Annotated in this window: 50 protein-coding genes and 2 tRNA genes (1 of these 52 running past the window's edge); 39 read left to right on the plus strand and 13 right to left on the minus strand. The window is 64.6% G+C overall.

Features of this window, described 5'->3' with window-relative positions:
- Positions 1-282: transposase (locus tag ACFOJE_RS14865; protein ID WP_377815231.1), on the plus strand; the 282-nt coding region annotated here is incomplete at its 5' end.
- On the opposite strand, the gene ACFOJE_RS14870 is transcribed toward ACFOJE_RS14865, so the two are convergent.
- Positions 279-716, minus strand: coding sequence for a YqaA family protein (locus ACFOJE_RS14870; RefSeq protein WP_377815232.1), 438 nt, complete (start codon positions 714-716; stop codon positions 279-281). The two genes, ACFOJE_RS14865 and ACFOJE_RS14870, sit on opposite strands and share 4 nt — an antisense overlap.
- Before the next feature lie 165 nt (positions 717-881).
- Between ACFOJE_RS14870 and ACFOJE_RS14875 the strand changes: the two genes are divergently transcribed.
- The 11 genes from ACFOJE_RS14875 to ACFOJE_RS14925 all read left to right on the plus strand — a co-directional run bounded on the left by ACFOJE_RS14875 (position 882) and on the right by ACFOJE_RS14925 (position 11,417).
- On the plus strand, positions 882-2,225 hold the full coding sequence (locus ACFOJE_RS14875; protein WP_377815233.1) for a glutamine synthetase family protein: 1,344 nt from the start codon (positions 882-884) through the stop codon (positions 2,223-2,225).
- 59 nt (positions 2,226-2,284) lie between these two features.
- Positions 2,285-3,571 carry an MFS transporter gene (locus tag ACFOJE_RS14880; RefSeq protein WP_377815234.1) on the plus strand — a complete coding sequence of 429 codons (1,287 nt, stop codon included), beginning with the start codon at positions 2,285-2,287 and terminating at the stop codon, positions 3,569-3,571.
- Positions 3,572-3,736: 165 nt separating this feature from the next.
- A complete protein-coding gene (locus ACFOJE_RS14885; RefSeq protein ID WP_377815235.1) occupies positions 3,737-4,378 on the plus strand; it encodes a TIGR04282 family arsenosugar biosynthesis glycosyltransferase in 642 nt (213 codons plus the stop codon).
- Positions 4,379-4,627: 249 nt separating this feature from the next.
- Positions 4,628-6,103 carry a sigma-54 dependent transcriptional regulator gene (locus ACFOJE_RS14890; RefSeq protein ID WP_377815236.1) on the plus strand — a complete coding sequence of 492 codons (1,476 nt, stop codon included), beginning with the start codon at positions 4,628-4,630 and terminating at the stop codon, positions 6,101-6,103.
- A gap of 105 nt (positions 6,104-6,208) precedes the next feature.
- The gene (locus ACFOJE_RS14895) at positions 6,209-6,514 is read left to right on the plus strand and encodes an STAS domain-containing protein (RefSeq protein WP_377815237.1); all 306 of its coding nucleotides are present in this window, start codon (positions 6,209-6,211) and stop codon (positions 6,512-6,514) included.
- Positions 6,515-6,576: 62 nt separating this feature from the next.
- Complete coding sequence (locus ACFOJE_RS14900) at positions 6,577-8,277, plus strand: SpoIIE family protein phosphatase (RefSeq protein WP_377815239.1); 1,701 nt, start codon at positions 6,577-6,579, stop codon at positions 8,275-8,277.
- Between the two features lie 40 nt (positions 8,278-8,317).
- Positions 8,318-8,665, plus strand: coding sequence for an Hpt domain-containing protein (locus tag ACFOJE_RS14905; RefSeq protein ID WP_377815241.1), 348 nt, complete (start codon positions 8,318-8,320; stop codon positions 8,663-8,665).
- Between the two features lie 37 nt (positions 8,666-8,702).
- Complete coding sequence (locus ACFOJE_RS14910; RefSeq protein WP_377815242.1) at positions 8,703-9,353, plus strand: bifunctional 4-hydroxy-2-oxoglutarate aldolase/2-dehydro-3-deoxy-phosphogluconate aldolase; 651 nt, start codon at positions 8,703-8,705, stop codon at positions 9,351-9,353.
- The gene (locus ACFOJE_RS14915; protein ID WP_377815243.1) at positions 9,350-9,793 is read left to right on the plus strand and encodes an acyl-CoA thioesterase; all 444 of its coding nucleotides are present in this window, start codon (positions 9,350-9,352) and stop codon (positions 9,791-9,793) included. Before ACFOJE_RS14910 ends, ACFOJE_RS14915 begins: the two co-directional genes overlap by 4 nt.
- Before the next feature lie 78 nt (positions 9,794-9,871).
- Positions 9,872-10,879 carry a tRNA dihydrouridine synthase gene (locus ACFOJE_RS14920; protein ID WP_377815245.1) on the plus strand — a complete coding sequence of 336 codons (1,008 nt, stop codon included), beginning with the start codon at positions 9,872-9,874 and terminating at the stop codon, positions 10,877-10,879.
- A gap of 91 nt (positions 10,880-10,970) precedes the next feature.
- Positions 10,971-11,417 (plus strand): Hsp20 family protein, encoded by a 447-nt coding sequence (locus ACFOJE_RS14925; protein WP_377815246.1) that lies wholly within the window; start codon positions 10,971-10,973, stop codon positions 11,415-11,417.
- A gap of 57 nt (positions 11,418-11,474) precedes the next feature.
- On the opposite strand, the gene ACFOJE_RS14930 is transcribed toward ACFOJE_RS14925, so the two are convergent.
- The gene (locus ACFOJE_RS14930; protein ID WP_377815247.1) at positions 11,475-12,359 is read right to left on the minus strand and encodes a LysR family transcriptional regulator; all 885 of its coding nucleotides are present in this window, start codon (positions 12,357-12,359) and stop codon (positions 11,475-11,477) included.
- A 166-nt stretch (positions 12,360-12,525) separates the two neighbouring features.
- Between ACFOJE_RS14930 and leuC the strand changes: the two genes are divergently transcribed.
- The 15 genes from leuC to ACFOJE_RS15005 all read left to right on the plus strand — a co-directional run bounded on the left by leuC (position 12,526) and on the right by ACFOJE_RS15005 (position 30,051).
- Complete coding sequence (gene leuC, locus ACFOJE_RS14935) at positions 12,526-13,950, plus strand: 3-isopropylmalate dehydratase large subunit (RefSeq protein WP_377815248.1); 1,425 nt, start codon at positions 12,526-12,528, stop codon at positions 13,948-13,950.
- An 11-nt stretch (positions 13,951-13,961) separates the two neighbouring features.
- Positions 13,962-14,609, plus strand: coding sequence for a 3-isopropylmalate dehydratase small subunit (leuD, locus tag ACFOJE_RS14940; RefSeq protein ID WP_377815249.1), 648 nt, complete (start codon positions 13,962-13,964; stop codon positions 14,607-14,609).
- 61 nt (positions 14,610-14,670) lie between these two features.
- Positions 14,671-15,753: a 3-isopropylmalate dehydrogenase gene (gene leuB, locus ACFOJE_RS14945; protein ID WP_377815251.1), complete on the plus strand. Its 1,083-nt coding sequence runs from the start codon at positions 14,671-14,673 to the stop codon at positions 15,751-15,753.
- 57 nt (positions 15,754-15,810) lie between these two features.
- The gene (gene asd, locus ACFOJE_RS14950; protein WP_377815252.1) at positions 15,811-16,923 is read left to right on the plus strand and encodes an aspartate-semialdehyde dehydrogenase; all 1,113 of its coding nucleotides are present in this window, start codon (positions 15,811-15,813) and stop codon (positions 16,921-16,923) included.
- 155 nt (positions 16,924-17,078) lie between these two features.
- Complete coding sequence (locus ACFOJE_RS14955) at positions 17,079-18,089, plus strand: aspartate-semialdehyde dehydrogenase (protein ID WP_377815253.1); 1,011 nt, start codon at positions 17,079-17,081, stop codon at positions 18,087-18,089.
- A 144-nt stretch (positions 18,090-18,233) separates the two neighbouring features.
- A complete protein-coding gene (locus ACFOJE_RS14960) occupies positions 18,234-20,996 on the plus strand; it encodes a FimV/HubP family polar landmark protein (protein WP_377815254.1) in 2,763 nt (920 codons plus the stop codon).
- A 3-nt stretch (positions 20,997-20,999) separates the two neighbouring features.
- Positions 21,000-21,869, plus strand: coding sequence for a tRNA pseudouridine(38-40) synthase TruA (gene truA, locus ACFOJE_RS14965; RefSeq protein WP_377815255.1), 870 nt, complete (start codon positions 21,000-21,002; stop codon positions 21,867-21,869).
- Positions 21,870-21,963: 94 nt separating this feature from the next.
- Positions 21,964-22,587, plus strand: coding sequence for a phosphoribosylanthranilate isomerase (locus ACFOJE_RS14970; protein ID WP_377815256.1), 624 nt, complete (start codon positions 21,964-21,966; stop codon positions 22,585-22,587).
- Between the two features lie 370 nt (positions 22,588-22,957).
- A complete protein-coding gene (gene accD, locus ACFOJE_RS14975) occupies positions 22,958-23,845 on the plus strand; it encodes an acetyl-CoA carboxylase, carboxyltransferase subunit beta (RefSeq protein WP_377815257.1) in 888 nt (295 codons plus the stop codon).
- Positions 23,842-25,143 carry a bifunctional tetrahydrofolate synthase/dihydrofolate synthase gene (gene folC / locus ACFOJE_RS14980; RefSeq protein ID WP_377815258.1) on the plus strand — a complete coding sequence of 434 codons (1,302 nt, stop codon included), beginning with the start codon at positions 23,842-23,844 and terminating at the stop codon, positions 25,141-25,143. The genes accD and folC overlap by 4 nt, the downstream gene beginning before the upstream one ends.
- Positions 25,127-25,744 (plus strand): SPOR domain-containing protein, encoded by a 618-nt coding sequence (locus ACFOJE_RS14985; RefSeq protein WP_377815259.1) that lies wholly within the window; start codon positions 25,127-25,129, stop codon positions 25,742-25,744. The genes folC and ACFOJE_RS14985 overlap by 17 nt, the downstream gene beginning before the upstream one ends.
- 166 nt (positions 25,745-25,910) lie before the next feature.
- The gene (locus ACFOJE_RS14990) at positions 25,911-26,423 is read left to right on the plus strand and encodes a CvpA family protein (protein ID WP_377815260.1); all 513 of its coding nucleotides are present in this window, start codon (positions 25,911-25,913) and stop codon (positions 26,421-26,423) included.
- A 78-nt stretch (positions 26,424-26,501) separates the two neighbouring features.
- Positions 26,502-28,007, plus strand: coding sequence for an amidophosphoribosyltransferase (gene purF, locus ACFOJE_RS14995; protein ID WP_377815261.1), 1,506 nt, complete (start codon positions 26,502-26,504; stop codon positions 28,005-28,007).
- Positions 28,008-28,060: 53 nt separating this feature from the next.
- Positions 28,061-29,272, plus strand: coding sequence for an O-succinylhomoserine sulfhydrylase (locus ACFOJE_RS15000; protein ID WP_377815263.1), 1,212 nt, complete (start codon positions 28,061-28,063; stop codon positions 29,270-29,272).
- Between the two features lie 17 nt (positions 29,273-29,289).
- Entirely contained in the window at positions 29,290-30,051 is a 762-nt protein-coding gene (locus tag ACFOJE_RS15005) for an SDR family oxidoreductase (RefSeq protein ID WP_377815264.1), read from the plus strand.
- A 75-nt stretch (positions 30,052-30,126) separates the two neighbouring features.
- On the opposite strand, the gene gspD is transcribed toward ACFOJE_RS15005, so the two are convergent.
- Both gspD and ACFOJE_RS15015 read right to left on the minus strand, forming a co-directional pair.
- Entirely contained in the window at positions 30,127-32,091 is a 1,965-nt protein-coding gene (gspD, locus tag ACFOJE_RS15010) for a type II secretion system secretin GspD (protein ID WP_377815497.1), read from the minus strand.
- Positions 32,092-32,189: 98 nt separating this feature from the next.
- Positions 32,190-32,738, minus strand: a complete 549-nt coding sequence (locus ACFOJE_RS15015) for a type II secretion system protein N (protein ID WP_377815265.1) — start codon at positions 32,736-32,738, stop codon at positions 32,190-32,192.
- Between the two features lie 338 nt (positions 32,739-33,076).
- Here ACFOJE_RS15015 and ACFOJE_RS15020 point away from each other — a divergent pair.
- Positions 33,077-33,152: transfer RNA gene (locus tag ACFOJE_RS15020), tRNA-Val, on the plus strand.
- A gap of 36 nt (positions 33,153-33,188) precedes the next feature.
- A tRNA-Asp gene (locus ACFOJE_RS15025) sits at positions 33,189-33,265 on the plus strand.
- Between the two features lie 657 nt (positions 33,266-33,922).
- Here ACFOJE_RS15025 and ACFOJE_RS15030 read toward each other — a convergent pair.
- Entirely contained in the window at positions 33,923-34,045 is a 123-nt protein-coding gene (locus ACFOJE_RS15030; protein WP_377815266.1) for a hypothetical protein, read from the minus strand.
- Between the two features lie 60 nt (positions 34,046-34,105).
- Positions 34,106-34,519, minus strand: coding sequence for a hypothetical protein (locus ACFOJE_RS15035; RefSeq protein ID WP_377815269.1), 414 nt, complete (start codon positions 34,517-34,519; stop codon positions 34,106-34,108).
- Between the two features lie 265 nt (positions 34,520-34,784).
- On the opposite strand from ACFOJE_RS15035, the gene ACFOJE_RS15040 reads away from it, so the two are divergent.
- Positions 34,785-36,074: a chromosome partitioning protein ParA gene (locus ACFOJE_RS15040; RefSeq protein WP_377815270.1), complete on the plus strand. Its 1,290-nt coding sequence runs from the start codon at positions 34,785-34,787 to the stop codon at positions 36,072-36,074.
- Positions 36,064-37,026 carry a 1-aminocyclopropane-1-carboxylate deaminase/D-cysteine desulfhydrase gene (locus tag ACFOJE_RS15045; RefSeq protein ID WP_377815272.1) on the plus strand — a complete coding sequence of 321 codons (963 nt, stop codon included), beginning with the start codon at positions 36,064-36,066 and terminating at the stop codon, positions 37,024-37,026. Before ACFOJE_RS15040 ends, ACFOJE_RS15045 begins: the two co-directional genes overlap by 11 nt.
- Here the strand turns inward: ACFOJE_RS15045 and ACFOJE_RS15050 are convergent.
- On the minus strand, positions 37,019-38,026 hold the full coding sequence (locus tag ACFOJE_RS15050) for a DUF1853 family protein (RefSeq protein WP_377815273.1): 1,008 nt from the start codon (positions 38,024-38,026) through the stop codon (positions 37,019-37,021). The two genes, ACFOJE_RS15045 and ACFOJE_RS15050, sit on opposite strands and share 8 nt — an antisense overlap.
- Positions 38,027-38,114: 88 nt before the next feature.
- Between ACFOJE_RS15050 and ACFOJE_RS15055 the strand changes: the two genes are divergently transcribed.
- The 7 genes from ACFOJE_RS15055 (at position 38,115) to ACFOJE_RS15085 (ending at position 46,473) form a co-directional block, all read left to right on the plus strand.
- The gene (locus ACFOJE_RS15055; protein WP_377815274.1) at positions 38,115-39,002 is read left to right on the plus strand and encodes an NAD(+) kinase; all 888 of its coding nucleotides are present in this window, start codon (positions 38,115-38,117) and stop codon (positions 39,000-39,002) included.
- Positions 39,003-39,007: 5 nt separating this feature from the next.
- On the plus strand, positions 39,008-39,991 hold the full coding sequence (locus ACFOJE_RS15060; RefSeq protein WP_377815499.1) for a metallophosphoesterase: 984 nt from the start codon (positions 39,008-39,010) through the stop codon (positions 39,989-39,991).
- Entirely contained in the window at positions 39,975-40,835 is an 861-nt protein-coding gene (locus ACFOJE_RS15065) for a rhomboid family intramembrane serine protease (protein WP_377815275.1), read from the plus strand. The genes ACFOJE_RS15060 and ACFOJE_RS15065 overlap by 17 nt, the downstream gene beginning before the upstream one ends.
- A 63-nt stretch (positions 40,836-40,898) precedes the next feature.
- The gene (locus ACFOJE_RS15070) at positions 40,899-41,162 is read left to right on the plus strand and encodes a YeaC family protein (protein WP_377815276.1); all 264 of its coding nucleotides are present in this window, start codon (positions 40,899-40,901) and stop codon (positions 41,160-41,162) included.
- The gene (locus ACFOJE_RS15075; RefSeq protein ID WP_377815277.1) at positions 41,162-41,989 is read left to right on the plus strand and encodes a DUF2797 domain-containing protein; all 828 of its coding nucleotides are present in this window, start codon (positions 41,162-41,164) and stop codon (positions 41,987-41,989) included. The genes ACFOJE_RS15070 and ACFOJE_RS15075 overlap by 1 nt, the downstream gene beginning before the upstream one ends.
- A 123-nt stretch (positions 41,990-42,112) precedes the next feature.
- Complete coding sequence (pepN, locus tag ACFOJE_RS15080; protein ID WP_377815278.1) at positions 42,113-44,770, plus strand: aminopeptidase N; 2,658 nt, start codon at positions 42,113-42,115, stop codon at positions 44,768-44,770.
- Between the two features lie 209 nt (positions 44,771-44,979).
- On the plus strand, positions 44,980-46,473 hold the full coding sequence (locus tag ACFOJE_RS15085) for an acetyl-CoA hydrolase/transferase family protein (protein ID WP_377815279.1): 1,494 nt from the start codon (positions 44,980-44,982) through the stop codon (positions 46,471-46,473).
- 146 nt (positions 46,474-46,619) lie between these two features.
- On the opposite strand, the gene ACFOJE_RS15090 is transcribed toward ACFOJE_RS15085, so the two are convergent.
- The 6 genes from ACFOJE_RS15090 to ACFOJE_RS15115 are packed head-to-tail and all read right to left on the minus strand — an operon-like array spanning position 46,620 to position 53,370.
- Positions 46,620-48,257 carry a BatD family protein gene (locus ACFOJE_RS15090; RefSeq protein WP_377815280.1) on the minus strand — a complete coding sequence of 546 codons (1,638 nt, stop codon included), beginning with the start codon at positions 48,255-48,257 and terminating at the stop codon, positions 46,620-46,622.
- Complete coding sequence (locus ACFOJE_RS15095; RefSeq protein WP_377815282.1) at positions 48,254-49,987, minus strand: VWA domain-containing protein; 1,734 nt, start codon at positions 49,985-49,987, stop codon at positions 48,254-48,256. Before ACFOJE_RS15095 ends, ACFOJE_RS15090 begins: the two co-directional genes overlap by 4 nt.
- Positions 49,984-50,991: a VWA domain-containing protein gene (locus tag ACFOJE_RS15100; protein WP_377815284.1), complete on the minus strand. Its 1,008-nt coding sequence runs from the start codon at positions 50,989-50,991 to the stop codon at positions 49,984-49,986. Before ACFOJE_RS15100 ends, ACFOJE_RS15095 begins: the two co-directional genes overlap by 4 nt.
- Positions 50,984-51,484, minus strand: coding sequence for a DUF4381 domain-containing protein (locus tag ACFOJE_RS15105; RefSeq protein WP_377815285.1), 501 nt, complete (start codon positions 51,482-51,484; stop codon positions 50,984-50,986). The genes ACFOJE_RS15100 and ACFOJE_RS15105 overlap by 8 nt, the downstream gene beginning before the upstream one ends.
- Complete coding sequence (locus ACFOJE_RS15110; protein WP_377815286.1) at positions 51,481-52,410, minus strand: DUF58 domain-containing protein; 930 nt, start codon at positions 52,408-52,410, stop codon at positions 51,481-51,483. The genes ACFOJE_RS15105 and ACFOJE_RS15110 overlap by 4 nt, the downstream gene beginning before the upstream one ends.
- Complete coding sequence (locus ACFOJE_RS15115) at positions 52,411-53,370, minus strand: AAA family ATPase (RefSeq protein WP_377815287.1); 960 nt, start codon at positions 53,368-53,370, stop codon at positions 52,411-52,413.
- Between the two features lie 188 nt (positions 53,371-53,558).
- On the opposite strand from ACFOJE_RS15115, the gene ACFOJE_RS15120 reads away from it, so the two are divergent.
- Positions 53,559-56,741, plus strand: the 5' portion of a protein-coding gene (locus tag ACFOJE_RS15120; RefSeq protein WP_377815288.1) for an NAD-glutamate dehydrogenase. The gene runs 1,725 nt beyond the window's last position; 3,183 of the gene's 4,908 nt are visible here — the first part of the coding sequence; its start codon is at positions 53,559-53,561; its stop codon lies off the right edge, out of view.

The following is a 56,741-nucleotide window of genomic DNA, read 5'->3' on the forward strand; positions in this document are numbered from 1 at the left end:
GGCTACGATGCTGAGCATCTGCGCCAGTACTGCGACCGCTACCGGATGCAGCCGGTAATTCCGCTGCGAACCATGAAGCGCAAGCCTAAACCGGGGCCTCCTCGGCTATTCGACCGTCCTAAATACCGGCAACGGAACATCATCGAGCGGATGTTCGGCTGGTTGAAGGAGAGCCGTAGGATTGGCACCCGTTACGATAAGCTAGCAAGAAGTTTTGCCGCCATGGTCACGCTGGCTTGTACGCTGCGGTGCCTACGGCAGTACTTTTCGTACAGAGCCTAGTTCCAACCGAGCGTGAGCGCCGTGAGGACCAGATAGCGTCCGGCCTTGGCCAGGGTGACGATCAGCAGAAAGCTCGGAAGCGGCTCGCGCATCACCCCTGCGATCAGGGTCAGGGGATCGCCGACCAGCGGCAGCCAGCTGAGTAGCAACGACCAGCGTCCGTAGCGGTGGTACCAGCTTTGTGCCCGCTCCAGCTGCTTCGCGCTCGCCGGAAACCAGCGGCGTTCCCGGTAACGCTCGATGGAGCGACCGAGCAGCCAGTTCACCAGCGAGCCGAGAGTATTGCCGAGCGTGGCGGCCAGCACGAGGCCATCCGTCGAATAAGCGCCGCTCAGGAGCATGCCGACCAATGCGGCTTCGGACTGCGCCGGCAGCAGGGTGGCGGCGACCAGTGCCAGCATGAACAAGCCGCCGTAGGCCATCGGATCGGACATCGCATTCGCTACCAACAGGTTGAGAACGCCCTGGCGGCACGGGGCGGCAGGGATAGGCATTGTCCGGATGTCCGCCTGGCATAGATCGGCATCCGAACGGCTTGAATTTTCGCATGACGGCTGCGTACCTTGTGCTGGCGGCAGTTTGAAGGGACGGTATCTGTCATGACCAGCAAGTACCCACTGGCTCTCGTCGAACGGCTGGCTGGAGTGGAGGAGGTCGAGTGCGTCACCCCGGACCTCAATGGCGTGCCGCGGGGCAAGGTGATGACCGCCGCGGGCTTTCTCGAGGGGCGCCGGCTGCAGCTGGCCCGGGGGGTGTTGCTGCAGTGCATCATGGGAGGCTACCCGCCTACGCGCTTCTATGGCGGGGATGATGGCGATCTGGTTTTGAGTGCCGATCCGCAGCAGATCCACGTCCTGCCCTGGAGCGAGCGGCCGCGGGCACTGGCGATCTGCGATGCCGATGAGCTGACGGGAGGGGGCTCGGTGCTGTCCACCCGGGCGCAGCTCAAGCGGGTCCTGGCCGCCTATGCGCGTCACGGCTGGCGGCCGGTGGTGGCCACGGAGCTGGAGTTCTTCGTCTTCGCGCCCCATGCCGATCCCCTGCAGCCGTTTCAGCCCCCGCACGGCTTGGATGGACGACGCGAAGCCGGTTTCTCCGCCTTCAGCATTTCCTCCAGTAACGGTCTGCGCCCCTTCTTCGACGAGGTCTACCGCTGCATGGCGGCGCTGGGGCTGCCGCGCGATACTTTCATGCACGAGATGGGCGTCAGTCAGTTCGAGATCAACCTGCTGCATGGCGATCCCTTGCAGTTGGCCGATCAGACCTTCCTGTTCAAGCACCTGCTCAAGGAGGTGGCGCTCAAGCACGGGTTGATGGCGGTCTGCATGGCCAAACCGCTAGGCAATGTGCCGGGTAGCTCCATGCATATCCATCAGAGCCTGGTGGAGGAGGGCAGCGGTCGCAATCTGTTCAGCGACCAGCAGGGCCAGTCGACCCCGGCATTCCGCCATTTCATCGGCGGGCTGCAGGCGACGCTGGCGGACCTCACCCTGCTGTTCGCGCCCCATGTGAATTCCTACCAGCGACTCTGCAATCCCTACGCTTCGCCCAACAATGCCTGCTGGTCGCACGACAACCGCACCGCGGGCCTGCGCATTCCGGCCAGCGAGCCGGCGGCGCGGCGGGTGGAGAATCGCCTGCCGGGCGCCGATGCCAACCCTTACCTGGCGATTGCCGCCAGTCTGGCCGCGGGGTTGCATGGCCTGCTGCGACAAATCGAGCCGAGCGAGCCGCTGCAGGGCGAATTCCGGGTGCCGGACGATCTGCTCCTGCCCGGCAGCATGCAGGAAGCGCTGGTTCGTCTGGCACGCAGCGAGTTGGCCCGGCAGCTGTTCGGCAACGAGTTCATCGAGGGGTACCTCGCCAGCAAGACCCTGGAACTGGCGAGCTTTCTCGACGAGATCAGTCCCTGGGAGCGGCGCGTGCTGGCTACCCAGGCCTGATCGTCGTCTTCGGCCGTGATCGCGGCCGCCCGCCCATATCCATCGAGGTTGCCATCGCGATGCCCCTGATCCTGAAATCCTTCCGTGGCCTGTATTTCGCCACGCTGATGATGCTGCTGGGCTCCGGCCTGCTGAGTACCTATCTGGCCCTGCGCCTGTCGACCGAGGTGGATGGCATCTGGGTCGGTGGGTTGATGGCGGCCTACTACTGTGGCCTGGTCCTGGGCGGCAAGACCGGTCACCGGCTGATCGCCCGGGTCGGGCACATCCGCGCCTATGTCGCCTGCGCCGGGATGGTCATGGCGGCAGTACTGCTCCACGGTCTCATCGATTGGCTGCCGGCCTGGTTGCTGCTGCGCTTCGCGGTCGGTATCGGCATGATGTGCCAGTACATGGTGCTGGAGAGCTGGCTCAACGAGCAGGCCGGAGCCGACCAGCGCGGGACGGTGTTCGGCGCCTACATGGCCGTTTCCTATCTGGGACTGGTGCTCGGGCAGCTGGTATTGGTCGTCTACCCGGCCCTCGGGCTCGAGCTGCTGATGCTGGTGGCCCTGTGCTTCGCCCTCTGCCTGGTTCCGGTGGCATTGACCCACAAGCTCCATCCGGCGCCCCTGCGTCCGGCTCCACTGGAGCCGCGCTTCTTCTTCCGGCGGGTGCCGCAGTCGCTGACCACCATCGCCGTTTCCGGTCTTGTCATCGGCGCCTTTTATGGCCTGGCTCCGCTGTATGCGAAGCGCCAAGGGCTGACCACCGATGAGATCGGCCTGTTCATGGGGAGCTGCGTTCTGGCCGGCCTGCTGGTGCAGTGGCCGCTCGGCTGGTTGTCCGACCGTCATGACCGGGCCTGGCTGATCCGTCTCTGCGCCATGCTGCTGGCCCTGTTCGCCCTGCCGCTGGCGCTCATGCCGACGGTACCCTTGCCGGTGCTGCTGCCGCTCGGCTTTCTGCTCTGCCTGCTGCAGTTCAGCCTGTATCCCTTGGCGGTCGCCTTCGCCAACGATCACGTCGAGCCCGAGCGGCGGGTGTCGTTGACGGCCATGCTGCTGGCCACCTTCGGGGTGGGCGCCTGCATCGGGCCGTTGCTCGCCGGTGTGCTGATGAAATATCTGGGCGGCAACATGCTCTACGCCTTCGACATCGCCTGCGCGCTGATCCTGGTCTGGCGCATCCAGCCGAAGGCCGTGACCCGTCTTTATCAGGTCGAGAACGCACCGCTGCACCACATCCCGAGCGCGGATAACATGACCAGTTCTCCGCTGCTGGCGGCTCTCGACCCGCGGGTCGACGAGGCGCTGGTCCACGAGCAGATGCAGCAGAAGCCGGAGACCCTGGCCGAGACGATCTGAGTGCGAAAGCCGCAGGGGGCGACCGCGGCGATGGGGTCTCCGGCCGGTGCTGGGAAGCTCGCGGAATCTGGCGTAGTGTATGGTCGATGGCGTTATGCGCTTGGCCGACGATTGCGGTGCCAGTTCCGGAAATGCTGACCCGCAGGCATCTTGGAGGACCCTAGCATGAGCCTGTCCGTTTCCCTGCACATGCTGGCGCGCGCACCGGAGCCCGGCCTGGTGAAATTCCGCCTGATTCCCACGTTGGGCGAGGACGGCGCGTGCGATCTGCAGCGGCTGCTGCTCGAGCACGCGTTGATCACGCTTCCTCCGGACGATTTCGATCCCCGCATCCTCTGGCTCGATGGCGACCCGGACGAGTCCCTGGAGAGACTGGCGGCAGAGCACGGGTGGACGCTCATCGAGCAGCCGCCGGGCGATCTCGGCGAGCGCATGCGGCGCATCGTCACGCTGGGGCTGTCGAGCAACGACGCGGTGATCCTGGTCTGCAACGACTGCCCCGTGCTCGATGGCGATTACCTGGCTGCGGCCCGCGAGGCCCTGCAGGAGCGTGATGTCGTGGTCGGCCCGGCCGAGGATGGCGGCTTCGTGCTGCTCGGCCTGCGCCGGGTCGATCCGCTGCTCTTCGCGGAGATTCCCTGGGGCTGCGAGGAGGTGCTGGCGCAGACCTGCGAGCGCCTGCGGCAGCTGGGCTGGGAACATCTGCTACTGCCCGAGCTCTGGGACGTGGACCGCCCCGAAGACCTGCAGCGCCTGGCCGAGCTGGGCATCCACCTGGCCGCCTATGCGGCCGTCCTGCCGCGTTGAGACAGCGGCCCGACAGGGGGCGGGAATCTTTCCCGCCCCCTGTCCTCCCATGTCCTAGACTCCAGCCTAGAGGCCGCTCGGACTGCCCAGGATCATGCGCCTTCTTCGTCCGCCGAGCGGATGAGATCCTGGAGCGTGACGGTGCACCGATAGGCCTGCGACTGCTTTGCCGGTATTGCGTTGTCGGGAGGGCATGGAACATCGCGCCATCCAGCGATGGCGTTTCTTCCTCTCAATCCAGTACCCGGTATGTGGCGAAACACGCGACTCCTGTTGATCGACGACGCCCCGGAGCGGCGTCGAGACATGGGGCTCATCCTCGATTTCATCGATGAGCCGCATCTGCTCTGCGGCAGTGCCGACTGGCAGGACACCGTTCGTCCGCTGGATTCCGGCCGGGATCTGCTGAGCGTGCTGGTGGGCTCGGTCGATACGCCGGGCGGGGCGCTCGAACTGGTCAGGGAGCTCATCGGCTGGGAGGAGTCCCTGCCGGTTCTGCTGCTGGGCGAGCCCGTGCCCGTCGACTGGCCCGAGGAGGTGCGCCGCCACGTGCTGGCCAGCCTGGAGATGCCGCCCAGCTACAACAGGCTGCTCGACGCCCTGCACCGCGCCCAGATCTTCCACGAGATGTCCGGCCAGGCCCGCGAGCGCGGGCTGTGGCGCGAGCCCAACCTGTTCCGCAGCCTGGTCGGTACCAGCCGTGCCATCCAGCATGTGCGTCAGCTGATGCAGAAGGTGGCCGACACTGATGCCTGCGTGCTGCTGCTGGGGGAGTCCGGCACCGGGAAGGAGGTGGTGGCGCGCAATCTGCACTACCACTCCCGCCGCCGCGAATCGCCGTTCGTGCCGGTCAATTGCGGGGCGATTCCGGTCGAACTGCTGGAAAGCGAGCTCTGCGGCCACGAGAAGGGCGCCTTCAGCGGGGCCCTGACCAGCCATGCCGGGCGCTTCGAGCTGGCCAACGGCGGCACGGTGTTCCTCGACGAGATCGAGGCCATGTCCATGCCGATGCAGGCGCGCCTGTTCCGGCTGCTGCAGGAGGGCACCGTCGAGCGGCTCGGCAGCAAGATCGCCCAGCCCATCGACGTGCGGATCATCGCCGCGACCCACCTGAATCTCGAGCGGATGATCGAGGAAGGACACTTTCGCGAAGACCTCTACTACCGACTCAGCGTGTTTCCCATCGAGATGCCGCCGCTGCGCGAGCGGGTGGAGGACATCCCGCTGTTGCTGAACGAGCTGATCTCGCGGATGGAGCACGAGAAGCGCGGCTCCATCCGTTTCAATTCGGCGGCGCTCATGTCCCTCTGCTGGCATGACTGGCAGGGCAATCTGCGGGAGCTGGCCAATCTGGTGGAACGCCTGGCGATCCTGCATCCCTACGGCACCATCGGCCTGGCCGAGCTGCCGAAGAAGTACCGTCACATCGAGGGCGAGGAAGAGCAGGCGGTAGACGGTCTGCGCGAGCGGCTGGTCGAGCGGGCGGCGCTGAGCGCCTGCCTGGCCGAGCCGCCCATGCACGCCGTGCTGCCGCCGGAGGGGCTGGACCTGAAGGATTACCTGGGCACCCTCGAGCGCAGCCTGATCCAGCAGGCGCTGGACGACAGCGGCGGCGTGGTGGCGCGCGCCGCCGAGCGTTTGCGCATCCGCCGTACTACGCTGGTAGAGAAGATGCGTAAATACGGCATGAGCCGCCGCGAGGAAGAGGATGAACTGCCCGAATAGCGGGCGGTCTGCCGTTCGCCGCGACGGTGGTTTTTTTCGGTTGCTCTGCGCGGACCGGGGTGTTAAATCTCAGCCGTTGGCTCATCACCCCGACAAGGAGTTTGCATGGCTATCACCTCGCTGCCTTCGGCCGACGGACAAGAGCTGAACATCTTCATCGAAGGACGTTTCGATTTTGGCGCCCACCAGGAATTCCGCAATGCCTACGAGCGCATCAACTTCACCCCGAAGCGCTACGTGATCGACCTGCAGGGCACGACCTACATCGATAGCTCGGCGCTCGGGATGCTGCTGCTGCTGCGTGACCACGCCGGCGGCGAGCATGCGCAGATCCGCCTGATCCACTGCAACCCGGACGTGCGCAAGATCCTCTCCATCTCCAACTTCGAGCAGCTCTTCCACATCACCTAGCGGATCGCTGCCGAGCGCAATCGACGTCGCGACCTGGAAGCGACTGAGCGAGGGCTGCAGCCATGCAGGACACCCTGTCCATCCTCATCGCCGAGGACAGCACCGCCGACCGCTTGCTGCTGGCGACCATCATTCGTCGTCAGGGCTACCGCGTGGTGACTGCCGGTAACGGCCAGGAAGCGGTTCGGCTGTTCGAGCAGGAGCGCCCGCAACTGGTGCTGATGGACGCCCTGATGCCGGTGATGGATGGCTTCGAGGCGGCACGGCAAATCAAGCAGATGGCCGGTGAGGAGCTGGTGCCGATCATCTTCCTCACCTCCCTGAGCGAAAGCGAGGCCATGGTGAAGTGCCTGGATGCCGGCGGCGACGACTTCCTCGCCAAGCCCTACAACCAGCCGATCCTCCAGGCCAAGATCAAGGCGATGGATCGCCTGCGGCGCCTGCAGGCCACGGTGCTGGAGCAGCGTGACCTGATCGCCCGGCACAACGAGCACCTGCTCACCGAGCAGCGCGTGGCCAAGGCGGTGTTCGACAAGGTGGCCCACTCGGGCTGCCTCAACAACGCCCCGAACATCCGCTACCTGCAATCGCCCTATGCGCTGTTCAACGGCGACCTGATGCTGGCGGCCTTCAAGCCCTCCGGCGGCTTGCACGTGCTGCTCGGCGATTTCACCGGGCACGGTCTGTCGGCGGCGATCGGTGCCATGCCGTTGTCCGAGGTGTTCTACGGGATGACCGCCAAGGGCTATTCCCTGGCCGAGATCCTTCGCGAGATGAACGCCAAGCTCAAGCACACCCTGCCGGTCGGGGTGTTCTGCTGCGCGGTCATGCTCAACCTGAGCTTCCAGCGGCGGGTGATCGAGGTCTGGAACGGCGGCCTGCCGGATGGCTATCTGTACCGGCCCGCCAGCGGCGAGCGCGTTCCGCTGCGCTCCCGGCACCTGCCGCTGGGCATCGTGGACCCGAACTGCTTCGACGACCGCTACGAGATCTACCCCATGGAGACCGGGGACCGCGTGTTCCTGCTCACCGATGGCGTGCTGGAGGTCTGCAACCAGAGCGGCGAATGGTTCGGCGAGCAGCGTCTGCTGGATGTGTTCGACAGCAACCGCCAGCCCGAGCGGCTGTTCGAGGAGATCCAGGAGGCGCTGGTCGCCTTCCGCGGAGAGAGGCAGGACGACGCCAGCCTGATCGAGGTGACCCTGACCGAGGATGGCACCCGTGCACCGCCGCCGCTGATCTTCAGCGACAGCGGGCAGAGCTGCCCGATGGATTGCTCGGTCAGCTTCGAATTCCGTGCGGAAACCCTCAAGCGCTTCAACCCGCTGCCCTATCTGCTGCAGCTCCTGCTCGAGGTGCAGGAACTGCGCGCCCAGGGCGGGATGCTCTACACCGTGCTTGCCGAGCTGTACTCCAACGCACTGGACCACGGGGTGATGGGGCTGGATTCGTCGCTCAAGCGCGATGCCCTGGGTTTCGCCGAGTACTACCGCGAGCGGCGCCGGCGACTGGCGGCGCTGTGCGATGGTTATGTGCGCTTTCATCTCGATCTGCGCCCGCAGGCCCAGGGGGGGCGGCTGAGCATCCGCGTCGAGGACAGCGGTCCGGGCTTCGACGTGCAGCGGATGCTGGCGCTGGAGGAATCCGTGGATCGCTACAGCGGGCGAGGGCTGAAACTGATCCGGCAACTGGCCGACAGCTGTACCTGGACGGACGACGGGCGCAGCGTGTGCGTGGAGTTTTCCTGGTCGGCTCAGGCATAATTCCCGGCAATTGCCTTAGATCCCGATGGAGTGGCCTGGAATGACCGAGCATCTCGATGGTGCCGTTCTGGCAGTCCTGCAGGACGTCATGGAGGACGAATACCCGCTTCTGCTGCAAACCTTCCTGAGCGATTCGCAGGCGCGCCTCGGCGACTTGGAGCGGGCGCTGGAAGCCCGTGACGGCGAGGCCGTGCGTCAGGCGGCGCACACTTTCAAGGGCAGTTGCAGCAACATGGGTGCTCAGCTGATGGCCGACCTGTGCAAGCAGCTGGAGGTCCAGGGAAAGGCCGGCAATCTGGAGGTGGTGCCCGGATTGATCGAGCAGCTGCGGCGCGAATTCGGCATCGTCCGTTTCCTGATCGAATCCGAGCGACGGCAGCAGCCCTGAGCGGGCTTCGCCAGTCGCGGTAGCTGGAGAACTGAACATGGCTCTGACGATGGATGCAGTGTTGCAACGGGCACGCCCGGTACTGCCGGTGCTGGTGATCGAGGACGCCGCCCTGGCCGTGGATCTGGCGCGGGCCCTGCAGGCCGGCGGCATCGAGGTGCTCGAGGTGACTCTGCGCACCTCGCGGGCCCTGGACGCCCTGGCGGCGATCCGCAAGGAGCTGCCGGACCTGCTGGTCGGGGCGGGCACCCTGATCCACAGCGAGCAGTTCCTCGAGGCGCGCGACGCCGGCGCCCAGTTCGTCGTCAGTCCCGGTTGTACCGCGCGCCTCGCGGCGGCCGCCGACGATAGCAAGCTGCCTTACCTGCCGGGGGTGATGACCCCTTCGGAGGTCCTCCTGGCCCTGGAATTCGGCTACCGTTCGCTGAAGCTGTTTCCGGCCAACGGCGCCACCAGCGTGAAGATGCTGAAGAGTTTCAAGGAGCCGTTCAGCGGCATCCGTTTCTGTCCGACCGGAGGGGTCACGCCGGACAACCTGCTGAGCTTTCTCGGGCTGCCCAACGTCGCCTGCGTCGGTGGCACCTGGATCGCGCCTGCCAGCCTGATCCGCGCCCGTGCCTGGGACCAGATCACCCAGTTGGCCCGCGAGGCCTGCGAGCTGGCCGCCAGCCTGGAGCACCATTCGTGAATTGGCTGCGGCCCGGGCCGTTCGTCGTCGACATCGACGTGCAGCCCGCGGACATCGACGGCCTCGGGCACGTGAACAACACCGTGTACGTCGGCTGGCTCGAGCGCTGCGCCTGGGGCCACTCGCAGAGTCTGGGGCTGAGCCTGGACGAATACCGCAGCCTCGACCGGGCCATGGCGGTGCTGCGTCACGAGATCGACTACATCGCCAGCGCCCACGAGGGTGAGCGACTGCAGATGGGTACCTGGATCGTCGACACCGACGGACGGCTGAAGATGACCCGCCAGTTCCAGCTGATACGTCCGGCCGATGGCCTCACCCTGCTGCGTGCCCAGACCACCTTCGTCTGCATCGAGCTGTCCAGCGGGCGGCCGAAGCGGATGCCGGAGCTCTTCCTCGAACGCTACGGCAAGGCCTTCGCCGAGTCCTGCCCGGCCTAGCGCCGAATCGGCAGTTGCGGCCGGCGGTGCGTCCCTTACACTACGCGCCCCGCGTTTCTGCCAGACTCCTTCCGTCCTATGCAAATCGCCCTCGCCCCCATGGAGGGGCTCGTCGACGAAATCCTGCGCGATCTGCTGACCCGCGTCGGCGACGTCGACTGGTGCGTGACCGAATTCATCCGGGTCTGCGACCGCCTGTTGCCGGAGGCGCATTTCCGCAAGCTGGCGCCGGAACTGGCGCATGGCTGGCGGACCCGCGCCGGCACGCCGATGCGCCTGCAGTTGCTCGGCTCCGATCCTCCATGCCTGGCCGAGAACGCGGCCTTCGCCTGCGAACTGGGGGCGCCGGTGATCGACCTGAATTTCGGCTGCCCGGCCAAGACGGTGAACAAGTCCCGCGGCGGCGCCGTGCTGCTCAAGGAGCCGGAGCTGCTGCATGCCATCGTCCGCGAGGTGCGCCGCGTCGTGCCGGCATCGGTTCCGGTCACCGCCAAGATGCGTTTGGGCTACGACAGCCCCGACGGTGCTCTGGACTGCGCCCGCGCCCTGGCCGATGGCGGTGCGGCGCAGATCGTCGTGCATGCGCGGACCAAGGTCGACGGCTACAAGCCGCCAGCGCACTGGGAGTGGGTGGCGCGGGTGCAGGAGGCGGTGGCGGTGCCGGTGATCGCCAACGGCGAGATCTGGAGCGTGGAGGACTGGCGCCGCTGCCGGGCGGTCAGCGGGGTGGAGGACGTCATGCTCGGTCGCGGCCTGGTGTCGCGCCCCGACCTGGCCCGGCAGATCGCCTCCGCCCGCGCCGGTCGTGAGGCCGAGCCGATGCCCTGGGCCGAGCTGCAGTCGCTGCTCGCCGATTTCTGGCGACAGGCCCGGCGCAAGCTGGCGCCGCGCTATGCGCCGGGACGGCTCAAGCAGTGGCTGGGGATGCTGACCCGCAACTACCCGCAGGCGGCGGAGCTGTTCGCCGAGGTGCGCCGGGAGAGCGACTGTGCGCGTCTGGACGCTCTGCTCGGGGTAGATGCTGACGGACCTCCCTTGGGGGAGGGCGAAAGCAGTCGCAAAAAAACTGAGGCGAGCGAGGCTTGAAATCCGTTTGCCGGTCCCTATCTATTCAGTGCGCGGGATGCCGAAGTCGGGTCCCGCGGTGCAAAACTCGCTGAATGACAGGAGATTTCAAATGACCGCTTTTTCCATGGCTCCCTTGTTTCGCCAATCCATCGGTTTCGATCGTTTCAACGATCTGTTCGAGTCGGCCCTGCGCAATGAGGCCGGCAGTTCCTATCCGCCCTACAACGTCGAGAAGCATGGCGACGATCAGTACCGCATCGTGGTCGCGGCAGCCGGCTTCCAAGAGTCCGACTTGGAGCTGCAGGTCGAGCGCGGCGTGCTGACCATCAGCGGCGGCAAGCGCGAGAACGCTGCCGAGAACGTCGCCTATCTGCACCAGGGCATCGCCCAGCGTGCCTTCAAGCTGTCCTTCCGCCTGGCCGACCATATCGAGGTCAAGGGCGCTGAGCTGCGTAACGGCCTGCTCAACATCGACCTGGTGCGCATCGTGCCGGAAGAGGCCAAACCCAAGCGCATCCCGATCGGCGGCGAACAGCGTCCGGCGCTGGAAGGCTGATCGGGCCGACGCGGCAATGAAACGAAGAAGAGGGGCGCTCCGGCGCCCCTTTTTCGTTCAGGGCGATTCGTGCTCCCGCTCGGCGTCGAGCAGGGCCATGAAGGCGCGGGCGGCGTTGGACAGCGTCCGCTCGGTGTGCACGATGTAGCCGAGCTGGCGCGACAGCTGGATGCCGGGCAGCGGCAGGCGCACCACCTGGGCATCCAGCATGGTGCGCGGTAGCACGCTCCAGGCGATGCCGATGGAGACCATCATCTTGATCGTCTCCATGTAGTTGGTGCTCATGGCGATGTTGGGCGTCAGCCCCTGGCCCTCGAAGAGACGCTGCACGATGCGCTGGGTGAAGGTGGTGCCGCCCGGGAACACCGCCGGGTGCTGCGCCACATCCGCCAGACTCACCGCGCCGTTGCGCACCAGCGGGTGCTCCGGAGCGGCGACGAAATCCAGCGGGTCGTCCCACACCTTCGCCGCCCGCACCGGCGGCGCCGTCTGCGGCGCCAAGGTGATCACCGCCAGCTCGGCGCGGCCGTGGAGGATCTCCTCGTAGGCCACTTCCGAATCGAGGAAGTGGATGTCCAGCGCCACCTGCGGGTGGGCGCGGGTGAAGGCGCGCAGCAGGGGCGGTAGGCGATGCAGGCCGATGTGATGGCTGGTCGCCAGGGTCAGCCGGCCGCTGATGTCGCCGTTGAGATTGCTCAATGCCCGTCGAGTGTCGTCCAGCACGTTCAGAATCTGGTAGGCCCTGGGCTGCAGGGCGCGTCCCGCTTCGGTCAGGGTCACCTCGCGACCGAGCCGGTCGAACAGGCGCACGGCGAGCTGCTGCTCCAGCGCGGCGATGCGCTTGCTTACTGCCGGCTGGGTCAGGTGCAGGCGCTCGCCGGCTTCGGAAAAGCTGCCGGTTTCGGCGACGGCGATGAAGGCGTTGAGGTTGGCCAGATCCATGGGTACTCCCGACAGAACGGAATCGACTCGCTTGATTCACCGATTCCTTTTTGGAATCCATTCGATGAAAAATATGAATTTGAGTAATTCCTTGCAAGTCCCTAGCATCCTCCGCACAAACGCGAGGGCTAATCGCTCCGCATTAAAAACAGATGAGGAAAGTCCGATGGCCGGCAAAACGCTCTACGACAAACTCTGGGACATGCATGAAGTGAAGCGGCGCGACGATGGCTCGTCGCTGATCTACATCGATCGCCAGATTCTCCATGAAGTGACCTCGCCCCAGGCCTTCGAGGGTCTGCGTCTGGCCGGGCGCAAGCCGTGGCGCGTCGACGCCAACATCGCCACCCCAGACCACAACGTGCCGACCACCAAGGCCGAGCGCCAGGGCGGCCTGGAGTCGATCCACGACGAGGTGTCGCGCCTGCAGGTGCAGACCCTCGACGAGAACTGCGACGACTTCGGCATCCTCGAGTTCAAGATGAACGATACCCGCCAGGGCATCGTCCACGTGGTCGGCCCGGAGCAGGGCGCCACCTTGCCGGGCATGACCGTGGTCTGCGGCGACTCGCACACCTCCACCCATGGCGCCTTCGGCGCGCTGGCCCACGGCATCGGCACCTCCGAGGTCGAGCACGTGCTGGCGACCCAGTGCCTGGTGGCCAAGAAGATGAAGAACATGCAGGTGCGCGTGGACGGCAAGCTGCCGGCCGGCGTCACCGCCAAGGACATCGTGCTGGCGATCATCGGCAAGATCGGCACCGCCGGCGGCAACGGCCATGCCCTGGAGTTCGCCGGCAGCGCGATCCGCGACCTGTCGATGGAAGGCCGCATGACCATCTGCAACATGGCCATCGAGGCCGGCGCGCGCGTCGGTCTGGTTGCTGTGGACGACAAGACCATCGCCTACGTCGAGGGCCGCACCTTCGCGCCGAAGGGCGCCGACTGGGACAAGGCCGTGGCGCAATGGAAAGGCCTGGTATCCGACGCCGACGCCCACTTCGACACCGTGGTCGAGCTGAAGGCCGAAGACATCAAGCCGCAGGTCAGCTGGGGCACCTCGCCGGAGATGGTCCTGCCGGTCGACGCCAAGGTGCCGAATCCAGCCAATGAGGCCGACCCGGTCAAGCGCGACTCCATCGTCCGCGCCCTCAAGTACATGGGCCTCTCCGCCGACCAGGCGATCACCGACATCAAGGTCGACCGCGTGTTCATCGGTTCCTGCACCAACTCGCGCATCGAGGATCTGCGTGCCGCCGCCGAGGTGGCCAAGGGCCGCAAGGTCGCCGCCACCGTCAAGCAGGCGCTGGTGGTGCCGGGCTCCGGCCTGGTCAAGTCGCAGGCCGAGGCCGAGGGTCTGGACAAGATCTTCGTCGAGGCCGGCTTCGAGTGGCGCGAGCCGGGCTGCTCCATGTGCCTGGCGATGAACCCGGACCGCCTGGAGAGCGGCGAGCACTGCGCTTCCACCTCCAACCGCAACTTCGAAGGCCGTCAGGGCGCCGGCGGGCGTACCCACCTGGTCAGCCCGGCCATGGCCGCCGCTGCGGCGGTGACCGGCCACTTCGTCGATGTGCGTGAGCTGCTGAACTGAGGATCGTCTGAATGAAAGCCTTTACCCAACACACCGGCCTGGTCTGCCCGCTGGATCGCGCCAACGTCGACACCGACCAGATCATTCCCAAGCAGTTCCTCAAGTCGATCAAGCGCACCGGCTTCGGTCCGAACCTGTTCGACGAGTGGCGCTACCTGGACGTCGGTCAGCCGAACCAGGACTGCTCCCAGCGTCCGGTGAACCAGGAGTTCGTGCTGAACTTCCCGCGCTACCAGGGCGCCAGCGTGCTGCTGGCCCGCGAGAACTTCGGTTGCGGCTCCTCGCGCGAGCACGCACCGTGGGCGCTGGAAGAGTACGGCTTCCGCACCATCATCGCGCCGAGCTACGCGGACATCTTCTTCAACAACAGCTTCAAGAACGGCCTGCTGCCGATCATCCTGCCGGAAGCCGAGGTCGACGAGCTGTTCAAGCAGTGCGAGGCCAGCGAGGGCTACCAGCTGACCGTCGACCTGGCGGCGCAGACAGTGACTCGTCCGGACGGCAAGGTGCTGGGCTTCGAGATCGACCCGTTCCGCAAGCACTGCCTGCTCAACGGCTTCGACGACATCGGCCTGACCCTGCAGGACGCCGATGCCATCCGAGCGTTTGAGGCCAAGCACCAGCAGACCAGCCCCTGGCTGTTCGGCGCGATCAAGTAATTCCTTTTCCGGCGGGAGCGGGCGATGCCCGCTCCCGCGTTCCGATATTCAAGGACAAGCAATGAGCAAGCAGATTCTGATTCTCCCCGGCGATGGCATCGGTCTGGAAATCGTCGCCGAAGCGGTCAAGGTGCTGGAACTGGCCAACCGGAAGTACCAGCTGGGCTTCGAGCTGAGCTACGACGAGCTGGGCGGCGCCGCTTACGACAAGTACGGCGTGCCGCTGGCCGACGAGACCCTGGAGCGTGCGCGCAAGGCCGACGCTATCCTGCTCGGCGCGGTGGGCGGACCCAAGTGGGACAAGATCGACCCGGCCCTGCGCCCCGAGCGCGGCCTGCTGAAGATCCGCTCGCAGCTGGGCCTGTTCGGCAACTTGCGTCCGGCGCTGCTCTACCCGCAGCTGGCCGCCGCCTCCAGCTTGAAGCCGGAAGTGGTCGCCGGCCTGGACATCCTCATCGTTCGCGAACTGACCGGCGGCATCTACTTCGGCCAGCCGCGCGAGAGCAAGGTGCTGGAGAACGGCGATCGCATGGCTTACGACACCCTGCCGTACAGCGAGAGCGAGATTCGTCGTATCGCCAAGGTCGGCTTCGACATGGCCATGGTGCGCAACAAGAAGCTGTGCTCGGTGGACAAGGCCAACGTGCTGGCTTCCAGCCAGCTGTGGCGCGCGGTGGTCGAGGAAGTCGCCAAGGACTACCCGGACGTCGAGCTTTCCCACATGTACGTGGATAACGCCGCCATGCAGCTGGTGCGCGCGCCCAAGCAGTTCGACGTGATCGTCACCGACAACATGTTCGGCGACATCCTCTCCGACGAGGCCTCCATGCTCACCGGCTCGATCGGCATGCTGCCGTCGGCTTCGCTGGACGCCAACAACAAGGGCATGTACGAGCCGTGCCACGGCAGTGCGCCGGACATCGCCGGGCAGGGCATCGCCAACCCGCTGGCCACCATCCTCTCGGTGTCCATGATGCTGCGCTACAGCTTCGGTCAGGCCGAGGCCGCCAACGCCATCGAGCAGGCGGTCAGCAACGTGCTGGATCAGGGCCTGCGTACCGGCGATATCTGGTCGGAAGGCTGCCAGAAGGTCGGCACCCGCGAGATGGGCGACGCAGTAGTCGCCGCTTTGGGTAATCTGTAAGCTGTCCGGGCGCCACCCCGGCGGTGGCCCCACTTTTTCAAGAAAGGTGTAGTTGCGATGAAGCGTGTTGGTCTGATCGGTTGGCGCGGTATGGTGGGTTCCGTGCTCATGCAGCGGATGCTGGAGGAGCGTGATTTCGACCTGATCGAGCCGGTGTTCTTCACCACTTCCAACGTGGGCGGTGAAGGTCCGGCCATTGGCAAGGAGATTGCCCCGCTCAAGGATGCCTACAGCATCGACGAACTGAAGACCCTCGACGTGATCCTCACCTGCCAGGGTGGCGACTACACCAACGAGGTGTTCCCCAAGCTGCGCGAGGCCGGCTGGCAGGGCTACTGGATCGATGCCGCCTCCAGCCTGCGCATGCAGGACGACGCGGTGATCGTGCTCGACCCGGTCAACCGCAAGGTCATCGACCAGGCGCTGGACAACGGCGGCAAGAACTACATCGGCGGCAACTGCACCGTCAGCCTGATGCTGATGGCCTTGGGCGGCCTCTACGAGGCCGGTCTGGTCGAGTGGATGAGTGCCATGACCTACCAGGCCGCTTCTGGTGCCGGCGCGCAGAACATGCGCGAGCTGATCAAGCAGATGGGGGCCATTCACGCATCGGTGGCCGATGATCTGGCCAACCCGGCTAGCGCCATTCTCGAGATCGATCGCAAGGTCGCCCAGACCCAGCGCAGCGCCGATTTCCCGGTCGACCACTTCGGCGTGCCGCTGGCCGGCAGCCTCATTCCCTGGATCGACAAGGAGCTGCCCAACGGCCAGAGCCGCGAGGAGTGGAAAGGGCAGGCCGAGACCAACAAGATTCTCGGCCGTTTCAAGAGTCCGATTCCGGTGGACGGCCTGTGCGTGCGCATCGGTGCCATGCGCTGCCACAGCCAGGCGCTGACCATCAAGCTGAACAAGGACGTCCCGCTGGCCGACATCGAAGGCCTGATCAGCCAGCATAATCCCTGGGTGAAGCTGGTGCCGAACCATCGCGACGACAGCATGCGCGAGCTTAGCCCGACCGCTGTGACCGGTACCCTGAGCGTACCGGTCGGCCGTCTGCGCAAGCTCAACATGGGCTCGCAGTACCTCGGCGCCTTCACCGTCGGCGACCAGCTGCTGTGGGGCGCCGCCGAGCCACTGCGGCGCATGCTGCGCATCCTGCTGGAGCGTTGATGCTCGGCAGTCTGATCGGCTGACAGAAAAGCGCCGCGGCTTTGCCGGGCGCTTTTTTCGTTATGGGGGCGGATTTTCCCTTCGTTTGTCCCATCGCTTAGCGCTTTCCGCAAATCCCCTATAAAGTGCGCTCCTTTTGCAGAGAGGCTTCTTCTATGAGTCAGTCCATCGATATCGCTGTGGTAGGTGCCTCCGGCGCCGTTGGCGGAGCCCTGGTCGAGCTTCTTGAAGAGCGGCAGTTTCCCGTGGGCAAGTTGCATCTGCTGGCCAGCGAAGCGTCGGCCGGCCAGTCGGTCCCCTTCAAGGGGCGTAACCTGCGCGTCGGATCGATCGCGGGTTTCGACTTTGCGCAGGTCGGTCTGGCCTTCTTCGCCGCCGGCGAGGCTGTTACCCGGCAATATGCTTCCGCAGCCCAAGCGGCCGGCTGTTCGGTGATCGACCTGTCTGGCGGTCTGCCGCTTGATCAGGCGCCGCGGGTCGTGGCGGAGGTCAATCCGCAGGTCCTGAAGACTATGCAACCGCCTTATCTGTTCGCCAGTCCGACCTCCGCGGCGACCGCGTTGGCTGTGGTCCTGGCGCCTTTGCGTCCGTTGCTGGACTGGCAGCGCCTGAGCATCACGGCCTGCTTGCCGGTCTCGAGCCAGGGTCGCGAAGGTGTAGCGGAGCTGGCGCGCCAGACTGCCGAGTTACTCAATGCTCGCCCGCTGGAGCCGCGCTTTTTCGATCGGCAGGTGGCCTTCAATCTTCTCGGGCTGGTCGGTGCCGTCGGGACGGACGGACACGCACAGGTGGAAAGGCGCTTGATCGAGGATCTGCGTCAGGTGCTGGACGCCCCGGTCCTGAAGGTCGCCGCCACCTGCGTACTGGTGCCGGTGTTCTTCGGCGATAGCCTGAGCGTGTCGGTGCAGGCGGCGAAGCCGATCGACCTGCATGCCGTACAGGCGGCCCTGGAGGGCGCGGCGAGCGTCGAGGTGCTCGAGAAGGACGAATATCCGACGGTGATCACCGACGCCATCGGTCAGGACTTGGTATTCGTCGGCAGAGCCCGCAACGGGGTCGACGATCCGACTGAACTCAATTTGTGGATTGTGTCAGATAACGTGCGGAAAGGTGCCGCGCACAATGCCGTCCAGCTGGCCGAGTTGTTGATAAAGCACAGACCGTAAAAGATACTTGCTGAAATATCAAAGACCTATTCCAGCTTGGCTTTGCCGATCTGCTGACTTGCTGCGGGGGCTCCCATTAATCGGGAAGGGCAGCATACGACGGGCTTCTCTCGCGGTTCGAGAAAAACACTCAAGGGATACGTTATGGTTCGGGTTCGCAAACTGGTACTTGCCATCGCAGCGGCGTCCGCGCTGTCCTCCGGCATGGCGCATGCTTTGGGTCTTGGGGAAATCACCCTGCATTCCGCTTTGAACCAGCCTCTGGATGCTGATATCGAAGTGCTGGACATTCGCGATCTGGAGTCCAATGAGCTGGTTCCGAGTCTGGCCTCTCCCGAGGAGTTCAACAAAGCGGGGGTCGATCGGCAGTATTTTCTGACCGATCTGAAATTCACGCCGGTAATCAAGCCCAATGGCAAAAGTATCATTCGGGTGACCTCCACGAAGCCGGTTCGCGAGCCGTATCTGAATTTCCTGGTGGAGGTGCTCTGGCCCAATGGTCGGCTGCTGAGGGAATACACCCTGCTGCTCGATCCGCCACTGTATTCGCCACAGACCGTCAGTGCCGCCCCGCAAGCCCCCCGGATTGCATCCCGGCCAAGCTCCAGCGCTTCGCGCGTGCCAGTGGCGCCAGCTCCTGCTCCCGTCGTGGAACCAGCCCCCCGTTCCGCGGAGCCCAGGCCTGCTACTGCCGACTCGTTGTCCGGCAACGAGTATAGAACCTCCCGTAACGACACCCTCTGGGAAGTGGCCGAGCGTGTCCATCGTGGGAGCAGCGTGCACCAGACCATGCTCGCTATTCAGGATCTCAATCCCGATGCCTTCATCGACGGCAATATAAATCGGATGCGCAGCGGGCACGTTCTTCGCTTGCCCGACCAGCAGCAGATCAGGAGTCGCTCTCAGGAGGATGCGTTGGCCCAGGTGGCTGCGCAGAACGCAGCTTGGCGAGAGGGCCGCAGTCGTCCGTCGCTGGGCTCCGCCGCTCGCCAGCTGGATGCGACCCGTCGCACGGAGGCGGGGGCCGCTCCCGCGCAGATCGAGAGCAAGGACAGCTTGCACCTGGTTTCGGCCGAGTCGGGCAAGGCCACTTCCGGCAGCGACAAAGGGGGGGATGGTGAGTCCGCAGCCAGCCGTTTGGCTCTCACCCAGGAAAGCCTCGATACCACTCAGCGTGAGAATGCCGAGCTGAAGAGCCGGATGACGGATCTGGAGAGTCAACTGGAGAAGTTGCAACGCCTGATCCAGTTGAAGGACAGCCAGTTGGCGAAAATGCAGGCGAATCTGGCTCAGCCAGATACGGGAGTGGCTGATGCAGCTGCGAACGCCGAGCCGTCGGTTGAGAGCGCGGCGAGTCCGGCTGTAGCCACTAGTGCTCAACCGGCGGCTCCCATTGATAAGGCCGTGACGAGCACTCCTGCAGATACCACAGCAGGGGGGGCGGCTTTGATGCCGCCGTCGGAGGTGCAGCCTGCTCCGGTTGTGGAGGTGAAGCCGGCCCCGACCCAGCCCAAGCCTGCTCCGGTCCAGCCTGCGGCGCCTCAAGGCATGGAGGTGCCGCCGGCCAGCCTGCTCGATGCGCTGATGGAGAATCCGCTTCTGCTCGGCTCGGTCGGTGGTGGTAGTCTGCTGGCCTTGCTGCTCGCGCTCATGACGTTGACCCGGCGCCGAGCGGCCAAGGAAGAAGAAAAAAGAGCCGCTCGGGAAAGGGCCGATTCCTTCAATCTCGATCCGGTGTTGGACGATCTACCTACGTCGCTGGCTGCGACTCCTTTGGCCAGTCAGGAGCAGCAGGCTGCCCAGAGCGGAGACGTCCTGGGCGAAGCCGATATCTACATTGCCTATGGCCGCTTCAACAAGGCCGCCGAATTGCTGCAGGCAGCCAGCAACGACGAGCCTAATCGTCGGGATCTTCGCCTCAAGCTAATGGAGGTCTACGCCGAGCTTGGCGACCGGGAGGGTTTTGCTCGCCAGGAGAAAGAGCTGCGGGAAATCGGCGGAGCCCAGCCGCAAATCGATCAGTTGAATGCGAAGTACCCCGCTATGGCTGCTTTCGCTGCAACTGCCTTGGCTGTCGCTGCCATGGCGAATGCGATCGAAGAGACTCCCCCCGCCGAGCCTGAGCCGCAGCCGGCCACTACCAGTAATGGCAAGTTCGATGCGGAGCGCGAGTGGACGCTCGACGATCTGGAGGCCGAGCTCGAGAAGGACCTGCAATGTGGCGCAGGTGGCGATCAGCCTGTACTGCTGCTGGACGATGGCGATCTCGATGGAGAGCCGAAGGATGTCGGGGTGCCGGTAGTCGAGGAGCCCCTGGATTTCTCCTTCGATCTGGATCTGCCCGAGGATGCCCCCGTCACCGAACAAGTGGCCGATGCTTCAGACGCGCTCGATCTGACTCTGGATCTGGAGACACCGGCCTTGTCGGATGACGCCGAAGACAACGAATTCCTCTTGAATCTCGAAGATGAGCTACCGCTTGTGGCCGAGACGATCGACAAAGCCGATGTCCCGAAAGCCGCCGAGAGTTCGGATGAGGATCTTTTCGCTGAGCTGGATCTCTCCGATTTCAATCTGGATGAAGAGAAGGGGGAGCCGGAGTTGAGCAACAACTACCTGAGCGAGCTGGATGAGCTCGACGCAGAGCTCGAGCAACTGACCGCCGGGCTTGGTGGTGCTGATGATGCCGCGCCTTCCGATGCATTCTCCGGAAAGGAAACGTCGGAAGAGGAGGGTTTCGATTTCCTGATCGATGCTGACGAGACGGCGACCAAGCTGGATCTTGCCCGCGCCTATATCGAAATGGGCGATAATGAGGGGGCCCGCGATATTCTGGATGAAGTCCTTAACGAAGGTAACGAGAGCCAGCAGCAGGAAGCTCGCGAGATGTTCTCCCGTCTTGTGTGAACGATGACAGATGCAGTACCCGCGACGGCAGCCGAGATGGCTGCCGTTGGCTTTCACCGAATCGCTCTTGGTCTCGAGTACAAGGGTGCCCGCTATCGCGGCTTTCAGCGCCAAGGGAGCGGTGTTCCCTCGATTCAGGAAACCCTGGAGAGGGCCTTGTCCAAGGTCGCCGGAGGCGCTCCCATTTCCGTCGTGTGTGCGGGGCGTACCGATGCCCTGGTGCATGCCAGTGGTCAGGTCGTGCATTTCGACACCCCGGTTGGGCGCAGCATGCATGCCTGGATGATGGGGGCGAACATGAATCTGCCGCCCGACATCAGCGTCACCTGGGCGAAGGAGATGCCGGCGCACTTTCACGCGCGTTTCAGTGCCTTTGCCAGGCGTTATCGCTACGTGATCTACAACGACCAGATCCGGCCGGCGCATCTGGCCGAAGAGGTCACCTGGAATCATAGACCTCTCGATGTCGAGCGCATGCGTCTGGCGGCTCGGTCGTTGGTGGGTACCCATGACTTCAGCGCCTTCCGTGCCAGCCAGTGTCAGGCCAAGTCGCCGATCAAGACTGTCCATCATCTGCAGTTGATCGAGCATGGCCAGCTTATAGTGCTGGATGTGCGTGCCAATGCGTTCCTCCACCACATGGTGCGCAACATTGCCGGCGTGCTCATGACCATAGGTGCGGGTGAGCAGCCGGTGGAATGGGCACAGGAGGTTCTGGAGGGACGTTTGCGCAGCAACGGTGGCGTGACCGCGCATCCCTACGGCCTTTACCTGATACGGGTCGAATATCCGGAAGAGTTCGTCCTGCCGGAGCGCTATCTGGGGCCGCATTTCATCTCAGGCTTGCCTGATTGCCAGCAATTGAACGAGTGACACTCCAGCAAGTCGGCTGGATAACCGCCAAGGCTTGCGGCAAGTCTCCCGTTTGTTACCATTTCCAGATTATTGATCAGTAGGTGTGTGCAAATTGGCAGCGGTTCGCAGCAAAATCTGCGGTATCACCCGGGTCGAGGATGCGCTTGTCGCGGCTGAGGCCGGCGCTGACGCCATCGGTCTGGTGTTCTATGACAGAAGCCCGCGCGCCGTATCGGTGCAGCAGGCCCGAGCCATCATTGCCGCGTTGCCGCCGTTCTTGACGACCGTGGGGCTTTTCGTCAACGCCAGTCGTTGCGAAATTGGCGAGATCCTCGATGCCGTGCCGCTGGATCTGTTGCAATTCCACGGCGACGAGACTTCTGCCCAGTGCGAGGGGCATGGCCGCCCTTACATCAAGGCGCTGCGGGTCCGTCCGGGCGAGGACATTGCCGCGTGCTGCGCCGAATATAACCAGGCCAGCGGAATCCTGTTGGATACTTATGTGCCTGGCGTTCCGGGAGGGACCGGTGAGGCTTTCGACTGGTCGCTGGTGCCGGCGAATCTGGGCAAGCCGGTGATTCTGGCCGGAGGGCTGACGGCCGATAACGTGCGTGCCGCCATTGCCCAGGTGTCTCCCTACGCGGTGGATGTCAGTGGCGGGGTGGAGGCGAGCAAGGGTGTCAAGGACGCCGAGAAGATCCGGGCCTTCATCCGGGAAGTGCGGGGTAGCGCCTGATTTCGTCGGTGTGAACCGGGTTGGCATCAGGATGTGACGGGCAGCGTTTTACGGCCGTCCACTAGCGATCCATAGTTGTTTTTTATCGTAAGCGTATAGCGTCGCAACACCCCGGATCGGGAGTGATTGGAAGCAGTGCTCCGAGTGGAGCATTGGGTGAACCCGATACGTCTTCCGGACACATTGTTGTTTTCTGACGGCGTGCTGTTCGCTGCCGTCCCCAGGTGGCCACTGATCGCGGTAGCGGACCCGACAGGCGAGATGGATCGCCGACCGTGGTCCCGTTTGATTTGGCCCTATTAGTGAATTGCTCGAAGACGGATGCGCACTGCCGCGGTCCGGATCTTTATAGCTGCGGAGAACATAGAGCATGAGCAACTGGTTGGTAGACAAGCTGATCCCCTCGATCATGCGATCCGAGGTGAAGAAAAGCTCGGTGCCGGAAGGCCTCTGGCACAAGTGCCCGTCCTGCGAGGCGGTACTGTACAAGCCGGAGCTGGAAAAGAACCTGGATGTCTGCCCCAAATGCGAACATCACATGCGCCTCGGCGCCCGTGCGCGGCTGGATATCTTCCTTGATGCCGAGGGTCGCGAGGAGATCGGTGCCTCCCTGGAGCCGGTGGATCGCCTGAAATTCCGGGACAGCAAGAAATACAAGGATCGCCTGTCGGCCGCCCAGAAGCAGACCGGCGAGAAAGATGCCCTGGTTTCCATGAGCGGTACTCTCCAGGGCATGCCGGTGGTCGCCAGCGCCTTCGAGTTCTCCTTCATGGGTGGCTCCATGGGGGCCGTCGTCGGCGAGCGTTTCGTGCAGGCGGCCAATATGGCTCTCGAACGCCGTTGTCCGTTCGTCTGCTTCTCCGCTTCCGGCGGCGCGCGCATGCAGGAGGCTCTGATCTCGCTGATGCAGATGGCCAAGACCTCTGCGGTGCTGGCCCGGCTGCGCGAGGAGGGTGTCCCGTACATTTCCGTGCTGACCGATCCTGTCTATGGCGGCGTCTCTGCAAGTCTGGCAACCCTTGGCGACATCATCGTGGCCGAGCCCAAGGCGCTGATCGGCTTCGCCGGTCCGCGGGTGATCGAGCAGACCGTGCGGGAAAAACTGCCGGAAGGTTTCCAGCGCAGCGAGTTCCTGCTTGAGCATGGCGCCATCGACCTGATTATTCCTCGCCAGGAGATGCGCGGTCGCCTGTTCCGTCTGTTGTCACAGCTGATGCGCCAGCCGGCTGAAGCTGCCGTTGTTACTGCCTCGGCATGAGCACGCGCAGCCTCGCCGACTGGCTCTACTATCTGGAGCAGTTGCACCCCTCGGCCATCGACATGGGACTCGACCGCTCCCGCGAAGTGGCCCGCCGTCTCGGCCTGGGGCGTCCGGCGCCGCAGGTGGTGACGGTCACCGGGACCAATGGCAAGGGGTCTACCTGCGCCTTCATCGCTGCACTGCTGCGTGCCCAGGGGTTGAAGGTCGGCGTATACAGCTCGCCGCACCTGCTGCGCTACAACGAGCGGGTGCAGATCGATGCCCGCGAGGCGAGCGATGAGGAGCTGTGCTCTGCCTGCGCCGCGGTCGAGACGGCTCGCGGCGAAATCTCGCTGACCTACTTCGAAATGGGCACTCTGGCAGCCTTCTGGCTGTTCGAGCATGCGGGGCTGGATGCCGTCGTCCTGGAAGTGGGGCTGGGTGGGCGTCTGGATGCGGTCAATCTGGTCGATGCGGATGTCGCCGTAGTCACCAGCATCGGTCTGGATCATGCCGAGTGGCTGGGTGACAGCCGCGAGTCCGTGGCCTTCGAAAAAGCCGGGATCTTCCGTGCCGGCAAGCCAGTCGTCTGTGGCGATCCGAACCCTCCGGCGCCGTTGATGCAACAGGCGGGCACCCTGGATTCGCCGTTCTATCAGTGTGGTCGGGACTACGACCTTGTCCTGCGAGCCGATACCTGGGATTGGCGTGGCCGAAACGCCTCGGGTATCGAGATCGAGCTGCGAGATCTGCCGCTTCTCTCCTTGCCCATGGAGAACGCGGCGCTCGCCCTGCAAGTGTATGCCTTGCTCGGTCTGCCCTGGAAAGCCGAGCGGATTGCCTCCGCGTTGGTCGCAACCCGCGTGACTGGTCGCCTTGATCGCCGGCTGGTGCGCTGGCATGGCAAATCGCTGAGCCTGTTGCTGGATGTCGGTCATAACCCCCATGCGGCCGCCTATCTGGCCGGGCGATTGGCGCTTCGGCCTCCGGCCGGCCGCCGCCTGGCGGTTTTCGGTCTGCTCGTCGACAAGGATCTGGCGGGCGTGCTGGATGTCTTGACGCCTCAGGTGCAAGACTGGGCCGTGGTGTCGCTGCCCACCTCGCGTTCGCGTTCGGCTGCGGAGCTCGAAGCTGCGTTGTGTAGCCGTTCCGCGGTGGTTTTGCCTTACGCCGGGATCTCCGAGGCGCTTGAGGCGCAATGCGCACAGGCCAGCGAACAGGACGAAATCCTGGTGTTCGGTTCGTTCTATTGCGTGGCCGAGGCGCTGGAGTGGCTGAAATTGCAACAGGAGGAGGTCAATGGCTTTGCTGGATAGCGGACTCAAGCAGCGGACGGTCGGTGCCGTGGTGCTGCTGGCGCTGGCTGTGATCTTCCTGCCCATGCTTTTCAATCGCGAGCAGGAAATCCGCCATGTCGTGGTCGATGCGCCCGCCATGCCCCAGATTCCTGCCGCACCGCAGGTGAAGCAGGAGCCGGTCAATGTGCCGGAGCCCCAGCCGCTGTCCGGCGCGGACCAGCCAGCCGAGCCCTCCTCCTCGGCTCAGGCGCAACCAGAGCCTGTGGCACCGCCTTCCAGGCCGGTGATGCCTCCAAAGACCGAGAGCGCTCCTGCCAAGTCCGCCCAGCCAGTGATGCAAGCCGCAGCGCCCGAGGCTAGTCGGCTGGATGCCAACAGGTTGCCGGTCAGTTGGTCGGTTCAATTGGCCAGTCTGTCCAACCGCGACAACGCCATGAACTTGCAGAAAACCTTGCGTAGTCAGGGCTACAACGCCTATGTCCGGCATGCCGAGGGCGCAAGCCGCGTTTTCGTCGGGCCGGTGATCGAGCGGGAAGAGGCCAATCGTCTTCGCGATCAGATCAACCGCCAGCACAAGCTGAAAGGGTTTGTCGTGCGCTTCGAGCCCGAGCGCAACTGAGTCGACCCCGCTGGTGTAGGCCCAATGGGCCTGCACCAGCGACCACTCAGCTAGGCGCGTCGTCGGCTCAGGCATAGATAAACTCCGCCCCGCAGAAGCCCTGTCCTTACTCCTCAAGGAGGGCCTCTGATAGAATGCAGCCGCTTTTCCATACTTGGGCTGAACTGTGGCATTCATCTGGGTCGATTGGGTGATGATCGCGATCATCGCCGTTTCCAGTCTGATCAGCTTGAAGCGGGGCTTCGTGAAGGAGGCTCTCTCGCTGGTCACCTGGATCATTGCGGGCGCCATCGCCTGGATGTTCGGCGGTGCTTTTTCGCATTATCTGGCACCTTATGTCGCCACGCCTTCTCTGCAGGTGATCGCCGCCTGCGGCATCCTTTTCGTGGTGACCTTGCTGCTCGGAGCCTTGGTCAACTTTCTCATCAGCGAACTGGTGCGCGTCACCGGTCTGTCCGGCACCGATCGGGTTCTCGGCATGGTTTTCGGTGCCGCCCGTGGGGCATTGTTGGTGGTGGTGCTGGTCGGTCTGCTCAGCCTGGCGCCGGTACAGCAAGATATGTGGTGGCAACAGTCGAGCCTGTTGCCGCATTTCCTGATTGTCGCCGATTGGTCGAAAAACCTGATTCTGGGGTTTACCGGCCAGTGGTTTGGCAGCGGCGTCAGCGCCTCGAGCTGATTGGCCGGAAGATAGACGGGCCCGTTCTGTCGGGCGGGTCCAGCATTAGCCTGAATTACATAGCAGGGGTTGCGTCACATGTGTGGCATCGTCGGTATTGTCGGTAAGTCCAACGTCAATCAAGCGCTGTATGACGCGCTTACCGTCCTTCAGCATCGTGGCCAGGACGCTGCCGGTATCGTTACCTGCCACGAGGGCCGGTTGTTCCTGCGCAAGGATAATGGCCTGGTGCGGGACGTGTTCCAGCAGCGGCACATGCAGCGCCTGGTCGGCCATCTGGGGATCGCCCATGTGCGCTACCCGACTGCCGGCAGTTCCAGTTCGGCTGAGGCCCAACCGTTCTATGTCAATTCCCCCTATGGCATCACCCTGGCGCACAACGGCAACCTGACCAATGTGGAACAGTTGTCGCGCGAGATCTACGAGTCGGACCTGCGCCACGTGAATACCAACTCCGACTCGGAGGTGCTGCTCAACGTCTTCGCCCACGAGCTGGCCGTGCGCGGCAAGCTGCAGCCGACCGAAGAGGACATCTTCGCCGCCGTTTCGAAGGTGCACGAGCGTTGCCGCGGTGGCTACGCGGTGGTGGCGATGATCACCGGTTACGGCATCGTCGGTTTCCGTGATCCCAACGCCATCCGCCCGATCGTTTTCGGCCAGCGCCACACCGACGAAGGGGTCGAGTACATGATTGCTTCCGAGAGCGTCGCCCTCGATGTGCTCGGTTTCACCCTGATCCGCGATCTGGCGCCCGGCGAGGCGGTCTACATCACCGAGGATGGCAAGCTGTTCACCCGTCAGTGTGCGGAGAACCCGAAATATGCACCGTGCATCTTCGAGCACGTGTATCTGGCCCGCTCCGACTCCTTCATGGATGGCGTGTCGGTCTACAAGGCTCGTCTGCGCATGGGTGAGAAGCTGGCCGAGAAGATTCTCCGCGAGCGCTCCGATCACGATATCGATGTGATCATCCCAATCCCCGATACCAGCCGTACCTCGGCGCTGGAGCTGGCCAACCGGCTCGGGGTCAAGTTCCGCGAAGGGTTCGTCAAGAACCGCTACATCGGTCGTACCTTCATCATGCCCGGACAGGCCGCCCGGAAGAAATCTGTACGCCAGAAGCTCAATGCCATCGACCTGGAGTTCCGTGGCAAGAACGTCATGCTGGTAGACGACTCCATCGTGCGCGGTACCACCTGCAAGCAGATCATCCAGATGGCGCGCGAGGCGGGGGCGAAGAAGGTTTACTTCTGTTCCGCAGCGCCGGCTGTTCGTTATCCGAACGTCTATGGCATCGACATGCCCAGCGCCCATGAGCTGATCGCCCACGGCCGCACGACCGAAGAAGTGGCCGAGCTGATCGGTGCTGACTGGCTGGTCTATCAGGACCTGCCCGATCTGGTCGAGGCGGTCGGCGGCGGCAAGGTGAAGATCGATAACTTCGATTGCGCCGTGTTCGATGGCAAGTACGTCACCGGTGACGTCGACGAGGCCTATCTGGCCAAGATCGAGCGGGCGCGAAACGATGCCAGCAAGGCCCAGCACAACGCGGCGAACGCAATCATCGACCTGTATAACAATTGAGCTGCATGGTTCGGGATGGCCATGTCGGCCTCCCTCCTGCGAGGTGAAGGATTATGACGATTGAATGGGAAGCCGGACGGCTGGACAGCGAACTGGATGGGGTCGGTTTCGCCACCCTGGCGGTGCGCGCCGGCCAGCGGCGGACGCCGGAGGCCGAGCACAGCGAAGCACTGTTCCCGACCTCCAGCTATGTCTTCCGTAGTGCAGCCGATGCCGCTGCCCGCTTCAGCGGCGAGATGCCGGGCAACGTCTACTCCCGCTACACCAATCCCACGGTACGGATCTTCGAGGAGCGCATCGCAGCCCTGGAAGGAGCCGAGCAGGCCGTGGCTGCCTCGTCCGGCATGGCGGCGATCCTCGCCCTGGTGATGAGCCTATGCAGCGCCGGCGACCACGTGCTGGTCTCGCGCAGCGTGTTCGGCTCGACCATCAGCCTGTTCGACAAGTATTTCAAGCGTTTCGGCGTCGAGGTGGACTATCCGCAGCTATCCGATCTGGATTCTTGGGCAGCGGCCTGCAAGCCGAACACCAAGCTCTTCTTCGTCGAGTCTCCCTCCAACCCTCTCGCCGAGCTGGTTGACATCGCCGCGTTGGCCGAGCTGGCCCATGCCAGTGGTGCCCTGCTGGCTGTGGATAACTGCTTCTGCACCCCGGCACTGCAAAAGCCGCTGACGCTCGGAGCAGACATCGTGGTGCACTCGGCCACCAAGTACATCGACGGCCAGGGGCGTTGCCTGGGCGGCGTGGTGGCCGGCAAGTCTAAACTGATGCAGGAGGTCGTCGGCTTCCTGCGTACCGCGGGACCCACCCTCAGCCCGTTCAATGCCTGGGTCTTCCTTAAGGGGCTTGAGACTCTGCAGGTCCGTATGCGTGCACATTGCGCCAGCGCCCAGGCGATCGCCGAGTGGCTGGAGCAGCAGCCCGGAGTCGAGAGAGTGTATTACGCCGGCTTGTCCAGTCATCCCCAGTACGAGCTGGCCAAGCGCCAACAGAAGGCTTTCGGCGCGGTCGTCAGTTTCGAGGTCAAGGGGGGCAAGGAGGGCGCCTGGCGCTTCATCGACGCGACCCGGATGATTTCCATTACCGCCAACCTGGGCGACACCAAGACCACCATCGCCCATCCGGCAACCACTTCGCATGGTCGCTTGACCCCGGAAGCCCGCGCGGCTGCTGGTATTCGCGACAGTCTGATTCGCGTGGCGGTGGGCCTGGAAGAGATCGAAGACATCAAGGCTGACCTGGCTCTGGGCTTGGCGGCTCTGTGACCGAGCGGGGACTGGAGATGGGCAGGCCGTCGCACAACGGCAGGGTCGCTCTGGTCTCCGGTGCGGCGCGGGGTATCGGCCTGGGTGTGGCTGCCTGGCTGATCGCGGAGGGATGGCAGGTCGTGCTCGCCGATATCGACCGCCAACGCGGCACGAAGGTGGCGAAGGCTCTCGGCAACAACGCCTGGTTCGTCGCCATGGACGTTTCCCAGGAGGGCCAGGTGGCAACCGGAGTCGCCGAAGTCCTCGGCCAGTTCGGCCGTCTTGATGCTCTGGTATGCAATGCGGCGGTTGCCGCTCCCTTCAATCCTCCGATCGAAGAGCTCAGGCTCAGCCTCTGGAACCAGGTGCTGGGTATCAATCTCACCGGTCCGATGCTACTGGCCAAGGACTGTTCCGCCTATCTGCGGGCGCATTCCGGCGTTATCGTCAACATCGCCTCGACCCGCGCCCACCAGTCGGAGCCCGACTCCGAAGCCTACGCCGCCAGCAAGGGCGGCCTGCTGGCCCTGACCCATGCCCTGGCCATCAGCCTTGGGCCGGAGGTGCGGGTGAATGCCGTCAGCCCCGGCTGGATAGACTCCCGGGATCCCGCCGAGCGCCGTCGTTCGCCATTGTCGGGCGCGGATCATGCGCAGCACCCGGCCGGACGTGTCGGCAGTATCGAGGATGTCGCCGCCATTGTGGCCTGGCTGCTGTCTGACGAGGCCGGATTCGTGACTGGTCAGGAGTTCATCGTCGATGGCGGCATGACGCGCAAGATGATTTATCTCGATTGAGTCCGGCCCGCCAAGCGCCTTGTGGCTCCGCTCTTCCGAATGAGTCTCTCCAAGTGATTCTATTGGCAAGGGGCATCACTCATTCTTTTCCTTTCGTCTCAAGTCGATGGCCGACCCCTCGAACAGCTGTTCGCGCTCTTCGGGCAGGAGATGCGAGCGTTCTCCCTGAACGCCGCCGAGCACGCGGATATCGCTGTACTTCTTACCGGACAAGGCGGCCAGACCCGCTGCGTTGAGGACCACCGTAGGGCGCAGGAAGACCATCAGGTTGCGCTTGACGTGGGTGCTCTTGCTGGAGCGAAACAGGTGGCCGAGTAGGGGGATGTCGCCTAGCAAGGGCACCTTGGAGTTGTTGCGGGTCACGTCGTCCTGAATCAGCCCGCCCAGCACAATGACCTGGCCGTTCTCGGCCAGTATGGTGCTCTTGATCGATCGCTTGTTGGTGACCAGGTCGACTGCCTGGGCGGTTAGGCTGGCAGAGGAGGCGATGGAGGAAATCTCCTGTTCGATTTCCAGACGCAGGGTGCCCCCTTCGTTGATGTGCGGGGTGACTTTGAGCGTGACGCCGACATCTTTGCGCTCGATGGTGGTAAAGGGGTTGTTCGAGCCGGAGGCGTCCGTGGTATAGGAGCCGGTCTGGAAAGGCACATTCTGGCCGACCAGGATCTCGGCCTTCTGATTGTCCAGGGTGAGCAGGCTCGGCGTGGAAAGCAGGTTGCTGTTGCTATCGGAGGATAGCGCGGTGATCAAGGCGCCGAAATTCTCGCTGCCAATGCCGATGACGGCGCCATCCGGCAGTGTTGCTGGGAACTGGCCACTATTGATCGCGTTGATCACGGTGCTGGCAGACAGGCCGGTATCGCTGAAGTTGATTGTTCCCACGCCCCCTTTGCCATTTTTGCCGAGCGAGTTGTAAGCCCATTGCACCCCCAGAGCTTCGCTGATGTCGCCGGATATCTCGACGATCGCCGCTTCCACCATTACCTGGGCGCGCGGCACGTCGAGCTGGCGCACTATGTCCTCGAGGGTCGTCACTTGATCCGGTTCGGCCAGTAGAATCAGGGCGTTGAGGCTTTCATCTGCACGTATTAATAAGTTCTGTTGCGTAGTCGTCGTGGCGGCTTTTTGGTTTTCGCCTCCAGTCGGGGTTTTCAGGCCTTCGGAGATTTGTCCGAGGGTTTCTGCCAAGGATTTGGCATCGTTATGTCGCAAGCGAATCACGCGGGTGTTGGCTGAGCGGTTGGTCGGCGTATCCAGGGAGCGTGCCAGCTGCACCAGCTTGGCCCGTGCAGCGGGAGGGCCGAGGATGATCAGCTTGTTGGTGCGGCCATCGGCGATCACCTGGGTATAGGCGGCTCCCTTGTTTTGGCCTTGATCACGGTTGATGGCGCTGTTCAGCGCCTCGGCGGTATCCATCACCCAGGCATGCTGCAGGGGGAGCACCGTGTAGTCGCGCTCGCCCTTCTGGTCGAGTTGTCTCACCAAGTCCTCGATGCGGGCGATGTTGGCGCTGCGATCGCTGATGATCAGGGCATTGGCCGAGTTGACGGCAGCCAGATGACCGAATTGGGGGATCAGCGGGCGTATCAGCGGGATCAGCTCGCTGGCGGAGCCATGCTGAATCTGGATGACGCGAGTCTCAAGACGGTTGGCGGCCGGCCTCCCATCACCGCCCTCGACCTTCGCTTCGGCATTCGGCACGATGCGTGTCTGGGATTCCTGGGTGATGACGCTGAAACCATGCGTGGACATTACCGAAAGGAACAGCTGATAGACCTCGCTGAGAGATAGCGGTGTCCTGGAAATGACGGTGACCTGTCCTTTGACCCTGGGGTCGACCACGAACGTTTCCCCGGTGATGTCGGCGATCTGGTCGATGAATTCGCGGAGGTCGGCGTCCTTGAGATTGATGGTCCAGCGCTCGCTCTGCTGGTTGCCGCTCGCTTGGGTTGGGCTGATCTGGGCGTGTGCCGGCAAGGCCATGGTTGCCGAACCGGCAACCAGCAATGCCAGTGTCAAGCGCGAGAGTATCGGGGGCATCGGTCGATCGCTTTCCATAGGCTGTTCGATGTCTTCGGCAGGGCGGGGCTGGCCTCTGCTTCGTTCTCATCACGTCATTCCCTGAGGCATGAGCGTCATTACTCGGGAGCATCCTCGTCGGCATCCGCAGAGTCTGCAGGACTCTCCGGTGGAGCCGTCACCTCGGCTGTTGGTGCATTACGCGTTCCTTTCCCGAGAGAGGGGAAAGACAGATTCTCCAGCCGGCCGTTGCGCTCCAGCTCCACTCGCTCACGATATACCGCATGCAGGCGAATGCCTGCCTGGATTTCTTCGCCAATCCGGTAGCGTCGAGGTTTTCCTCCGCTGAGCTGGATGATCGCGCTCGAACGCTGCGGATCGACATGCACGAAGCTGCCCAGCAGGGTTATCCCAAGGTTGGTGGCAGGCGGTGGGCCATTCGTCCCGGCGGTTGCGGCCGGACCGAACAGGGGCTCTAGGTGCTCCAGGTCCAGCGGCCGCGGGGCTGTCTGGCCAGTTGCGGCACTCGCCGGAGTGGGCATTTGCTGCAGCTGCAGCCAGTCGCGTATCTCCAGTGCCAGACTGAAACTCATCGCGAGAGCCAGTAGTGCTGCAACCAGCTGGGGAGCATAGAGCCGTGTGCGACGCAGGGCAGCCTGAAAGGGCAAGGGGTTCTCCGTACGGCTCTTTGCATGTTGATGATGGATTCAACGTAGCAGGCCAACGCCCTGCCGGTTGTCGATTCGTATGGGGCGTGGATTTATTTTTCGGATAACTTGGGTCATGGGCATGACAAATAGTGGCGTGCTGCCTTATGACAATAGCCATTCGATTCTTATCCATCGAAGGTGAAAGGGCTGCGACGCAAGAGCGGATCGCCTTGCACCGAGGTGGAGCCAGAGCCGGTTGTCGAGCGCCATTTCGAAGCGATACCGGAAAAAATCCAAGCCTTCGCTTGACTTACCCTCATGGTATGGGTAAATTGCGCGCCACCTCGCAAGGCGTTGGCTGATTAGCTCAGCTGGGAGAGCACCTGCATCACACGCAGGGGGTCGGCGGTTCGATCCCGTCATCAGCCACCATCGTCTTGCAAGAATGGACGAAAGTCCAACCGACGCGCAGCGGTAGTTCAGTCGGTTAGAATACCGGCCTGTCACGCCGGGGGTCGCGGGTTCGAGTCCCGTCCGCTGCGCCATATATGAAAGCCCTCAGATAGCGATATCTGGGGGCTTTTTCATTGAACTCCTCAATTCATGCGATAGTCATCTTGCTTGTCTAGTCTCTTGGCATGGACTTTGTTTCGCCATTCTCACTAAACAAGCTATCCAGGGGTAATACACATGGATGACTATCAAGAAGAGCTTCTCGATTTTCACGCAGAAGAGCGTGATCCAGCCGAGTGGGCGGAAGACGCCACGGAAATGTGATCGGAAGGCTCTGTCGATTTTGCCCTCGCTTTTCCCTGATCGTTGTTCCTTAAGGGGCCGTGCAAGGTCACTCGTAGGTGAGGTATTCGGAGGGGAGGCATGCCGGGGTTATTTTCTACCCATAGATTGATGAAGTGGCTGCCGGGAGTTTTGCTGCCATCTTTCGCTGCAATGCGTGTTGACGGCGTATCTATTCCCAGCAGGATTTCCGGCGGCCACAGGCGACCGCGTAGAAACAGCGTCAAACCGGTCGTTCCGTTGTTGGGCGTGATCTGGCTGGACCCGGGTTGGCTTGCAGCACGCTCGATCCGCAGCTTTTCACTTCCTGCCTGCTGCTCTCGTTGCTCGGCCAAATGTGCCGATAAGGCTGTCCCAGCAGATCGCCATGCTGGTTGAAGGCTAAAGCAATGTTGTAGAGCGGGCCGCTACCGCTGCGCAGTTCTCCACCGACCTATATGAAGGGCGGGTAACAGCAGCAAGCCGGCCACCAGGGTGATCTGGTAGTCGTGGGCCAGGGAGCTGAACATCCGCTGATAGTCGCGGGCCATCTGGGGCGCCTTTATCCCTATCAGGCTTTCCTTGAGCCCGGGAAATCCTTCACTGGAGAGCTAGGTCTCAGCCAGCCGACCTGGGTGGCTCAGCGCCATCTGTCGGACGGCCTCACGAAAATCTCGTGCCCGGTATACTTCGGCCCTTTCCCCGCAGAGCATGAGCCATGTGCCGATATGGTCCGGCAGAGCAACCATCTTGTTCCGATATAGCAGACCTTCCGCCTTCGCCTTGTCGGGCAGGTCGGCCAGCTTGAGGCGTAGGTGAGCTGGGCTCTGATAGTCGCTGGGAAATAGCTCGGGACGGATCGCCAGTAGATTGCGCCGGCGTGCCTCATGCCCCGATCGCTGACCAAGGAAACTTGCAGATCGGCCAGCCAGATAGCGTCTTTGGGGGCGCTGCTCTGCCCAGTTCATATAAGTGCCCAGGGTGATGATAAGGAGCAGGGCCGGAGCGATGAGAAGTTTGCTCATGAATGGAGGACTGGAGAAACCTGCTTCTCAGGTTAGGTGAGCAGGGTGGGAGTGCCAGGTCTGCAGTGCCTCATCCTATGGCATAGGGCTATTACTCGTGCGTCACAGTTTCATCCGATCACGATGCCGAAAAGGGCCCCGGCGGATAGGCTGCCAACTAAATCACAATGCCAGTCAATCTGTTTTCCCTAGACTCCCCGAGCAGCGAGAAAGGCCCCATTCGAGCCGCGTTTCACCCGCAGACATCAGCAAAGGGACGGAGAACATGCAGAAGAAACCACAGATGGTGGAAGCCGTGATGTTTTTCAGCGAAGGGGGTATCGCTAAGGAAATGCTGCTTCCGGAGTTCGAGGCTGTGCTCGACGGCGTCGTCAATCTGCCCGAATTGGCCGACCAGCAAATTCGATTGGCCCATGTCCTGATCAATTCGCGTCTGCAGGTGCAGACCTGTGTCTTCTTCTATCTGGACTTCGACGACAGCGGTGCGGCCGATCCAGGCTGGAACCTACCTCTACGGCGCCTGGCTGATCGAGGTGAGACGGGGCCCGACCTCGGGGCTGGCCCGATCCGCCTGGTCTGTCGCAGTCGGTGTCCGGTTCCCTGGCACCAGATGCACCTGTGGGATCCTGAGCCGAACGATCTGCTCCTGCTACGCGATGCGGTCAGGCGCAACCAGCTCGGTCTTCTCTGCGAGGAGGAATTACCCCCCCGTACCGCCAGATCCCTGACGAAAGAGGATGCCCACAGGGGTGCCGCTGACTCGGACGGAGAGCGCCTGAAGGCGGCGCGGCTGATCAAGCGGCAGCGCCAACACCTTCAGGATCTGAACCGTGAGCACTCGGAGGCTCTGGCCAGGTTGCAATTGGCCGCAGATGAGCGGGAGAAGCGCTCTCAGGCCGAGATTCGGCAATTGCGCGCCGCCCTGTGCGGGCAGCAGGGGGCCAACGCCAGTCTCGTGGAGCAGCTACAGGTGAAGGCGGAAAGCCTCGAGCAAACTCGTGAGGCGCTAGCCCGGTTGGCCGAGCTGGAGGTATCCCGGCGTAACGAGCTGGAGGCGGTAAGCGGGCAGATCCATAACGAGATGGAGGCTCGGGTGGCCGAACTGCAGAGGCGGATCAAGCTGCGAGATGCTGAATGCTTCACTCTTAACGATCAGAAAGCTCGGATGCAAGAAGAACTCGACCGGCTCAAGGGGGAGCTAGAGCGGCAAGCAGCGCAGGGAGTGGAGCGGGTGCTCGGACAGTTGGCGCAGCAGGGCATGGTGTTCGTCGTCTACCATCCGGGGGCTGGCCACCTTACGATACCCTTGCAGGATATCGCCCGCTACTTGGAGAACCCCATGGCTTATGCTGCCGCCAAGTGTTTCGTCGGCGAAGAGCAGTACCGCCAATGGCTGAGTCACTTCCAGCAGCCTACTTGCGAGGCCGTGCTGACCAGTGGCGGTCGATGCGCGCTACCGATCGACCGGATCGACAGTCCCGCTCGCTTCGTCAGTGGCGAGTCCAATTGCTGCTCCCGGCATCGAGCCGGCAATCGCCTGCGCAATGCCAGCTGAACTCGTCGGCATGCAGATCGACTGGTCGCCGCAGGCGCCATTGCAGCCTCTGCGCCTAGGCTGGCTGGTCGCTGCCGGAGTAGACGTCGGCCTTTTGCGTCTGGATCTGATCGATCCGCTGATTTCCGGTAACAAATGGTTCAAGCTCGCGCCGCACCTGGCGAATGCCATGCGAAGCGGTGCCCGAGGTTTGATCAGTCTCGGCGGTCCCCATTCCAACCATCTGCATGCCCTGGCGGCTGCGGGGCAGCGTTTCGGCTTCGCCACGGCGGGACTGTTGCGCGGCGAAGCGCAGGACACTCCGACGGTGCGCGACCTGCAGTCCTTCGGCATGACCCTGCACTGGCTGGGCTATGGCGGCTATCGCGAGCGCCATCGGGACGGTTTCTGGAGTGCTTGGCGCGAACGCCATCCCGATCTGCACCCGGTTCCGGAAGGGGGCGGCGGATTTCCTGGTGCGCTCGGTTGCACCGTCCTGCGGGAAATGGTGCAGTGCCAACTGGCGGAACTCGGCTGGGGCGACTATGACGGCTGGTGGCTGGCCGCCGGAACCGGGACCACCGCCGCAGGGCTGATCATCGCCGAGGCGGGCGCACGTCCGGTGCATGTGGCCCTGGCTGTGCCGGAGCGCCACGGGGTAGCGCCGCAGGTCAAGGCGATTCTCGCCGAGGCAGGTTTAGTCGATGGCGGCTACCGTTTGCTCGATGCCTGCCGTGGCGGCTTCGCCAGGCTGGATGCGGAGCTGGCGCGCTTCATTCTGGATTGCGAGCGCGAGGCGGGCATCCCGCTCGATCCGCTCTATACCGGCAAGGCCCTACTGGCGTTGCGAGATCAGGTCGGGAGCGGTGCATTTGCCCGCGGTACCCGGTTGGTCTTCGTGCATACTGGCGGGCTTCAGGGACGCAGGGCGCTGGAGGAGCGCATCCAGGCGCTGGCGGCGCGAGTCAGCTAGATCCAGAGGTATCCTTCCTTGCAGGACCTGGCGGCAGCGGGACGCCTGCATCGGTTCTTTCCGGCCAGTTATCGCTGACCAGGAATACCCGCTCGGCCTCCAGCCAGCTCCTTCCGTTCTCCTTCTCCGGTTCCAGTCGGGCCAGCAATTGCGGCGGCGACTGAGGGGGCAGGTTGTCGAGCCAGGCAGTGAAGGTGTCCGCGCTCCACACATCCGTCCCGCTAATCCTCGCCGGTGCCAGCCAGGCCCGTCGTGGCAGGGGTTGCCAGCGTCCATCCGGGCTGGTCGCGAGCAGTTCCGGCAACGCCGCCCGGTGCAGCCAGCGGCCGCGCAGGTGGGACGGGCTGGCGCCGGAGGGGGCGGCACAGCCTGGCGGCCAGGGATAGAACAGGTATCCGCCCAGCCAAAGTTCGGCCGTCAGATGGTCGATGCTGAGTGCGTCCAGTGCGTCCCGGGCCGCAGCGCTTGTCGAAAGGGGCAGCTGATGCTGGCTCAGGTGCTGCAACTTGCGCGCGAGACGATCCTGGCTGTCGGGACCGAGCCAGAGCTCCGGATCGCGTCCGTCACCCTTGGGCGGGCCGAAGTAGAGCTTGATCGCCAGCTCCTGGTGATGCACGCCTTCTTCGTCGCGCAGCAGCAGATCCAGTTCGCCCAGGGTATGACCGCTCCGACGGATCGGCAGATTGGCGGCCAGCAGCCGGATGTCCGGCGCCCGGCTCAGGGCGAATTGCCAGAGCCGTTCATAGTAGAGCCCCAGGCGGCGCGTCGGATGACTGGCGAGCCAGGCTTCCAGTGCCGAGCCGTCATCGTCCTGGGCGATCAGCCAGTCGGCCAGGCGCCCCGGCTCGCGGCTCCAGCGGCTTGCCGTCAGGGGGTGGCGCTGGGGCCAGGGCGTGGCTTCAAGCAGCGGCGGGGAGGTCAGAGCCCAGGCCAGATCGCGCACGTCAGGATGGCTGAGGCGCTGGGGAAGATCGGCGAGGTCGCTGAAAAGGGTCGTCATTGCGCAAGCATAACCAGCGGTTTGCCGCTCTGCCCGGCTTTCGCCCATAATCGCTCAACTTAGCCGTCAGCCCCTTTGCAGGAGTCCCATGGAGCAGTTTCGCAATATCGGCATCATCGGCCGTCTGGGCAGCTCCCAGGCGCTGGAGACCATTCGACGGCTGAAGAGATTCCTGCTCGACCGGCATCTGCACGTCATCCTCGAAGAGAGCATCGCCGAGGTCCTCCCCGGGCACGGCCTGCAGGTTTCCTCGCGCAAGCAACTGGGCGAGGTCTGCGATCTGGTCATCGTGGTCGGTGGCGACGGCAGCATGCTCGGCGCGGCCCGTGCCCTGGCCCGTTACCGGGTGCCGGTGCTGGGTATCAACCGCGGCAGCTTGGGCTTTCTCACCGACATCCGTCCCGACGAGCTGGAAGTGAAGGTGGCGGAGGTTCTTGAGGGCCAGTACAGCGTCGAGAGCCGTTTCCTGCTGGAGGCGCAGGTGCGGCGCAAGCTCGAGCCGATCGGCCAGGGCGATGCGCTGAACGACGTGGTGCTGCATCCCGGCAAGTCGACGCGGATGATCGAATTCGAGTTGTACATCGACGGTCACTTCGTCTGCAGCCAGAAGGCCGACGGCCTGATCGTGGCCACGCCCACCGGCTCCACCGCCTACGCCCTGTCCGCCGGCGGGCCGATCATGCATCCGAAGCTGGATGCCATCGTCATAGTGCCCATGTATCCGCACACACTGTCCAGCCGGCCCATCGTGGTCGATGGCAACAGCGAGCTGAAGGTCGTGGTGTCACCGAACATGCAGATCTATCCCCAGGTTTCCTGCGACGGGCAGAATCATTTCACTTGCTCCCCGGGCGACATCATCACCATTCGCAAGAAACCGCAGAAGCTGCAGCTGATCCATCCGCTCGATCACAGCTACTACGAGATCTGCCGGACCAAGCTGGGCTGGGGCAGCCGTCTCGGGGCGGGTGATTGAGCATGCTGGCGGACCCCGCGCGCAGCTATGACCTGATCGGTGACGTGCACGGCTGCGCCCGCACGCTCGAGGCGCTGCTCGAGCGTCTCGGCTACCGCCGGCAGGGGGGAGTCTGGCGTCATCCCTGGCGCCAGGTGATCTTTCTCGGCGATATCGTCGATCGCGGCCCGCGCATCCGCGAAGCCCTGCATCTGGTCCACGACATGGTGGAGGCGGATCAGGCCCTGTGCATCATGGGCAACCACGAATTCAACCTGCTGGCCTGGTCCACCCCGGCACCGCCGGACAGCGCCCGGAAATACGTGCGCGAACGCACGCCCAGGCACGAACGGGCACTGCGCCAGACCCTCGACCAGTTCGCCGACCATCCGGCCGACCTGCACGATTTTCTCGCCTGGTTCTACCGGCTGCCGTTGTTCCTCGACGCCGAGCGTTTCCGCGTGGTGCACGCCTGCTGGGATACCAGCCTGATCGATGCCGTGCGCCGGCGCTATCCGGAGGGGCGGATCGACGAGCCCTTCCTGCTTGCCGCGGCGCACCCGGGCAGTTTCGCCACCCAGGTCTTCGACCGTTTGCTGCGCGGCATCAACATACGCCTGCCGCGGGGGCTCACCATGACCAGCCGGGACGGCTTCACCCGCGCCTTCTTCCGCAGCAAGTTCTGGGAGGAGGATCCGCAGACCTACGGCGACATCGTCTTCCAGCCGGACGCCCTGCCCGTGCAGGTGGCGCAGACCCCGCTGCCCCCGCTGCAGAAGGCCGAGCTGCTGTCGTACGGTTCGGACGAGCCGCCGCTGTTCGTCGGCCACTACTGGCGCCAAGGCCATCCGGCGTTGATCCGGCCGAACCTGGCGTGTCTCGACTACAGCGCCGTGATGTACGGAAAGCTGCTGGCCTACCGGCTGGATCAGGAGACCCGGCTCGACCCGGGCAAGTTCGTCTGGGTCGACGTGGAGCGTCCGGAGAGTCCCCATGAATGGTGCGATTGAGGTCCTGCGGTTGCCGCAGGGCACGGACCTGAGCGGCTTCGTCGCCCTGTTGCGGAACCTGAGCGTGCCCCATCGGGTCAGCCTCGACGGCGGCGATCAGGTGCTCTGGGTGCCGGACCAGCAATTGGCGGTCGAGGTGGGCGAACTCTACGCGCGCTTCCCGCAGGGCAATCCTCGCTTCCAGTCGCTCGAGCCGCCGCGGGAAACCGACACCTTCTTCCGTCAGTTGCGCCGCCGCCCGCTCTGCGCGCTGATGCTGCTGCTGACCCTGGCGGTCGCGGCCTTGACCGGACTCGGAGAGAACTTCGACGCCATCCGCTGGTTGAGCTTCCAGGATTTCCGCATCCAGGGCGATTACCTCTACTTCGTGCCGCTGCAGGAGAGTCTCCATGCCGGGCAGTGGTGGCGCTTGCTGACGCCGATGCTGATCCATTTCGGCTGGCTGCACCTGACCATGAACACCCTCTGGTACTGGGAGCTGGGGCGACGCATCGAAGCCCTGCAGGGCGGCCTGGTGCTGCTGGCGCTGACGCTGCTGTTCGGCCTGGTGTCGAATCTGGCGCAATACCTGGTCGGCGGCTCGGCGCTGTTCGGCGGCTTGTCCGGCGTGCTCTACGGCCTGCTCGGGCACTGCTGGATCTATCACAAGCTCGCGCCCAGTACGGCCTATCGCCTTCCGCCGGGCGTGGTGGTGATGATGCTGGTCTGGCTGCTGGTCTGTCTCTCCGGTCTGGTCACCGTGCTGGGGCTGGGTACCATCGCCAACGCCGCGCATGTCGGCGGGTTGCTCGCCGGCTGCCTGACCGGAGCAGTGGGCGGCGCCTGGGCGCGCCGAGGGCACTGAGCATGGCAGGCCCGGTCGCATGGGGTAGAATGCCAGCTTGAATCCAGTCGGGAGTCTTGCCCCATGCCGTCCTTCAAGGAAATGATCGAGAACATCACCCCTGAGATCTACCAGAACCTCAAGCTGGCCGTGGAGATCGGCAAGTGGCCGGATGGCCGCAAGCTGACCCAGGAGCAGAAGGAGCTGAGCCTGCAGGCGATGATCGCCTGGGAGATCCAGAACCTGCCCGAGGATCAGCGCACCGGCTACATGGGCGAGCAGCACTGCGGCTCCCACGCCGAGCCGATCCCGAACCTGCTGTTCAAGTCCTCGGATACCCTGCATTGATGGCTGAGCTCGGGCGCGGTGCCCTGAACAAGATGGCGGTGCGCCTGGGCGATCCGGTGCAATACGCCTTTCGCCTGGGCGAGGAGGAGGTGCCGGTCAATCCGCTGATCGGCAAGTCCCTGCGTCTGGAGTACCTCGGCGAGATCCATTGCACCCACTGCGGACGCCGGACCAACAAGAGCTTCAGCCAGGGCTACTGCTATCCCTGCTTCAAGAAGCTGCCGCAGTGCGACAGCTGTATCGTCAGCCCGGAGAAGTGCCATCATGAACTCGGTACCTGCCGCGATCCGCAGTGGGGCGAGCAGTTCTGCATGACCGACCATGTCGTCTACCTGGCCAACTCCTCCGGCATCAAGGTGGGCATCACCCGCGCCACCCAACTGCCGACCCGCTGGCTCGATCAGGGCGCGAGCCAGGCCCTGCCGATCCTGCGCGTCGCCACCCGCCAGCAGTCCGGGCTGGTGGAGGACCTGCTGCGCAGCCAAGTCGCCGATCGCACCAACTGGCGTGCGCTGCTCAAGGGCGATGCCGTGCCGGTGGATCTGGCCGCGGTGCGCGAGCAGCTCTTCGACGGTTGCCGGGAAGGGCTCGAAGCCCTGCAGCGGCGTTTCGGCCTGCAGGCGATCCAGTTGCTGGCCGATGCCGAGACGATGGAGATTCGCTATCCGGTCGAGGTCTATCCGAGCAAGATCGCCAGTTTCGATCTGGACAAGACGCCCGTGGTGGAAGGTACCCTGCTGGGCATCAAGGGCCAGTACCTGATCTTCGATACCGGCGTGATCAACATCCGCAAGTACACCGCCTATCAACTGGCGGTTTCCGCTTAGTTTTTGCTCCCTCGCCCTGTGGCGAGGGTCTGGGAGAGAGGGGCGGGACTGCCGGCCCGTTACGCCTCTGCTCCTCACCCATCCCTCGTCCCAGCGGGAGAGGGCGTTGAATGGAGCTGAAAGATGCGCACCGAACAGCCGAGAACCATCTATCTGAAGGATTATCAGGCGCCGGACTACCTGATCGACGAGACCCACCTGACCTTCGAGCTGCACGAGGATCGTACCCTGGTCCATGCGCAACTGGTGATGCGCCGCAATCCGGCGCGGGGCAGCGGCTTGCCGCCGCTGGTGCTGGACGGCCAGCAGCTGGAGCTGCTCTCGATCCGCCTCAACGATCGCGAACTCGGCGCCCACGATTACCTGCTGGATGACCGTCACCTGACCCTGCAGCCGGACAGCGCCGAGTTCGTCATCGACTCCAGCGTGTGCATTCACCCGGAAAGCAATACCGCCCTGGAGGGCCTGTACAAGTCCGGCAAGATGTTCTGCACCCAGTGCGAGGCCGAGGGCTTCCGCAAGATTACCTACTATCTCGATCGCCCGGACGTGATGAGCAAGTTCACCACCACGGTGAGCGCCGACAGGCAGCGCTACCCGGTGCTGCTCTCCAACGGCAACCCGATCACCAGCGGCAGCGAGGACAACGGTCGGCACTGGGCCACCTGGGAGGATCCGTTCAGGAAGCCGGCCTATCTGTTCGCCCTGGTCGCCGGCGACCTCTGGTGCGTCGAAGACCAGTTCACCACCATGAGCCAGCGCGAAGTGGCGCTACGCATCTACGTCGAGCCGGAGAACCTCGACAAGTGCCAGCACGCCATGGACAGCCTCAAACGTGCCATGCGCTGGGACGAGGAGGCCTACGGCCGCGAGTACGACCTGGACATCTTCATGATCGTCGCAGTCAACGACTTCAATATGGGCGCCATGGAGAACAAGGGGCTCAACATCTTCAACTCCAGCGCCGTGCTGGCCAAGGCCGAGACCGCCACCGACGCCGCCCACCAGCGGGTCGAGGCGATCGTCGCCCACGAGTATTTCCACAACTGGTCGGGCAACCGGGTGACCTGTCGCGACTGGTTCCAGCTGTCGCTGAAGGAAGGCTTCACGGTCTTCCGCGATGCCGGCTTCAGCGCCGACATGAATTCGCCGACGGTCAAGCGCATCGAGGACGTGGCCTACCTGCGCACTCACCAGTTCGCCGAGGATGCCGGCCCCATGGCCCACTCGGTGCGCCCAGATGCCTACATGGAGATCTCCAACTTCTACACCCTGACCGTATACGAGAAGGGGGCCGAAGTGGTGCGCATGATCCAGACGCTGCTCGGCGCCGAGGGCTTCCGCAAGGGCTCCGACCTGTACTTCCAGCGCCACGACGGCCAGGCGGTGACCTGCGACGACTTCGTCAAGGCCATGGAGGATGCCAATGGCGTCGACCTGGCCCAGTTCAAGCGCTGGTACAGCCAGGCTGGCACGCCACGGCTGGAAGTCGGCTCGGCGTACGACGCCGAGGCCAAGACCCTCACCCTGACGTTTCGCCAGCTCTGCCCGCCGAGCCCCGGCCAGGCGCATAAAGAGCCCTTCGTGATCCCGGTCGATCTGGCTCTGCTGGACGGGCAGGGTCGCGAGCTGCCACTGCGTCTTGCCGGCGAGGCCGCCGCGAGCGGCACCAGCCGCGTGCTGGCGGTGAACGAAGCCGAGCAGTCCTTCACGTTCGTCGACATTCCCGAGCAGCCGCTGCCTTCGCTGCTGCGCGGCTTCTCCGCACCAGTGAAGCTGAGCTTCCCCTATAGCCGTGACCAGCTGATGTTCCTCATGCAGCACGACTCCGACGGCTTCAACCGCTGGGAGGCCGGTCAGCAGCTGGCCGTGCAGGTGCTGCAGGAGCTGATCGGCCAGCGGCAGCGCGGCGAGCCCATGGTGCTGGATCGGCGATTGGTCGCGGCGCTGAAGAGCGTGCTGGAGAACGACGGTCTGGACCAGGCGATGGTCGCCGAGATGCTCTCCCTGCCGGGCGAGGCCTATCTCATCGAGATCAGCGAAGTGGCCGATGTCGACGCCATCCATGCCGCCCGCGAATTCGCCCGCCGGGAACTGGCCGAGGCGTTGTTCGAGCCGCTCTGGCAGCGTTACCAGGCCAATCGCCAGGCTTCGCGGCAGAGCGCCTACGTCGCCACCGCGGAACACTTCGCCCGTCGCAGTCTGCAGAACATCGCGTTGTCCTACCTGATGCTCAGCGAGAAGCCCGAGGTGCTGGAGGCCGCTCAGGAACAGTACCGGGAGGCCGACAACATGACCGAACGGCTGGCCGCCCTGGCCGTGCTGGTCAACTCGCCGTTCGAGGAGGCCAAGGCCGAAGGCCTGGCGCTGTTCGCCGACCGCTTCAAGGACGATCCGCTGGTCATGGACCAGTGGTTCAGCGTGCAGGCCGGTTGCCCGCTGCCCGGTGGCCTGGAGCGGGTGCGGGCACTGATGCAGCATCCGGCATTCACGATCAAGAATCCGAACAAGGTGCGCGCGCTGATCGGCGCCTTTGCCAACCAGAATCATGCCAATTTCCATCGAGACGACGGAGAGAGCTACCGCTTTCTCGCCGATCAGGTCATCATGCTGAACGCCCTCAACCCGCAGATCGCCGCGCGCCAACTGGCGCCGCTGACCCGTTGGCGCAAGTACGACCTATCCCGTCAGGCGCTGATGAAGGCGGAGCTGGAGCGCATCCTCGTCTCGGGCTCGCTGTCCAGTGACGTGTATGAAGTGGTGAGCAAGAGTCTGGCCTGACTTCATTCAGGCTTGATGCGGTCCGGGCGTGCGATTCTGACCGAGCGGTTCCCTGGGGGTATTCCAGGGAATCCGACACTCGCGAGGTCGCGGTTCGCCATTTAGAAACGAACTAAGAATAGGCATCGATCATTCGACTTTTGTCGGTAGTTCGGGGGATTCCGGGGCGATACACTCGGACCACCGTTTCACTAATCTGAGATGTGTATATGTATAAAGATAGAATTCGGCTGTCTTCCCTGTTAGACAAAGTGATGAGCGCTGATGAAGCCGCATCTCTGATTAAGGACGGCATGACCGTCGGCATGAGCGGTTTCACCCGTGCCGGCGAAGCCAAGGCCGTCCCGCTGGCCCTGGTCGAGCGGGCCAAGACGAATCCGCTGAAAATCACTCTGGTGACCGGCGCCAGCCTGGGCAACGACATCGACAAGAAGCTGACCGAAGTCGGCGCTCTGGCTCGCCGTCTGCCGTTCCAGGTCGACACCACCCTGCGCAAGGCCATCAACGACGGCAAGGTGATGTTCATCGACCAGCATCTGTCGGAAACCGTCGAGCAGATGCGTGCCCACCAGATTCCGCGTCCTGATATCGCGGTGATCGAGGCTGTCTCCATCACCGAGGAAGGCCACATCGTTCCCACCACTTCTGTGGGCAACTCGGCTAGCTTCGTGCAATTCGCCAAGCAGGTGATCGTCGAGATCAACACCACCCTGAGCACCGATTTCGAGGGCCTGCACGACATCTACCTCCCGGAAGAGCGCCCCAACCGCACACCGGTCAAGGTACTGAAAGCCGAAGACCGTATCGGCAGCGCGGCCATCGCCGTCGATCCTTCGAAGATCGTCGGCATCGTCTTCAGCGAGCTGCGCGACTCCCCGTCCAATGCCCTGCCGGCGGATGAGGAAACCCAGGCCATCGCCGATCACCTGATCGCCTTCCTGAAGCAGGAAGTGGACGCTGGCCGCATGCCCAACAGCCTGCGCCCGCTGCAGGTCGGTATCGGCACCATCGCCAACGCGGTGACCAGCGGTCTGGTGAAATCGCCCTTCACCGATCTGGTCCAGTACTCCGAAGTGCTGCAGGATTCTACCTTCGAGCTGCTGGAGGCCGGCAAGCTGAAGTTCGCCTCGGCCAGTTCCATCACCGTCTCGGCCGCCTGCGGCGAGCGTGTGTTCGGCAACATCAACGCGTACAAGGACAAGCTGGTGCTGCGTCCGCAGGAAATCTCCAACCTGCCGGAAATCGTCCGCCGTCTCGGCACCATCAGCATCAACACCGCGCTGGAATTCGACATCTACGGCAACGTGAACTCCACTCACGTCAACGGCAGCAAGATGATGAACGGTATCGGTGGTTCCGGCGACTTCGCCCGTAACGCCCAGCTGGCCGTGTTCGTCACCAAGTCCACCGCCAAGGGCGGCGCGATCTCCAGCGTGGTACCGATGGTCAGCCATGTCGACCATACCGGTCACGACGCGGATGTCCTGGTCACCGAGATCGGCTTGGCCGACCTGCGCGGCTTGGCTCCGCGCGAGCGTGCTCGTGCCATCATCGACAACTGCGTGCACCCGGACTATCGCGCTGCGCTGAACGACTACTTCGAGCGTGCTTGCGCCAAGGGCGGTCAGACTCCGCATATCCTGAGCGAAGCGCTGAGCTGGCACGTCAGTCTGGAAGAAAATGGTGCCATGCTGGTGAAGTGATCGCTTCGACTGCATAGCCCAAAAAACCGCGACCCCAGGGGGGCGCGGTTTTTTTTCGCCAGTCGTTCTGGTTGCAGTTGCAGGCCGGCCTCGACCACGCGCCCTGCGGCTAGACGGATTTCGCCCCGTTGCCGTTTCGCTGTTCCTCAGCGGGGATAGAGGGGCGGCAGCGCACTCGTTTCTTTGGCCCGGTCGGTCGCCTGCGCCGGTGGCAGATCGCAGATCGCCTGCCAGAGATCCTCGCCCTGCCAATGCTGGCCGCTCGCGCTGTACAGGGCGCCGTTCAGGCCGTCGAGTGCGTCGGACAGCGGCACGAAGCGGGCGGCCATATCGGCGAGGGTTTCCGGTTGCTGGCGGGCCCAGGCATCGAGGGCCTGGCGGGTGGCCTGGGTATCGTTGGCCAGGCAGGCGCGGCGCAGGTCGTCCAGCAGGGTTCGCGGGCTCGGTCCGCTGGCCATGGTGGGCAGAACCGCGGGTTGGCGACGGGCATGCCACCAGAGGCCGAAGCCGAGCACCGTCGTGCAGAGAAGCAGACCGCTCGCCAGCTGCCAGGGCCAGAGCTTATGCCGGGAAAGGCTCGCCGATGCCGCCGAGGCGGCCGAAGGCGAATCCAGGGACAGATTGGGATTCACCGCCACCTCGAGGGTGCGCGCCGGCAGGGTGGCCCGTTCGAGCCGGTCGGTGACGGTGTTCCACCACAGGATCTCCAGTGCCGGCAGCTCGATCCGCCCGTCGCGGGTCGGGATCAGCGCTTCCCGTTCTTCCCGGCTGCCGATCAGGCCGCGCTCGCCGATTTCGTTATGCATCTGCGGTGGCTCGGGGTAGCGCCGCAGGCCGTCGACCTGAGCCGTGCTCAGCGGCGGCAACTGGACGCCAGCCAGGCCCTCGGCCTTGAGCAGCAGGTTGCGGGTCAGCGAGTCGCCGACCCGGGCCTGATCCGGCTCCGGGCTCCAGCTTTCGCTGAGACTGAGGGACCGGGCCGGCAACCAGGGCGCATCGGCCGGGTAGGCGGCCGGCTTGGCCTTGACCTGCAGGACGAGCGGTGGGGATTCGACCTTGATCGCTCGCCCGGGGCGCGGACCGAAGGGGGATTCGCCGTCCTGTCCCTGATCCTGGCTGACCTCGGTCGCGTTGAAGACCAGGGGAGGAATGCTCAACTCGCCACTGCGCTGGGGGAACAGGGCATAGCGGACCTCGATCACGCCATGGCGCACGCCGTTGATCGTGGTCTCGTAGGTGCGGGTCTGGCCGATCTGCTCGATGCGCGCATCGGCCATCTGCAGCGGAGTGAGGCTGCTGTCGTCGTACAGCGAGATCGAATGATAGACGCGCAGGGTCAGGATGGCCTGAGCCTGGACGTAGATGCTCTCCCGGTTCAGGCTGGCATCGATGAATACCGGGTCGAGCTGTGCCTTGCCGGTCGCCGGCCCCTCCCGCACATACAGGGTGATCGGCTGGCTCTGCAGATCGCCGACCTGCAGGGGGGGGATCACCAGGAAACCGTGCTGCTTCGGTTGCAGGGTGATGATCCAGGCCGTGCTGGTGTCGGCCTGGCCCTCCTGGCTGTGCAGGCTGTTGACCTGGCGCGTCCCGAGCACTTCGAAGAGGTCGTGCAGCGGAGTCAGATCCGGCTTGCCGAACAGGGTGGGATCGCTGCTTTCCAGGCTGAGCTCGATGGACTCGCCGGCATCCAGGCGAGTGCGGTCGACGCGGGCCAGGAGCGCATCGGCGCTGGCCTGCCAGGCCAGAGCGCTGAGCAGAAGGGCGCAAAGCAGGCGAATCATTGAGTGGTTTCCTGATGCTGTCTCTGTTCGTACCAGAATTTTCGTCGGAGCAGTTCGCCGGGATTATCCGGGATCTGGCGCAACCATTGTTCGAGCGCCTGGCGGCGCTCCTCGCCGAGCTCCTCCAGGGCGTCGCCCGCCGGCTCGATGCCGGGCTTGGCCGGTTCGCCGGAGTCTTCGGGCCCGGCCGCCGCGGAAAGGGCGTCGCCCTGCCGGGCGACGGACTGAGACGACGGCTCGGTCGGGGTTTCCTGATCGGTACCGGCGAGGGCGCTAGGGGACTGGCCGTCCGTCTCCTCGGATGCTGCATCGTTGCCGGGCTCGGTCTGCTCGGTGCGCTCGCCGGGTTGTGATGCCTGGGCCTGTTCCAGCTGGCGCAACAGTTCCTCGACCAAGGCCTTGTTCTGCACTGCCGGCTCCAGATCGGGCTGCAGCTCCAGGGCGCGCGCATAGGCGTCCAGCGCCGCCTCCAGTTCGCCGCCGCGGGCCAGGGCGTTGCCGCGATTGTAGTGGGCGGCGGCGTCGCGGCCCTCGGCGAAGCGCTCGGCGGCCGCGGCATAGTCGCCGGCCTGGTACAGCGCCAGCCCTTGCCACTGGCGGTTCTCGAAACGGCTCGCGGCCTCGCTCGGGCGTCCTTCTGTCAGCAGGCGTTGTCCCTGTTGATCCGGTCGTGCCCAGAGATCGGCGAATTCGAAGGCATGGCTGGTCTGGGGCTGGACGAGCAGCAGGGGCAGGCAGAGCAGCCAGCCGCGCCGTCCGGCGCAGGCGGCGAGCAGCAGCAAGGGCAGCAACAGCCAGTGCCCCTGGTCCGCCCAGGTGCTCAGGGTGCTGGTCTCGCTGTCCTGATGCAGCTGATGCGGCGATCTCAGCAGGTGCAGCTGGCGCAGATCGCGATCATCCAGGCTGGCGGTCTGATAGCGGCCGCCCAGCTTGCCGGCGACTCGGGCGAGACCGGCGCTGTCCAGGCGCGGCAGCAGGATCGTGCCCTGCTCGTCCTTGAGGAAGCCGCCGTCGGCCAGGGGGACGGGCGCGCCCTGGGGGGTGCCGATGCCGAGAATATCGAGGCGTTCCTCGCGTCCGTCGAGCCGCTCGACCATGCCGCGGCGCTCGCTTTCGTCCAGCGCGCTGGCGATCAGCAGGACCCGCCCGGACTGGCCTCGCGCGCCCTGATCGAGCAGGGCCAGGGCCTTGTCGAGGGCGAGGTCGGCGCGCTGCCCGGCGGTCGGCATGATCGAAGGTTGCAGGGCGTCCAGCAGGTTGCGGGTGGTGCCCAGGTCGTCGGAGAGCGGCACCAGGACATGAGCGCTGCCGGCGTAGACGACCACGGCGGTCTGCGCTTCCTGGCGCGCCGCGAGCAGGTCGAGCAGCTTGTGCTTGGCCTGCTCGAGGCGGTTGGGAGCGACGTCGCCGGCGAGCATGCTGGGCGTCATCTGGAGCAGGACCACCAGAGGATCGGCGCGTTTGCCGGTGGGCTGTTCGATCCGCTGCCAGCTGGGGCCGAGCAGGGCCAGCAGGGCGATCAGCCAGGCCAGGCCGAGAGCGATCCAGGGCAGACGGCTTCCGCGTCTGCCGACCCGGCGCAGGAGCGCCGCCTGGAAAACCGGCGGCAGCAGCAGCTCCCAGCGTCCGGTGCGGCGCCGGCGATGCCAGAGTTTCCACAGCAGCCAGGCGAGCAGGGGGAGCAGCAGCAGCCAGAAAGGGCGCTGCCAGTGCGGCCAGAGTTCGCTCATCGGCGCCTCCTGGAGGCCGGCCAACGCGGGCGTTGTGGCCAGAGATCACGGGCGATCAGCAGCAGGCTGAGCAGCAGGGCTGCGGCCAGCGGCCAGCTGTAGAGGGCTTTGGCCGGGCGCGCCAGGGTCTTTTGCTGGGTGATGGGCTCCAGGCGATCCAGAGCCTCCCCGACGCTGTCGAGCTCTTCGCGGGAGCGCGCGCGGAAATACTCCCCGCCGGTCTGGCCGGCGATGGCGCGCAGCGTCGGCTCGTCCAGATCCAGACCGGGGTTCATGCCCAGCAGGCCGATCAGACCGCCTTGCTGGGGATCGGCACCGATGCCGATGGTGTAGATGCGCACCCCTTCCTGCGCGGCGAGTCGCGCCGCGACCAGCGGGTCTATCTCGCCGCCGGTGTTGGCGCCGTCGGTGACCAGCACCAGCACGCGGCTTTCCGCCGTGCGCAGGCGCTTGACCGCCAGGCCGATGGCGTCGCCGATGGCGGTGTTCTTGCCGGCGATGCCGATCATGGCCTCGTCCAGCCAGGTGCGCACGGTCCTGCGGTCGAAGGTCAGCGGCGCCTGCAGATAGGCCTGGCTGCCGAACAGGATCAGGCCGACGCGATCGCCCCGGCGTTCCTCGATGAACGGGCCGAGCATCCGCTTGACCAGCTCGAGACGGCCGATGGGTTCGCCTTCCCAGTCCATGTCGGCGTACTCCATGGAGCCGGAAACGTCCACGGCGAGCAGCAGGTCGCGGCCGCTGGTGGGCAGCGGCTGCGGTTCGCCGACCCATTGCGGACGGGCAGCGGCGATCAGCAGCAGCAGCCAGATCAGCACGAACGGCGCCTGTTGCCGCCAGCTCGGCAGACGCAGGCGGGCGCGGCGGCCGCTGAGGCTTTCCAGCTCCGCCAGGAAGCTCACCCGCAGCGCCGCCTCGCCGCTGTCGGCGGCCGGCAGCACGACGCGCAGCAGCCAGGGCAGGGGAGCGAGCAGGAAGATCCAGGGCCAGGCGAATTCAAACATGCCGTCTTATCCAGATTTCCACGGCCTGCTGCAGGCCGTCGATGGCCTTGTCGTCGAGCCGGCATTCGGCGCGATAGCCGCCTTCCACCAGGATCATCCAGCGGGTCAGGCCGGCGGCCGGGCAGCGGCTGTCCAGATAGGCCAGCCAGGCGCGGCCGCTCAGGGTATGGCTGTTGGCGTCCGGATAATGGGCGCGACAGAGCCTTTTCAGCAGCGCGTTTAGCTGCTGCAGCCAGGGTCCGGCGGGCATGTCGTAGGGCCTGCTCAGCTGCACCAGTTCGTCGAGGGCGGCTTGGCGCTGCGAGTCCAGGGTCGGCGCCGGCGGGGGGGCGGGCCGTCGCCGCGGCAGTCGATGGCGCAGCAGCCAGAGGCCGACGGGGAGCGCCGTGCCGAGCAGCGCCAGCAGCCACCAGCCGGGGGCGGGCGGCCACCAGGGCACGGCCGGCGGGGGAATCAGGGGTTCCAGCTGATCCAGCGGATTCGTGCTCATCATGCCCGCCGGGGTTGTAGCTGTTCGCGCAGCTGGTCGATCAGGTCGAACTGGGTGCTGAGCGGCAGCAGCAGCGCGCCGAGGCGCAGCGCCAGGCGTTGCCAGCGCTCCTGACGGCGGTCGCCGAGTTCGCGGTAGGCTTGGCGCAGGTCGCTGTCGTGGGTGTCCAGCTCGAGCTGGGCGCCGTCCTGGACGAAGCGCAGCAGGCCGGCGGCGGGCAGGGCATGGTCGAGGGGGTCGGCTAGCGGCAGCAGCAGCAGTTCGCAATGCCGGCCGAGCAGGAGCAGCTGCTGCTCGGCGGTGTCGGACAGGGCGCGCTCGTCGCAGATCACCACCACCAGGCTGCCCGGACGCAGGATCTCGCGGGCACGGCGCAGCCCCAGGCAGAGGCTGTCCGGCTCCATCGGCAGTTGGCCGTTCAGGCCCTGGTTGGCTCGCACCAGGCGGTTGAGCAGCTGCAGCAGGCTCTGCTTGCTGCGCCGCGGCTTGATCTCGTGGTTCTCGCTGGTGCCGAAGACCAGCCCGCCGATCCGGTCGTTGTGTTCCAGGGCGGCCCAGCCGATCAGCGCCGCGGCCTCGGCGGCGAGCACCGACTTGAAGGAACGGGCGGAGCCGAAGAACAGCTGGCGGCTCTGTTCCACCAGGATGTAGATCGGCCGCTCGCGCTCCTCGTGGAACAGCTTGGTGTGCGGCTCCTGGGTGCGGGCGGTGACGCGCCAGTCGATGTTGCGCACGTCGTCGCCGGCCTGGTAGACGCGCACCTGGTCGAAATCCACGCCGCGCCCGCGCAGCTTGGAGTGATGCATGCCGATCAGCAGGCTGCGTTTCGCCGGGGTGGAGAACAGCGGCAGCTCGCGCACCCGATGGCGGATCTCGATCAGTTCGGCGAGACTCACGCGCACGCCCTCCAGACTTCTGGCTGCCTGCATTCAGGCCACCGCCACCACGTCGAGGATGCGCTGGATCACCCGGTCCTGATCGATCCCGGCGGCCTCGGCCTCGAAGGAGAGGATCAGGCGGTGGCGCAGCACGTCGAACAGCACCGCCTGGATGTCCTCCGGGCTGACGAAGTCGCGGCCGGCCAGCCAGGCGTGGGCGCGCGCGCAGCGGTCGAGGGCGATCGAGCCGCGCGGGCTGGCGCCGTAGGCCAGCCACTCGCCCAGCTCGGCGTCGAAGCGCGCCGGCGTGCGCGAGGCCATCACCAGCTGCACCAGGTATTCCTCCACCGCATCGGCCATGTACAGGCCGAGGATTTCCTTGCGCGCGGCGAAGATCGCCTGCTGGCTCACCCGCTGCTCGGGCCGCTGCTCGCCGTGCAGCGCCTCGCCGCGGGCCTGCTGGAGGATCTTGCGTTCCACCGAGGCGTCCGGGAAGCCGATCTTCACGTGCATGAGGAAGCGGTCGAGCTGGGCTTCCGGCAGCGGGTAGGTGCCTTCCTGCTCGATCGGGTTCTGCGTCGCCATCACCAGGAACAGCGGCGACAGCTCGTAGGTGCGCCGGCCGATGGAGACCTGGCGCTCGGCCATGGCCTCAAGCAGCGCCGACTGGACCTTGGCCGGGGCGCGGTTGATTTCGTCGGCCAGCACCAGGTTGTGGAAGATCGGCCCCTGCTGGAAGACGAAGCTGCCGGTTTCCGGGCGGTAGATCTCGGTGCCGGTGATGTCCGCCGGGAGCAGGTCGGGGGTGAACTGGATGCGATGGAATTCCGCTTCGACGCCTTCGGCGAGATCCTTGATCGCCTTGGTCTTGGCCAGGCCGGGCGCGCCCTCCACCAGCAGGTGGCCGTCGGCCAGCAGGGCGATGAGCAGTCGGTCGATCAGTTTTTCCTGACCGAGGATCTGGGTGGCAAGAAATTGTCTCAGCGCGACGAGCGCTTCACGGTGTTCCATCGCTAAGCTCAACAGAGAGACCGGCAGGTCCGGGGATGTCACTTTAATCCAACTCAAGGGTTCTAGACTAACCAGAAACGGTCCCCGTCACCGGGTCATGACACCAATGTCCATCCGGCTTCGCCGATGGTCCGGTCGAGTCGCGGGGCCAGGCATCCAGCAGAACACGGGCAGAGGGAGTGTGAGGCATGGCGTTCTTCATCGCCGACAGCAAGGCCGACTTCCATCAGCAGCTGCGTGCAGCCCTGGCGCCGCATTTCAGCGAGCAGGTGCTGCCGCAGGTGGCGCGCTTCGCCGAGCAGTTCTTCGACGTGGTCGCGCTCTACGAGCTGAACCAGCGACGGCTGGTCGATCTGGTCGGTTGCACCCTGTCGGCCTGGCGCATGTTCGAGCGCTTCGATCCGACGCGTCCCGAGGTGATGGTCTTCAACCCCGACTACGAGAAGCACGGCTGGGTCTCCACCCACAGCGTGGTGGAGGTACTGCACCTGGACATGCCGTTTCTGGTCGACTCGGTGCGTCTGGAGCTGAACCGCCGCGGCAGCAGCATCCATACGCTGCAGGGCGGGGTGTTCAGCGTGCGGCGCGACGCCTCCGGCGAGCTGCTGGAAGTCCTGCCCCGGGGCAGCCAGGGCCCGGACGTGCGCCAGGAGGCGCTGATCCTGCTGGAGATCGACCGCTGCGCCAACCTGGGCGAGCAGCACGAGCTGGAAGAGGCCCTGCAGGAGGTGCTGGACGAGGTACGCCAGGCGGTCGGCGACTTCGCGGCGATGAAGGCGCGGGTCCTGTCGCTGCTGGCCTGGCTGGACCGGGCCGGAGGCCGGGTGGACCCCGACGAACTGGCGGAGATCAAGGTGTTCCTGCAATGGCTGCACGACGACCACTTCACCTTCCTCGGCTACGAGGAGTTCCATGTGGCGGAGGCCGCCGACGGCTACGGGCGCATTTTCTACCACGAGGACTCCCTGCTCGGCCTGTCCAAGCGGCTGCGAACCGGGCTCGGCGAGGACGATCTGCGGATCGACCATCAGGCCCTGGCGTACCTGCGCGAGCCGCTGTTGCTGTCGTTTGCCAAGGCCTCGCAGACGTCGCGGATCCACCGGCCGGCCTATCCCGACTACGTCTCCCTGCGCGAAACCGACGCGGGCGGGCGGGTGGTCCGGGAGTACCGCTTCATGGGCCTGTACACCGCCCCGGTGTACAACGAGAGCGTGCGGCACATCCCCTACATCCGCCGCAAGGTGGCGGAGATCGAGCGGCGCACCGGCTTCGAGCCCGGCGGACACCTGAGCCGGGAGATGAGCCAGGTGATCGAGGTGCTGCCGCGCGACGATCTGTTCCAGACCCCCACGGACGAGCTGCTGCATACCGTGATCAGCATCGTGCAGATCCAGGAGCGCAACCAGCTGCGCCTGTTCCTGCGCCGGGATCCCTACGGACGCTTCGTCTACGCCCTGGTCTACGTGCCGCGGGACGTCTATTCCACGGAGATCCGCCTGAAGATGCAGCACCTGCTGATGGAGCGGCTGAAGGCCAGCGACTGCGAGTTCTGGACCTATTTCTCCGAGTCGATCCTGGCGCGGGTTCAGTTCATCCTGCGGGTGGCCCCGGCGGATCGGGTCGAATACGACCCGCAGCGTCTGGAGCAGGAGATGATCCAGACCTGCCGCTCCTGGAGCGACGACTACGCCAGCCTGATGGTGGAAACCTTCGGCGAGGCCCGCGGCACCAACCTGCTGGCCGATTTTCCCCAGGGCTTCCCGGCCGGCTACCGGGAGCGCTTCGTCGCCCACTCGGCGGTGGTGGACATGCGCCATCTGCTCAGCCTGAGCGACGAGCAGCCTTTGCTGATGAGCTTCTACCAGCCGCTGGTGCAGGACGACCAGCTGCTCCACGGCAAGATCTACAACCTCGACAGCCCGCTGCCGCTGTCGGACATCCTGCCGATCCTGGAGAACCTGGGTCTGAGGGTGCTCGGCGAGTTCCCCTCGCACCTGCGGCGCAAGGACGGTCGGGAGTTCTGGATCCACGACTTTTCCTTCATCTACGCCGAAGGCATGGAGGTGGACCTGCAGCAGCTCAACGACACCCTGCAGGACGCCTTCATCCACATCGTCAACGGCGACGCCGAGAACGACGCCTTCAACCGCCTGGTGCTGACCGCCGCCATGCCCTGGCGCGACGTGGCCCTGTTGCGCGCCTTCGCCCGCTACCTGAAGCAGATCCGCCTGGGCTTCGATCTCGGCTACATCGCCAGCGCGCTGCTCAACCACACCGACATCGCCAGTGCCCTGGTGCGCCTGTTCCGCACCCGTTTCTACCTGGCCCGGCGCCTGTCCGCGGAGGACTTGGAGGACAAGCTGCAGCGCCTGGAACAGGCGATCCTGGGCGCCCTGGACAAGGTCGCGGTGCTCAACGAGGACCGCATCCTGCGGCGCTACCTGGACCTGATCAAGGCCAGCCTGCGCACCAACTTCTTCCAGCCTGACGCCGACGGCCAGCCCAAGGGCTACCTCAGCGTCAAGTTCGATTCGCGGGCGATTCCGGAGATGCCGCGGCCGGTGCCCAAGTACGAGATCTTCGTCTACTCGCCGCGGGTCGAGGGCGTGCACCTGCGCGGCGGCAAGGTGGCGCGCGGCGGCGTGCGCTGGTCCGACCGCGAGGAGGACTACCGCACCGAGGTGCTCGGCCTGGTCAAGGCGCAGCAGGTGAAGAACGCGGTGATCGTGCCGGTCGGCGCCAAGGGCGGCTTCATCCCGCGCAGGCTGCCGCTCGGCGGCTCGCGCGACGAGATCCAGGCCGAGGCCGTCGCCTGCTACCGCATCTTCATCTGTGGGCTGCTCGACCTCACCGACAACCTCAAGGAAGGCGCCGTGCTGCCACCGCCGAACGTGGTGCGTCACGACGGCGACGATCCCTATCTGGTGGTGGCGGCCGACAAGGGCACCGCGAGCTTCTCCGACATCGCCAACGGCATCGCCGCCGAATACGACTTCTGGCTGGGCGACGCCTTCGCTTCCGGCGGATCGAGCGGCTACGACCACAAGAAGATGGGCATCACCGCCCGCGGCGCCTGGGTCTCGGTGCAGCGTCATTTCCGCGAGCGGGGCATCGACGTGCAGAACGATCCGATCAGCGTGATCGGCATCGGCGACATGTCCGGCGACGTGTTCGGCAACGGCCTGCTGCAATCGCGCAGCCTCAGGCTGCTGGCGGCCTTCAACCATCAGCACGTCTTCGTCGATCCCGATCCCGATCCGGCGAAGAGCTACGCCGAGCGCCAGCGTCTGTTCGAGCTGTCGCGCTCGTCCTGGGAGGACTACGATGCGGCGCTGATCTCCCCGGGCGGCGGAGTGTTCCCGCGCAGCGCC

It is taken from the genome of Azotobacter bryophylli, from assembly GCF_042643485.1.
In the GTDB taxonomy this organism is placed as follows: Bacteria; Pseudomonadota; Gammaproteobacteria; order Pseudomonadales; family Pseudomonadaceae; genus Azotobacter; species Azotobacter bryophylli.

Coding starts and splice junctions, on each gene's coding strand:
- ACFOJE_RS15045 (WP_377815272.1), top strand. CDS start 36,064: ATGCCAGCTGAACTCGTCGGCATGCAGATCGACTGGTCGCCGCAGGCG.
- ACFOJE_RS15095 (WP_377815282.1), bottom strand. CDS start 49,987: ATGAGCGAACTCTGGCCGCACTGGCAGCGCCCTTTCTGGCTGCTGCTG.
- leuD (WP_377815249.1), top strand. CDS start 13,962: ATGAAAGCCTTTACCCAACACACCGGCCTGGTCTGCCCGCTGGATCGC.
- ACFOJE_RS15000 (WP_377815263.1), top strand. CDS start 28,061: ATGACGATTGAATGGGAAGCCGGACGGCTGGACAGCGAACTGGATGGG.
- ACFOJE_RS14920 (WP_377815245.1), top strand. CDS start 9,872: ATGCAAATCGCCCTCGCCCCCATGGAGGGGCTCGTCGACGAAATCCTG.
- pepN (WP_377815278.1), top strand. CDS start 42,113: ATGCGCACCGAACAGCCGAGAACCATCTATCTGAAGGATTATCAGGCG.
- ACFOJE_RS14885 (WP_377815235.1), top strand. CDS start 3,737: ATGAGCCTGTCCGTTTCCCTGCACATGCTGGCGCGCGCACCGGAGCCC.
- ACFOJE_RS15055 (WP_377815274.1), top strand. CDS start 38,115: ATGGAGCAGTTTCGCAATATCGGCATCATCGGCCGTCTGGGCAGCTCC.
- truA (WP_377815255.1), top strand. CDS start 21,000: ATGACAGATGCAGTACCCGCGACGGCAGCCGAGATGGCTGCCGTTGGC.
- ACFOJE_RS15090 (WP_377815280.1), bottom strand. CDS start 48,257: ATGATTCGCCTGCTTTGCGCCCTTCTGCTCAGCGCTCTGGCCTGGCAG.
- ACFOJE_RS15110 (WP_377815286.1), bottom strand. CDS start 52,410: ATGCAGGCAGCCAGAAGTCTGGAGGGCGTGCGCGTGAGTCTCGCCGAA.
- ACFOJE_RS15070 (WP_377815276.1), top strand. CDS start 40,899: ATGCCGTCCTTCAAGGAAATGATCGAGAACATCACCCCTGAGATCTAC.
- ACFOJE_RS14985 (WP_377815259.1), top strand. CDS start 25,127: ATGGCTTTGCTGGATAGCGGACTCAAGCAGCGGACGGTCGGTGCCGTG.
- leuB (WP_377815251.1), top strand. CDS start 14,671: ATGAGCAAGCAGATTCTGATTCTCCCCGGCGATGGCATCGGTCTGGAA.
- ACFOJE_RS14895 (WP_377815237.1), top strand. CDS start 6,209: ATGGCTATCACCTCGCTGCCTTCGGCCGACGGACAAGAGCTGAACATC.
- ACFOJE_RS14875 (WP_377815233.1), top strand. CDS start 882: ATGACCAGCAAGTACCCACTGGCTCTCGTCGAACGGCTGGCTGGAGTG.
- ACFOJE_RS15030 (WP_377815266.1), bottom strand. CDS start 34,045: ATGGCCCGCGACTATCAGCGGATGTTCAGCTCCCTGGCCCACGACTAC.
- ACFOJE_RS15065 (WP_377815275.1), top strand. CDS start 39,975: ATGAATGGTGCGATTGAGGTCCTGCGGTTGCCGCAGGGCACGGACCTG.
- ACFOJE_RS15040 (WP_377815270.1), top strand. CDS start 34,785: ATGCAGAAGAAACCACAGATGGTGGAAGCCGTGATGTTTTTCAGCGAA.
- ACFOJE_RS14900 (WP_377815239.1), top strand. CDS start 6,577: ATGCAGGACACCCTGTCCATCCTCATCGCCGAGGACAGCACCGCCGAC.
- ACFOJE_RS15085 (WP_377815279.1), top strand. CDS start 44,980: ATGTATAAAGATAGAATTCGGCTGTCTTCCCTGTTAGACAAAGTGATG.
- ACFOJE_RS14905 (WP_377815241.1), top strand. CDS start 8,318: ATGACCGAGCATCTCGATGGTGCCGTTCTGGCAGTCCTGCAGGACGTC.
- ACFOJE_RS14890 (WP_377815236.1), top strand. CDS start 4,628: ATGTGGCGAAACACGCGACTCCTGTTGATCGACGACGCCCCGGAGCGG.
- ACFOJE_RS14910 (WP_377815242.1), top strand. CDS start 8,703: ATGGCTCTGACGATGGATGCAGTGTTGCAACGGGCACGCCCGGTACTG.
- ACFOJE_RS14880 (WP_377815234.1), top strand. CDS start 2,285: ATGCCCCTGATCCTGAAATCCTTCCGTGGCCTGTATTTCGCCACGCTG.
- purF (WP_377815261.1), top strand. CDS start 26,502: ATGTGTGGCATCGTCGGTATTGTCGGTAAGTCCAACGTCAATCAAGCG.
- gspD (WP_377815497.1), bottom strand. CDS start 32,091: ATGCCCCCGATACTCTCGCGCTTGACACTGGCATTGCTGGTTGCCGGT.
- accD (WP_377815257.1), top strand. CDS start 22,958: ATGAGCAACTGGTTGGTAGACAAGCTGATCCCCTCGATCATGCGATCC.
- ACFOJE_RS15050 (WP_377815273.1), bottom strand. CDS start 38,026: ATGACGACCCTTTTCAGCGACCTCGCCGATCTTCCCCAGCGCCTCAGC.
- ACFOJE_RS14925 (WP_377815246.1), top strand. CDS start 10,971: ATGACCGCTTTTTCCATGGCTCCCTTGTTTCGCCAATCCATCGGTTTC.
- ACFOJE_RS14870 (WP_377815232.1), bottom strand. CDS start 716: ATGTCCGATCCGATGGCCTACGGCGGCTTGTTCATGCTGGCACTGGTC.
- leuC (WP_377815248.1), top strand. CDS start 12,526: ATGGCCGGCAAAACGCTCTACGACAAACTCTGGGACATGCATGAAGTG.
- ACFOJE_RS15035 (WP_377815269.1), bottom strand. CDS start 34,519: ATGAGCAAACTTCTCATCGCTCCGGCCCTGCTCCTTATCATCACCCTG.
- ACFOJE_RS15075 (WP_377815277.1), top strand. CDS start 41,162: ATGGCTGAGCTCGGGCGCGGTGCCCTGAACAAGATGGCGGTGCGCCTG.
- ACFOJE_RS15100 (WP_377815284.1), bottom strand. CDS start 50,991: ATGTTTGAATTCGCCTGGCCCTGGATCTTCCTGCTCGCTCCCCTGCCC.
- ACFOJE_RS15115 (WP_377815287.1), bottom strand. CDS start 53,370: ATGGAACACCGTGAAGCGCTCGTCGCGCTGAGACAATTTCTTGCCACC.
- asd (WP_377815252.1), top strand. CDS start 15,811: ATGAAGCGTGTTGGTCTGATCGGTTGGCGCGGTATGGTGGGTTCCGTG.
- ACFOJE_RS14960 (WP_377815254.1), top strand. CDS start 18,234: ATGGTTCGGGTTCGCAAACTGGTACTTGCCATCGCAGCGGCGTCCGCG.
- ACFOJE_RS14955 (WP_377815253.1), top strand. CDS start 17,079: ATGAGTCAGTCCATCGATATCGCTGTGGTAGGTGCCTCCGGCGCCGTT.
- ACFOJE_RS15005 (WP_377815264.1), top strand. CDS start 29,290: ATGGGCAGGCCGTCGCACAACGGCAGGGTCGCTCTGGTCTCCGGTGCG.
- ACFOJE_RS14930 (WP_377815247.1), bottom strand. CDS start 12,359: ATGGATCTGGCCAACCTCAACGCCTTCATCGCCGTCGCCGAAACCGGC.
- ACFOJE_RS15105 (WP_377815285.1), bottom strand. CDS start 51,484: ATGATGAGCACGAATCCGCTGGATCAGCTGGAACCCCTGATTCCCCCG.
- folC (WP_377815258.1), top strand. CDS start 23,842: ATGAGCACGCGCAGCCTCGCCGACTGGCTCTACTATCTGGAGCAGTTG.